Source organism: Aeromonas sp. MTB (genome assembly GCF_056632455.1).
In genome coordinates this window covers 4,340,118-4,397,788 of sequence record NZ_CP147026.1, presented here as the reverse complement: position 1 = coordinate 4,397,788, position 57,671 = coordinate 4,340,118, and the positions used below count along the sequence as shown (strand labels likewise).

The following is a 57,671-nucleotide window of genomic DNA, read 5'->3' as shown; positions in this document are numbered from 1 at the left end:
GGTGAAAACAGGCTGGCCCCGCGTGCCTACTTCTTCTCTTATGCCGACCACGCGCTGGCGGCCACCATGCAGCGCGAGCTGAGCCGCCGTTTTCTGAGCCTTGGCGGCCAGTGGCAGTTCCACTACTTCGACCACCCCCTGCAGGTGCCGGAGGCCTTCTATCACAGCCCCATGAGCGAGTGGGGCCAGATCACCGTGCCCAACATGTGGCAGATGGAAGGACATGGCCAGCTGCAGTACACCGACGAAGGTTTTCCCTTCCCCATCGATGTGCCCTTCGTGCCGACCAACAACCCCACCGGTGCCTATCAGCGCAGCTTCACGCTGAGCACGGCCTGGGACGGCGAGCAGGTGATCATCAAGTTTGACGGGGTGGAGACCTACTTCGAGGTCTATGTGAACGGCCACTACGTCGGCTTCAGCAAGGGCAGCCGTCTCACCGCCGAGTTCGATATCAGCGCCTACGCCAAGGTTGGCGAGAACCTGCTGTCAGTGCGGGTGATGCAGTGGGCCGACTCCACCTATATCGAAGATCAGGACATGTGGTGGATGGCGGGGATCTTCCGCGACGTCTATCTGGTGGGCAAACCGGCCGCCCATGTGCAGGACTTCTTCATCCGCACCGCGCTGGCCGATGACAATCAAAGTGCCACCCTGAGCTGCGACATTCAGCTGGAAAATCTGGGGACGCCCGTCCGTGATCACCGTCTGGTCTGGTCCCTGCTGGATCAGGGCAGCGAGATCGCCAGCGGCTCCCTCGACCATCTCGCCATCGACGGCAAGTGTGATTGCCGCTTCACGCTGGATCTGGCCAATCCCCATCTGTGGAGCGCCGAAGATCCTTACCTCTACCAGCTGCAACTCTCCCTCTACAACGGTCGGGGTGAGCTGCTGGAAGTGATCCCGCAGCGGGTCGGGGTGCGTGAAATCAAGGTCAAGAATGGCCTCTTCTACGTCAACGGCCACTACCTCAAGCTGCACGGGGTGAACCGTCACGACAACGACCACCTCAAGAGTCGCGCAGTCGGCATGGATCGTGTTGAACGCGATATCGTGCTGATGAAGCAGCACAACCTCAACTCGGTGCGCACCGCCCACTACCCGAACGATCCTCGCTTCTATGAGCTGTGCGACCAGTACGGTCTGTTCGTGATGGCGGAGACCGACGTGGAGACCCACGGTTTTGCCAACGTTGGCGATCTCAGCCGCATCACCGACGACCCCTTCTGGGAGCCGGTGTTCGTGGATCGCATCGAGCGCCACGTGCACGCCCAGAAGAACCACCCCTCCATCATCATCTGGTCGCTCGGCAACGAGTCCGGCTACGGCTGCAACATCAGAGCTATGTACCAGCGCTGCAAGGCGATCGACCCGACCCGACTGGTGCATTACGAAGAGGATCGCGATGCCGAGGTGGTGGATGTGGTGAGCACCATGTATTCGCGCGTCTCCCAGATGAACTGCTTCGGCGAGTTCCCGATGGCGAAGCCGCGCATTCTCTGCGAATACGCCCACGCCATGGGCAACGGCCCGGGTGGCCTGAGTGAATACCAGCAGGTGTTCGACCGCCATCCCCACATTCAGGGCCACTACATCTGGGAGTGGTGTGATCACGGCATTCTGGATCAGGACGAGCAGGGCCGCCCCGTCTACAAGTACGGCGGCGACTACGGCGACTACCCCAACAACTACAACTTCTGCATGGATGGCCTCATCTATCCGGATCAAACCCCGGGGCCTGGCCTGCGCGAATACAAGCAGGTGATCTGCCCGGTCAAGGTGCGGGCTCTGGATCTGGCCTGCGGCAAGCTGGCGGTGGAAAACCGCTACTGGTTCTCCACTCTCGACGACATCCGCCTGCTGGTTGAAGTGAAGGCCGAGGGCGAGCTGCTGGCCAGCCAGCAAATCCGGCTGGAAGGTATTGCCCCCGGTGCCATCACCGAGTTGCAACTCGAGCTGCCATCCCTCGATGGGCGGGAAACTTTTGTCCAGCTGCGGGTCATCAAGGCCACCGCCACCCGCTATAGCGCGGCGGAACACGAGCTGGGCCAGTACCAGTTCCAGCTGAAAGAGTCGACTCGCCAGCTGCGACCCTTTGCCAACCCCAACGCTACTGCGCTGCAGATTGCCGATGAGCGCCTCGCGCTTGTCTTAAGTGGCAGCGGCTTTGCCCTGCGCTTCTCGCGCCTCGACGGCAAGCTGGTGAGCTGGCAGCAGGATGGTATCGAGCTGATTGAGCGCTCGCCGCGCCTCACCTTCTTCAAGCCGATGATCGACAACCACAAGCAGGAGTACGAGAGCCTGTGGTACCCCAGCCACCTGCAGATCATGCAGGAGCACTTCCGTGGCTTAAGCTGGCGTCAGCTGGGCGAGGCGGTCGAGGTGACGGTGGAGAGCCTGATCGCGCCGCCGGTGTTCGACTTCGGCATGCGCTGCCGCTACGTCTACACCCTGAGCCCGAATGGTCAGCTGCACGTGGCGCTCTCTGGTCAGCCTTACGGCGGCTACGACGACATCATCCCCAAGATCGGCTTCGAACTGGGCATTCGTCAGGATCTCGACCGGGTGCACTACTACGGCATGGGACCGGGCGAGAACTATCAGGACAGCCGCCAGAGCAACTGGATCGACAGCTTCCAGAGCACAGTCAGCGAGATGTGGGAGCACTACCCCTTCCCGCAGGACAACGGCAACCGTCAGCAGGTGCGCTGGGCGACCCTGACCAACCGCCACGGCGCCGGTCTCTACGTGCGGCCCGATGCCCCCATCAACCTGAGCGTCTGGCCCTACAGCTGGGAGCATATCCACGCGGCGCAGCACATCAACGAGCTGGAACCGAGCGGTTATCTCACCCTCAATCTGGATCACAAGGTACTGGGGCTAGGCTCCAACTCCTGGGGCTCCGAGGTGCTGGACTCCTGGCGGGTGCGCTTCGAGCCATTCAGCTTCGGCCTGACCCTGCTGCCCATCGCCCGTGGCAACCTCAATCCGGCTGCGCTGGCCGGGATCGATCTCTCCATCAACGGCGGGAGGAACCTCGCATGATCACTCTGGACAACCTGACCCTGTTCAAAAACATCTACCGGGAGGGCAAGAAGTGGGGCCGCTGCGTGGAGGCCATCAACAACCTGCCGAACCTCAAGCCCGGCATCTGCCACTCCATCGGTGACTCCCTCACCTACCGCTTGCAGGAGGGGGCCAGCCCGGCCACCTCCCTGTTCGAGGGGCAGCGCCGCTACTTCGACGTTCACTACTACCTGGAAGGGGAAGAGACGGTGGAGTGGGCTGCCAAGAGCGAGCTGGCGGTCGAGCAGGCCTATGACGACACCACCGACCGCGAGTGGCTGGCAGGCGAGGTGCGTGAGCGCCAGAAAGTCGGCAACGGTCAGGTGGTGATCTTCGAGAACGATGAAGCCTACCGGTTCGTCGGCGATGCGCCGGTGCGCAAAGTGATCATCAAGGTCACCGTCGAAGGCGGCTACTTCAAGAACAAATAACAAGCCGCTGGTTCTGCACTGATAAAAGCCGGAAGGGCGGGGCTCACCCTACAAATCATGCCCCGCTCTTTCGCGGCAATAACTACAGGTCTGGAGATGCACCATGTCTGATTCCAAACGCAATACGATAGGCAAGTTTGGTTTGCTGTCGCTCACCTTCGCGGCGGTATTCAGCTTCAACAACGTCATCAACAACAACATCGAAATCGGTCTGGCCTCGGCCCCGATGTTCTTTCTGGCCACCATTTTCTACTTCATTCCGTTTTGCCTGATCATTGCGGAATTTGTGTCACTGAATAAGAACTCCGAAGCGGGTGTTTATGCCTGGGTGAAGAGCTCCCTCGGCGGGCGCTGGGCCTTTATCTCCGCCTATACCTACTGGTTCGTGAACCTCTTCTTCTTCACCTCGCTGCTGCCGCGGGTTATCGCCTACGCCTCCTATGCCTTTCTCGGCTACGAGTACATTCTCACTCCGGTGGCGACCACGGCATTGAGCATGGTGCTGTTTGCCTTTGCCACCTACGTCTCCACCAACGGCGCCAAGATGCTCGGCCCCATCACCTCGGTGACCTCGTCCCTGATGCTGCTGCTGACCCTCTCCTACATCCTGCTGGCGGGAGCGGCACTGGTGGGCGGCGTGCAACCGGCTGACCCCATCACGGTAGAGGCCATGATCCCCGATTTCAGCTGGGCCTTCCTCGGCATCACCACCTGGATCTTTATGGCAGCCGGTGGTGCCGAGTCAGTGGCGGTCTACGTCAATGACGTGAAAGGGGGCTCCAAATCCTTCGTGAAGGTGATCATCATCGCCGGGATCTTTATCGGCGTGCTCTACTCCATCGCATCGCTGTTGATCAACGTGTTCGTACCAAGCGGTACCCTGAAATATACCGGCGGCTCGGTGCAGGTATTTGAGGGGCTGGCGGCCTACTTCGGCCTGCCGGAGATCCTGATGAACCGCTTCGTCGGGCTGGTCTCCTTCACCGCCATGTTCGGCTCCCTGCTGATGTGGACGGCGACCCCGGTGAAGATCTTCTTCTCCGAGATCCCGGCCGGCATCTTCGGCAAGAAAACCGTCGAGCTGAACGAGAACGGCGTACCCGCCCGGGCAGCCTGGATCCAGTACCTCATAGTGCTGCCGCTGATGGTGATCCCGACCCTGGGCTCCAACACCGCGCAGGATCTGATGAACACCGTCATCAACATGACCGCCGCCGCCTCCATGCTGCCGCCGCTGTTCATCATGCTGGCCTACCTCAATCTGCGCCTGAAGCTCGACCACCTGCCACGGGAGTTCAAGATGGGGTCGCGCACCACCGGCATCGCCGTGGTGTCGGTGCTGATCGCCATCTTCTCGGTGGGCTTCCTCGCCTCCACCTTCCCGACCGGCGCCGACATCATGACCATCATCTTCTACAACGTCGGCGGGATCGTGATCTTCCTCGGCTTCGCCTGGTGGAAATACAACAGATACGAGGCCTCCCTCAGCGCCGAAGCGCGCGCGAAAGAGGCCCAGCCGACGGCGCAGGTTGCCATGCAGACGCCATAGGCACGGCTTTTAATCCCAATCAAACCGGGTGGCCGTTGGCCACCCGCAAACCGTTGAACCAGAAAAGGAAAAGAGCATGAGCGAGACGATCGAGTTTGCCGAATTCAAACGGGTCGAGATGAAGGTGGGCAAGGTGCTGGAGGTGGTGCGTCATCCCGGTGCCGACAAACTCTACATCGTCCAGATCGACGTGGGGGGCGAGCGGCCGCTTCAGACCGTCACCAGTCTGGTGCCTTACTACAGCGAAGAGGAGCTGATGAGCAGCGAAGTGGTAGTGCTGACCAACCTCAAGCCCACCAGGATGCGCGGTGAGCGCTCCGAGTGCATGTTGCTCTGTGCCGAGACCCCGGACGAGAGCCAGAGCGTGCTGCTGCAGCCGCGGGTGCCGATGGCGCCGGGCACCCCGATCGTCTGACTGGTATTGCGAGCCGGTGCGGGAGACGGCACCGGTTCAGCAACGAGGCCGTCCACGCGGCCCGATCATAACAAGAGAGTAAAGCGCGGGGCCGACAGACCCTTGCTGAACACATCACAGAGTCACAGCGTTACCCGCAGGGAGCGCAAGTCCACTGGAGGACACCATGTCTGAATCCGTACGCGGCACCATAGGCAAGTTTGCCCTGCTGTCGATGACCTTTGCCGCCGTGTTCAACGTGCGCAACATCGTCAACAACAACATCGAGCTGGGGCTCAGCTCCGCCCCCATCTTCCTGCTGGCGACCATCGTCTACTTCATTCCGTTCGTCTTCATCATCGCCGAGTTCGTTTCGGCCAACAAAAACTCCGAGTCGGGGATGTACGACTGGCTGAAAAAGCCGCTCGGTACCCGGATGGCCTATCTGGGCTCGTTTCTCTACTGGTTTGTGAACCTGTTCTGGTTCGTATCTCTGCTGCCCAACGTCATCGCCTACGCCTCCTACGCCATGCTGGGCTATGAGTACAGCTTCTCCCCCATGGTCACCTCGATCATCTCCATCGTGCTGTTCGCGGCGGCGACTCACATCTCCACCAAGGGGGCGAGCTGGCTGGGCAAGATTGCCGAAATAGTGGCCTACGGGGTGTTTGCCCTGTTCGCCATCTATGTGCTGGGCGCCCTGATGGCCCTGAGTGGCGATCATGTGCCGGCCCAGCCCATCACGCTGGAGGCGATGACCCCCACCGTCAACTGGGCGACCCTCGGCATCATGTGCTGGATCTTCCAGGCGGCGGGCGGTGCCGAGACCGCAGCGGCCTACCTCAATGATGTGAAGGGCGGCCAGAAGTCCTTCATCAAGGTGATCATCAGCGCCGGTATCGTCATCGGTGCCATGTATGCGGTCGGTTCCCTGTTGGTGAACGTGTTCGTACCGCGTGAGAGCCTCACTTATGCCGGCGGCATGGTGGAGATCTTCACTGGCATGGCGCAGTATTTCGGGCTCTCCGAGGCGCTGGTGGGCCGCTTCGTCGGCGTGGTGCTGTTTATCGCCATGTTCGGCTCCATGATGATGTGGACCTCGGCGCCGGTGAAGATCCACTTCTCCGAGATCCCGCAGGGGGTTTACGGCGAGAAGACCACCCAGCTCAACGAGCACGGTGTGCCGGTGCGCGCCGCCTGGTGGCAGTTTGTCTTCGTGTTCGCGATGCTGGTGGTCAACGGCTTCGGCTCCGAGTCGGTGCAGCAGATGATGAACACCGCCATCAACCTCACCGCCGGTACTGCCATGTTGCCACCGATCTTCATCATGGTGGCCTACTTCGTGTTCCGCTGGAAACATGACGACACCCCCCGTGACTTCCGCATGGGGTCGCGCAAGTTCGGGATGGGTGTGGTGTCGGTGCTGATCGCCATCTTCGTGGTGAGCATGAGCGCCTCCGCATTCCCGGCCGGGGTGGATCTGGTGCGCGCCTTCTTCATCAACGTCTTTATGACCGCGGTCTTCTCGGCACTGGCCTACTGGTGGATCTCCCGCTTCGAGAAGCGGCAGGCCCGCAAGCTCGCCGGCAATGACAAGAAAATCGGCAACGGCAAGCTGGCCAGCCAGCGCTGATCGGCTGGATGAAAAAGCGTGACGGGCGGCCTGGGTCGCCCGTTTTTTTTATCCATTTAGCCCCGGTTTGGCGCTATCTGGCCGCGGGTCAGCAACTTCCGCTATTCGACAAAGCAAAGGCGTTAAGCATTGATGAACAATTAACCGCTGCACAACGTTGCGCCTCTCCGTTATCGGGGTAAGCTGGAGGTTCGTTTTAGCGGGAGGTGCCAGACATCTCCCGCTCTGTTTCTTGTCCTCCCCAATCCTGACTGCCGCCACGGTAGCAGGATGCCCTCTGATGGAGACCTTTCGTGCGTCTGGATCCCTTTACTGTTGTGCTGATTGCGGTGGTCACCCTAGCCTCCCTCTTTCCCTGCGAGGGGCAGGTGGCTGTCTGGTTCGGTCTGCTGACCAAGCTGGCGGTGGCGCTCCTGTTCTTCATGCATGGCGCCAAGCTGTCACGCCAGAACCTGCTGGCGGGCCTCGGTCACTGGCGGCTTCATCTGGTGGTGATGGCCAGCACCTTCGTGCTCTTTCCGCTGCTCGGGCTGCTGCTCACGCCACTGGTACCGAGCTGGCTGAGCCCGGCCATCTACCTCGGCTTCCTCTATCTCTGCGCTCTGCCTGCCACAGTGCAGTCGGCCATCGCCTTCACCTCGATGGCGGGGGGCAATGTGTCGGCAGCGGTGTGCAGCGCCTCGGCCTCCAGCATCCTCGGCATCTTCCTCTCGCCGGTGCTGGTGGGGATGATGATCCACGTGCAAGGGGAGGGGATCGACACCTGGCACTCCATCCAGTCCATCATGATGCAGCTGATGCTGCCGTTCGTGGTCGGCCACCTGTCACGTCCACTCATCGGTCGCTGGGTCGACAGCCATCGTCCGCTCATCGGCAAGCTGGATCAGAGCTCCATCCTGCTGGTGGTCTATGTCGCCTTCAGCGAGGCGGTGGTGCAGGGGATTTGGCATCAAGTAGGTTGGTACGATCTGGCCAGTATCGTGCTGCTGAGCTGCGTCTTGCTGGCGCTGGTGCTCTGCTGGAACGTCTGGATCAGCCGTCGTCTCGGTTTCGACAAGGCGGACGAGATCACCATCGTCTTCTGCGGCTCCAAGAAGAGTCTCGCCAACGGGGTGCCGATGGCCAACGTCATGTTCCCGGCCGTCAGCGTCGGGGTGATGGTGTTGCCGCTGATGATCTTCCACCAGATCCAGCTGATGGTCTGCGCCGTGCTGGCGCGCCGCTATCACGAGCAGGGGCATTGATACTCGCGCCGTTTTTATTGCCATAACAAGAGGGAGGCCCGTTGGCCTCCCTCTTCTCATCTGCATGCCGATCGGCGGACTAGCGTTTGCGCCAGACGGTCAGCTGCGCCACCGTGTGCTGGTATTTGCGGGCTGTTTCGCGGATGACGAAGGGCACATCCCGCGGCGGGCAGTGCTCCTCGAACTCCGCCGCCAGCAGCCGTTGCAGCGCCTGATAGGTGGTGAGCGCCTCGCCGTTTTCACGAATGCCACCGAGCCAGTTGGTGGGCGGGGTATATTCCGCCAGCCAGGTATAAGGGCTGGTGAGCACCAGCAGGCCACCGCTGCGCAGCCGGGGGGCGATATCCCGCAGGAAGCGAGCGGGCTCCCGCAACCGATCGATCAGGTTGGAGGCGAGCACCAGATCATAGTGGTCATATTTGGGCTTGAGGTTGCAGGCATCCCCCTGACTGAAGTGGATGCGCTCAGCCTGACTCGCCCCCAGCCCGTGGCTCGACAGGCGCGCCTCGCAATACTCCACCAGTTCACCCTCCAGCGGAATGGCGTAGCGGAAGCTGTCCTGGCTGGCGAGGGCCAGCGCCACATCGATGAAGCGGGCCGAGTAGTCGACCCCGTCCACATGCTGGAAGTGGCGGGCCAGTTCGAAGCTGGCGCGGCCGGTGGCGCAGCCGATATCCAGCGCCCGCTGGTGGTTGCTGCACAGGTCGCCAGCAAGATCAGCAAGCGTCTTGGCGTAGTTGGCTACCCCGAAGTGGCTCGGGCCGTACTGGAAGTCGAGGTACTGAGCGACCAGCGTGTCGGTTTCATAGGGATTCACGATAACGGGTTCCTGATAACGGGAGACCAGATAGCGGAAACCCGCATGCTGGAAGAAGTGACACCGGAAGGCGTAACGGGATGATTTGAGCGCTTCGTTACCTGTGCTGATCCAGCTGCCGCCCTTGATCAGGGTGTGCTTGCCATCAAAGGTGGGGGTGGAGAAGTCGTCGTAGAGCGGGTGGATTTTAAAGCCGTCGAAGCCATCGATGGCGGTGCTGGTCCATTGCCAGACATTGCCCACCAGATCGAAGAACTCCCCTTGCGGGCAGGCATCCACCGGGCAGGGGGAGGCGTAGCGGGCCAGATTGATATTGCCGGGGGCCTGTGTCCAGTCCGGCTGATCGCCGGGAACTTGCTCGCGCAGCAACTGCCACTCTGCCTCGCTCGGCAGCTGGATGGGGAGCCCGGTCCGGGCCGCCTTCCAGCGACAGAAGGCAGCCGCCTCCAGCTGGTTGACCTCGACTGGCCAGTCCCAGGGCATGGCGACCTGCTCGGTCATCAGCCGCAGCTGCAGTTGTTCGGGCTTGGTGGAATCACCCACCCAGAAGGTGGGCATCTGCGCCTTGGCGTACTGGCACCAGCCCCATCCCTCCTCATCCCACCACTGTTGCTGGCCGTAGCCGCCCGCCTGGACGAAGGCGAGGTACTCGGCATTGCTCACCAGCATGCGGCTGGCCTGAAACGGGGCCAGCTCGATATGGCGTTCGCCATATTCGTTGTCCCAGCCGTAGGTGGCGTCCCGTTTGCCCAGTCGCACTTTGCCGCCGGCCACCGGCAGCAGGCTGTTGGCGGGCACCTGATCAATGTGGCGGCGTGCTTCGGCGCAGGCGGGCCAATAAGGCTGCGGCCGCACCCAGGCGAGCGGCAATTGGCGGATCAGCACGCTGGAGGTCTCGAGGTGGATGCGCTCGTGCTCTATCCCCATCAGGATCACCCAGGCCGGGCTCTGCCAGTCGATGGGCAGGGTGAGCGGCATCTGCCGGATGAAGTCGCACACCAGTGTACGGACTCTGGCTCGATAGCTGCGCAGCTCGGTAACCTTGGGCCAGTCGTAGTGGGTCTCGTCCAGATCGTCCCAGCTCATCTCGTCCACCCCGATGGCGACCATGGCCTCGATGCGGGCATCCAGCCGCTGATCGATCAGGCGTGCCGCCAGCAGCTTGTTGATAAAGAAGGCGGCGGTGTGGCCGTAGTAGAAGATGAGCGGATGGCGCAGCGGGATCGCCTTGTTGAACCAGGCCCGCTCATCGGCCAGACAGTCGAACAGCGAATCGTAGAGATCGAAGGTCTGGCAAAAGTAGGTGAGCAGCTCGCGCCGTTTCTGCTCGGGATCGCTGCCGGTCAGCAGCGGGGTGCGAGTCGGTTCCGGCAGACCGATGGCGGTGGCATAGAGAGGGCTTGCTTGGGTCACGCTCTGACTCCTTGTTGGCAGTGAAGACTGACAAGACAGTGGTAATTACATTACCGCAATGGAGAGCTTGGTACGCACGAAGTACCACTATTGGCTCAACAGACCGGCAGGGCAATTAAAAACTTCCACGGGCTGTCAGCATAGTGACCGGCAGGGCGACCCGCCAATCAGCCACAATCATATCCGTTCGAGAATGGTTATTTTCACCAAAATATGGTCTAAATGGCTCTCTGGATTCTTCGGTTTGTTCTGGGTTTAATGGTTATTTCCTTTTGAATCATTAAGTTAATTTTTGGCTCACGCTTTGCAAAGCATGAAAACCAATTGGCCCTGGATGGCCAACACATAAGGAGGAGAGTAGCGATGAAATGGATGATGGTTGTCATGTTGATGGCGGGGCTCAGTGGTTGTCACTGGCTGGATCAGACCAGAGTGACCGGAACGGGGGCTGTGGTCGAGCGCCAGCAGGCGCTGGGCGAGCGGGTGACCCGGGTGTTGGCGGGAACTCCGGCCACCCTCCATCTGGTGGCGGGCGAGCAGCGCGGGATCCTGATCAAGGGGCAGGCAAATCTCTTGCCCTATCTGGAGCTGAGTGAGCGCGGCAGCAAGCTGGAGATCGAGGTGAAGGATGGTTACCGACTGCGGCCTACCGAACCGCTGGAGATCACCATCACCCTGCCAGAGCTCAGTGAAATGGCGCTGGCAGGTACCGGCAACGGCGATCTGAGTGGCTTCAAGGGCGAGGCGCTGGAACTGTCGGTGGCTGGAACCGGTGGTATCGTCGCCAGCCAGCTGGAGGTACAGCGATTGAAAGGCAATATCGCTGGTGCAGGTAGCCTGGATCTGGGGAGCGGCTCTGCCACTAGCATCGAGCTGAACATTGCCGGTGCTGGCGATGTGCTGGGCAGCGAAATGCGTGGCAACGAGGTCGAGGTCAATATCGCCGGCAGCGGTGATGTGGAGGTACGGGCCCAGAAAACGCTCAAGATCGGCATCGCAGGCACCGGCAATATCACCTACTGGGGTGACCCCGAGGTGGAGCAGCAAATCGTGGGCTCCGGCGGGGTGACCCGCGCGGGCAGCTGAAGCCAACCGATCACCACAACTGAAACAGGCCCGCAACGGGCCTGTGTTGATCAGAGATGGCGGGCGTGAAAGCGCAGGTGCGCCTCGATAAAGCTCGCCACGAAGTAGTAGCTGTGGTCATAGCCTTCGTGGCGGTTGAGCTCCAGCGGCCACCCCTTGCTGGCCGCCACCTCGGCCAGCGCATCGATATGCAACTGCTCGGCGAGGAAGGGATCATCCAGCCCCACATCCACCAAGGTTGGTAGCGGCGTGACCGGCTGGTGGCGCAGCAGCTGGCAGGCATCCCACTCCTGCCACAGCAGAGGATTGCTGCCGAGATAGGCGCCAAGCGCCTTCTGGCCCCAGGGGCAACGGCTCGGGTGGCAGATCGGGCTGAATGCCGAGACCGAGCGGTAGCGACCCGGCTCTCGCAACGCGGCGATCAGTGCTCCGTGACCGCCCATGGAGTGGCCGCTGATGGCGCGTCGGGTCGAGACCGGGAAGTGGGTCTCTATCAAGTCGGGCAGCTCGCGGGTGACGTAGTCATACATCTGGTAGTGAGCCTGCCAGGGGCTCTGGCTGGCATTGACGTAAAAACCTGCCCCCATGCCGAGGTCATAACCGGGATCGTCGGCCACGCCGTCGCCACGGGGGCTGGTGTCCGGCGCTACCAGTGCTATGCCCAGCTCGGCGGCGATACGCTGGGCACCCGCCTTCTGCATAAAGTTCTCATCGGTGCAGGTGAGGCCGCTGAGCCAGTAGAGCACGGGCACCTTCTGGCCGGTGAGAGCCTGAGGCGGCAGATAGATGGCAAAATTCATCTCGCAGCCGAGCACGCTGGCGCTGTGGCGATAGCGCTTGTGCCAGCCGCCGAAGCTCTTGTTGCTGCTGATAATCTCCAGATTCATCAAAGGACTCCTGCACCCCGCCCACGATGGCGGGCGGGGTGATCATGCTCAGTAGTGGATGACGGTGCGGATGCTCTTGCCTTCATGCATCAGATCGAACGCCTCGTTGATCTGCTCAAGCCCCATGGTGTGGGTGATGAAGTCATCGAGGCGGAACTCACCCTGCATGTAGCGCTGCACATAGCTCGGCAGTTCGCTGCGACCGCGAACCCCGCCGAAGGCGCTGCCGCGCCAGACCCGACCGGTCACCAGCTGGAACGGACGGGTGCTGATCTCCTGACCCGCTCCGGCCACGCCGATGATGACCGACTCGCCCCAGCCTTTGTGGCAGCACTCCAGCGCCGCGCGCATCACCTTGACGTTGCCGATGCACTCGAAGGAGAAGTCGACGCCGCCGTCGGTCAGCTCGACGATCACCTCCTGGATGGGCTTGTCGTAGTCGTTCGGGTTGATGCAGTCGGTGGCGCCCAGCTTGCGGGCAAGCGGAAACTTGCTCTCGTTGATATCGATGGCGATGATGCGACCGGCCTTGGCCAGACGGGCACCGATCACTGCGGAGAGGCCGATGCCACCCAGCCCGAAGATGGCGACGCTCTCACCTTCCTTCACCTTGGCGGTGTTCATCACGGCGCCGATGCCGGTGGTGACGCCGCAGCCGAGCAGGCAGACCTCTTCCAGCGGGGCGGCCGGGTCCACCTTGGCGATGGAGATCTCCGGCAGTACCGTGTATTCGCTGAAGGTGGAGGTGCCCATGTAGTGATAGATGGGCTGGCCATCTTTCGAGAAGCGAGTGGTGCCGTCCGGCATCAGCCCCTTGCCCTGGGTGGCACGGATCTTCTGGCAGAGGTTGGTCTTGCCGGATTTGCAGAATTTGCACTCGCCGCACTCGGGGGTGTAGAGCGGGATCACGTGATCCCCCACCTTGACGCTGGTGACCCCTTCGCCGACCGATTCGACGATGCCGCCCCCTTCGTGGCCGAGAATGCAGGGGAAGACCCCTTCCGGATCTTCACCGGAGAGGGTGAAGGCATCGGTGTGGCAGACGCCGGTGGCGACGATGCGCACCCGCACTTCGCCCGCTTGCGGCGGCATGACCTCGACCTCTTCGATGGAGAGGGGCTGACCCGGACCCCAGGCGATGGCGGCTTTACACTTGATGCTTTGAACCTGTGCCATGAATGACATCCTTCTTGTTGAGCTGGGTGAACAGAGATGAGTTCGGACAGTCAGTGTAGTTTCCCGCCGATTTGGTGATAATGAGGGCAAATCTCAAATCACTTTTACACACAGGTAATAATGTTCGGCTGGGAAGGGATCTGTGAATTTGTCAGCGTGGCGGAGCAGGGGGGCTTTACCCCGGCGGCGCGCAAGCTGGGAGTGTCGGTGGCGCAAGTGAGTCGTCAGGTGGCGCAGCTGGAAGATCGGCTGCAGGCCAAGCTGCTGCTGCGCACCACCCGTCAGGTGCGACTCACCGAACTTGGCGAGATCTACTATCGCCACTGCCGTCAGCTGCTGGACAACCTCTACGAGGCGGAGCTGGCGGTGGGGCGCCATCAGGCGGTGCCGCAAGGCACCCTGCGCATCACGGCCCCCGTCTCCTACGGCGAGAGCCGCATCGCCCCGCTGGTGAACGACTTCATGGTGCGCTTCCCCCAGCTGGAGGTGACCCTCAATCTCACCAACCAGCTGCTGGATCTGGTGCATGAGGGCTACGATCTGGCGCTGCGGCTCGGTCATCTCAAGGATTCGACGCTGGTGGCGCGCAAGCTGGCGCAGCGGGTGCCCTATGTCTGCGCCTCACCGGCTTACACCGCCCGCCACGGCATGCCCAACAGCCTCTCCGAGCTGACTCGCCACACCTGTCTGGTGGGCAACAGCGACGAGTGGCACTTCACCATGGATGGCCGCTCCCACAGCGTGCGGGTGCGCGGCTTGTTACAGTGCAACAGCGGCCATGCCCTGCTGGATGCGGCGCTCAAGGGGATCGGCATCATCCAGCTGCCTGACTACTACGTGAGTGACCATCTGGCCCGTGGCGAGCTGATCGAGCTGCTGCCCGAGCTGCGGGCCCCGGCGGAGGGGATCTGGGCCCTCTATCCCCATAACCGCCACCTCTCCCCCAAGGTGCGATTGCTGGTGGACTATCTGGCCGAGCGGCTGAGCGACCCGCACCAACCGGCGCTGGTGATGCCGATTGGTTAGGGTATGCCGGGCTTCAGTGGAAGCTCGTATACATAACAGGGTCATCAAGAATCGAGTATCATCCCCAATCAGATAGATGGAAGCAGGCCGAGCTGTGAATATGTCAGAGTCGGCTCTTCGCATTTGTAGCCATTTTTGTATTCAGTGATGAGGAAGTTTATTAATGTCAAAACCAGATATCCGGCTTCAGGACTCTCTTGTCGCAGGCTTGATTAACGGTGTGATCAACGGCTTGATTGCACACTGGCATTTCAAGGGGGTCGATTCTGTACCCTTGTCGGTCAATGCCATTGCCCACGAGCAGACATCGGTGTGGGGCGAGGCGGTATCCCTGACCTTCGGTCTGGGGATCATACTGTCGCTGATCACCGCCAAGCTGTTCGTCAACCATCTGCACAAGGCTCGTCCTGCGCTGCAAAGCAGCTTCAATCCCTCGTTCTTGCGCACCATGCTGCCTATCGCGATTACCCAGTGTGCCGCCCTGTTCGGCTGGTTTGTGGCGCTGGCGGTGATCTGGACCAAATACATGGGTGAAATTGCCGTCTCCAGCTTCTGGGCCGCCATTCTGGTCGGTGGATTTGCTTTTGTTATCACCCTGTTTATTGAATATCGCACCAAGCAGAATCTGATCTTCAAGAAAGTCAGCCTTCTGGATTGATTCTGCCTCCCCATTTATTTCAGAAAAGGAATAACCCTCATGAGTGATCCGAAGAGCGCGGCAACCGAGAAAACGGCCGCTACCGTGCCTGCCGCACAGGACAAGACCAAGCAGGCCCGTTCGCTGACTTATGGTATTTTCCTGGCAGTTTTTATTCTCTGGATTTACAGCCTGTGGGCCGATCGGGTGACCCCCATGACCGATATGGGAAGGGTCAATGGCGAAGTGATCCGTCTTGCTCCGCAGGTATCCGGCCCGGTGGCCAGCATCCATGCTGCCAATAACGATGAAGTGTCGAAAGGGCAGCTGCTGGTCACTATCGAGAAAGCGCCGTTTGAGCTGGAAGAGAAGGCGGCCGAGCTCGCTTTGCAGCAGGCGGCCCAGTCCTATCATGCCGATTCTGCCTCCATCAAGGTTGCGAAAGCCAATGAGGCTTCCGCCCGCGCTGCGGCCAACAACGCCAGATTGCAGGTGGAGCGATATCGGGCCCTGCTGAAAAAGGGCACCATCAGCCGTGCAGCGATGGATGACAGCCTGACCCAGCTGCAAACTGCCGAGGCCAATCTGGCGCAAACCGTCTCTGCGCTGGAAAAGGCCCGTTTTGAGATTGGCCCGCGCGGTGAAGAGAACCCCGAGATTCAGGCCGTGCTCAACAAGCGTGCCCAGGCCCGCCTCAATCTCGAACATACCGAGCTGAAGGCGCCCGCCAATGGCGTCATCACCAATCTGGCGCTGGCCAAAGGCAACTATGCCAGCGCAGGCCAGCCGCTGCTGACGTTCATCAATACCGATAAGCTCTGGCTGACCGCCATGGTGCGGGAGAACTCGCTGGCCTATTTGAAGCGGGATGATGCCGTCAAGCTGGTATTTGATGCTTATCCGGGTAAGGTCTTCACCGGCAAAATCACTTCCATCGGTTTTGGCAGCAGTGGCAATGGCAGCCTGCAGGTCAATACCGGCACCGGGTTGCTGGATTCCCCTACCTCCCAGCCGAGCGCCCAGCGCTTCCCGGTCAATATCCAGTTTGATGACCTTCCGCCCGGCGTGAACCCGCGCTTCGGTGGCCGTGCTGTCGTCGCCTTCTACCCGGGAGAGTCCTATCTGGGTGAGCGGTTGGCAGATATCTGGATATGGGCATGGAGCTACATAAGCTATGTTTCATAGTCCAGCCAATGCCTTGCTGCGGGTAGCGCTGTTTCCGGTGCTACTGCTGTTTTGGCAATTTGTCTTTGGTACGGATTTACCGCTGCTGGCCCCGGCCATGTGCGCGGTATTTCTCACCACCACCCATAACCCGCCACCGCTCATCATGGTATTTCTGATGGCCGGGGTCTTGTATCTGACCTCCTGGATACAGGCATGGCTGGCAACCTTGTTGCTGGATTACCCCCATGTCTATTACCTCGCGCTGCTGGGCGTATTCTACTGGTGCATGGACCGTACCCGGAAAAACGCGCAGGACCTGATAGCGATCCTGCTCATCGTGGCGACTGCCATGATTGCGGTGTTCGTCAAACAGAAGGGGATTTCGGTCGACCAGATACCGCTGGCGCTGTTGAAGAACATCTTCGTGGCAGGGTTTACCGCGTATCTGGCCTATTTCATCTTCCCGGGTGGTGAGCCGTTAACGGATGCCGCTGCTGCAGCCAATGGTGCAGGCAAGACGCCTCATCAGGATTGGCACACCCTGTTCAAGGCGGTACTGGTGCTGACGACTCTCTGTGTCGGCATCACCCTGGATCTGGAGCAGAGCACCATCATTGCCATCGTGGTCGCGCTGATTATCAAGGATCCCAATCCGGCGCTCGGGCACAACTACGGTATCCGGCGGTTGCTGACCACCTATGCCAGCGTGCTCTATGCCGTGCCGCCCCTGATCATGTGCGTATTTCAAACCAACCTGATTGGGCAACTGGGGGTCACTCTGGTGTGCGCCCTGTTTATGGGGATCCACGCCGTCGAGAAAAAGGCCAGTTACAACTCGATCCAGCTGCTCTATTCGAGTTATGTGGTACTGGTGTTCTACTCGATCACCTCGACCAGCATCGATGCGCTGAGCGATGGTCTGATCCGCTTCGGTTCGGTGATGCTGGCGGTGATCCTGGGGGTAATGGCACTGATCATCATGCAGCCCAGATCGCCTGCCGAGGTGGCAGTGCAGCGAGCAGATCACCACCCCGGCTGAGAAGCTGCCTCTACCGCTTTTGCCGTAGTCATAAAAAAGAGCCCTTGAGAAATCAGGGGCTCTTTTTATTGGTAAGCGAGGGTTAATCGATCACTCGATGTTCTGGATCTGCTCGCGCATCTGCTCGATGAGAACCTTCAGCTCGACGGCGGACTGGGTCACTTCGGCGTTGATCGACTTGGAGCCCAGCGTGTTCGACTCGCGGTTGAACTCCTGCATCATAAAGTCGAGACGACGACCGCAGGCGCCACCCTTCTTCATGATCTTGTTGGTTTCGCTGATGTGCATCTCCAGACGATCCAGCTCTTCGGCCACGTCGATCTTCTGGGCCAGCAGCACGATCTCCTGCTCGATGCGGGCCGGATCCAGCTCCACCTTGGCTTCGGCCAGACGGTCGGTGAGCTTCTGGCGCTGCCACTCGATGATCTGCGGCAGATGGACGCGCACCTTCTTCACTTCCACCTGAATACCGGCCAGACGCTGTTCGATCAGCGCCTTGAGGTTGGCCCCTTCGCTGGCGCGGGAGGCGAGGAAATCTTCCATGGTCTGGTCAAAACCGCCGAGCAGCTCGGTGGCGACCGCGTCCATGTCCTGTTCGGCGGCAGCCATGACGCCCGGCCAGCGCAGTACATCGACCGGATTGAGCTGACCCTGACCCGCCTCTTTCATTACCCAGCTGGCGCTGTCGATGATCAGCTTGGCCAGCTCTTCATTGATATGGAGCTGGCTGGCTGCGGCCTGAGCGGCCTCGAAGCGCAGGTTGCACTCCACCTTGCCGCGCTGCAGCTTGGCGCGGAAACGCTCACGCAGAACCGGCTCCAGGCTGCGCAGTTGCTCCGGCAGGCGAATGTAGGTCTCCAGATAACGCTGGTTGACCGAACGAATTTCCCAAACGGCTGTGCCCCAGTCGCCCTTGAGTTCCTTGCGGGCGTAGGCGGTCATGCTGTGAATCATTGATTGTTCCGGGCTTGATGAAGTGTGGCTGGATTATACCCAGCGGGGGCCGGTGCGTCAGCCGAAGTGTTGGTTTTAGCGGCTGATATTTGGGCCGCGATGGCTTATACTCCTGCGCCAATTCAGCCAGCCCAGAGGTCCGTCCCATGTCACGTCCAAGCGATCGCACTGCCGCGCAGCTTCGTCCGGTCACCATTACCCGCCACTTCACCAAGCATGCTGAAGGGTCCGTGCTGGTGGAATTCGGCAACACCCGCGTGCTCTGCACCGCCAGCGTCGACACCAGCGTGCCGCGCTTCCTGAAAGGGAAGAATCAGGGCTGGGTCACCGCCGAGTACGGCATGCTGCCGCGCTCCACCCACTCCCGGATGAACCGCGAAGCGGCCTCCGGCAAGCAGAGTGGCCGCACTCTGGAGATCTCCCGTCTTATCGCTCGCTCCCTGCGCGCTGCGGTAGACCTGACAGCCCTTGGCGAGCACTCCATCACAGTAGACTGTGACGTGCTGCAAGCCGATGGCGGCACCCGTACCGCCTCCATTACCGGAGCCTGCGTGGCGCTGGTGGATGCGCTGAACTGGATGGTTGAGAAGGGCATGATCAAGCAGAGCCCGCTCAAGCAGATGATCGCCGCCGTCTCCGTCGGCATGTATCAGGGCGAAGCCATCTGCGATCTGGAGTACATCGAAGACTCCGCCGCCGAGACCGATATGAACGTGGTGATGACCGAAGATGGTCGCATCATCGAGGTGCAGGGCACCGCGGAGGCCGAGCCTTTCACCCATGAAGAGCTGCTGGAGATGCTGGCGCTCGCCAAGGGCGGCATCGCCGACATCATTGCGCTGCAGAAGCAGTCGCTCTCCTGATACCAGGACCTGTTGATGTTTCGGCACAAGTCGCGTTGCAGTGTCAAAGGATGCCAGGCTAGGCGCAGGATGCCGCCAATGGTTATTCCCTTGGCAAGTCCTGCAACAACGCATGGCATCCTTTGCCACGCAACCCGTAGGGACGGGGCGGTTTTTGTGCATAACGTCGTTATTCGATGCCTCGTTTGGATTACCAAACTTCGCATCTCATGCCTAGTTCTGCGCAAAAACCGACTCCGTCGCGGCTGTGACGAAGCGTCAACAGATCCTGCAAACGCGGCCTGGTCCGCGTTTTTTTATACCCCCACACAAGACAACGACAAGCCAAGCAAGGAGCCAGAATGAAAGCCTACCAGCGTCAATTTATCGAGTTCGCCCTGGAGAAACAGGTCCTCAAATTCGGTGAATTTACCCTGAAATCCGGTCGTAAAAGCCCCTACTTCTTCAACGCCGGTCTGTTCAACAGCGGCCGCGATCTGGCCCGTCTCGGCCGCTTCTATGCCGCCGCTCTGATGGATGCCGGTATCGAGTTCGATGTGCTGTTTGGCCCGGCCTACAAGGGGATCCCCATCGCTTCTGCCACTGCCGTGCAGCTGGTGGAGCAGCACGACGTGGACGTGCCCTGGTGCTTCAACCGCAAGGAGGCCAAGGATCACGGCGAGGGCGGCAATCTGGTGGGCAGCCCGCTCAAGGGACGCATCATGCTGGTGGATGACGTTATCACTGCCGGCACCGCCATCCGCGAATCCATGGATCTGATCCAGGCCAACGGCGCCTCGCTGGCGGGCGTGCTGATCGCGCTGGATCGTCAGGAGAAGGGCAAGGGCGAGCTCTCCGCCATTCAGGAGGTGGAGCGTGACTACGGCGCCCACATCATCGCCATCATCCAGATGAGCGATCTCATCGCCTATCTTGAAGAGAAGCAGGCTGAGCAGCCGGAGCTGGCGGCGCAACTGGCGGCCATGAAGGCTTACCGCGCCCAGTACGGTATCTGAGCTCCGCTCACACCGCGCAATAGCTGAATGCGGCGCCCGTTTGCTCTCTGGCAACAAACGGGCGCCGTTTTTTTTCATCTGCAAAAAGTGGGTCATGTGGCTTGAGCTTGCCCTTACAGTAAAGGTTAGGGTTTGCCAGTCGGCGTTTTGTGGTGCCGACGGGTTCCGGGGAGGAACAACATGACCACTCATCTTCAATCACCCATTCATCTGCAATTGCCGCTCAGCGGCATGAGCTGCGCCAACTGTGCAGGCCGTATCGCGGCCAGTCTCAACAAACTCGACGGGGTATCGGCCACCGTCAACTTCGCGCTGGAGCAGGCTGCCATCGAGCTGGCCAGCCCCGACCGCCTGCCTGCGGTGCTCGACAGCATCAAGAGTCAGGGTTACGACTACGGCAGCGAGACCTTTTTGTTTCAAATTACCGGCATGAGTTGCGCAGGTTGTTCGGCTCGGTTGAACAAGATGCTGGCCGCGCTGCCCGGCGTTATCTCGGCCGAGGTCAATTTCTCTATCGAACAGGCCCGCATCGTGCTGGTCCCCGGGATGCAGACGCCGGCCGCTTTGCGCGAGCAGATTGAAGCGCTCGGCTTTGGCGCCCAGCTGGCACAGGGTTCGGCCAGCGGCCGCCGCCAGCAGTTGCTGGAGCGGGAAGCGCAGGAGGCCGCCACTGCCCGTCAGGCGCAAACCCGGGTCATCGTCTCGGCTTTGCTCACCCTACCGCTGCTGGTGGGGATGCTGGCCATGGCCGGGTTGTTCCCCTGGCATCTGCCCGCCTGGCTGGAGCTGCTGCTCGCCACCCCGGTGCAGTTCTGGATCGGGGCCCGCTTCTATCGCGGCGCCTGGCTCGCCATCAAGAACCGCGCAGCCAATATGGATGTGCTGGTGGCCACCGGCACCAGCGCCGCCTATTTCTACAGCCTCTATCTGTTGCTGACGCTGGGGATGGCCGCCAGCGGCAAGCTCTATTTCGAGGCGAGCGCCATCATCATTACCCTGATTTCGTTGGGGAAACTGCTGGAAGCTCGGGCCAGACGCAGCACTCAGTCCGCCATTCGTGAACTGATGGCGCTGCGGCCGGAAACCGCCACCGTCTGGCGTGGCGAGAGCTGGCAGAGCGTCGCCATCGACGAGGTGCTGCGCGGTGATCGGCTGCGGGTGCTGGTGGGTGAGCGGGTGCCGGTGGACGGCAAAATCGTGAGCGGCGCCAGCGAGCTGGACGAGTCGATCCTCACCGGCGAGAGCCTGCCGGTGCCGCGCGGCGAGGGCGACAAGGTGCTGGGCGGTGCCATCAACCGCTCCGGCGTGCTGGAGATCGAAGCCACTACCGTGGGGGAGGATTCCAGCCTCAGCAAGATCATCGCCCTGGTGGAGAGCGCCCAGATGGGCAAGGCCCCGCTACAACAGCTGGTGGACAAGGTCTCTGCCGTGTTCGTACCTGTGGTGATGGCCATCGCCTTTTTCACCCTGCTGGTGTGGTACGCCATCAGCAACGACTTCGGTCAGGCGCTGCTGGCGGCGGTAGCGGTGCTGGTGATCGCCTGCCCCTGTGCGCTGGGGCTGGCAACGCCTGCGGCCATCGTCACCGGTACCGGCGTGGCGGCGCGCCACGGCATTCTGATCAAGGATGTGGATACCCTGCAGAGGGCCCACACCATCAAGGCGCTTATCTTCGACAAGACCGGCACCCTGACCCAGGGCCGGCCGGTGCTGGCCAGCTGGAGTGGCAACGACGAGCAGCTGCGCCTCGCTGCCGCCCTGCAGCAGGCGAGTGAACACCCGCTGGCGCTGGCGATGCGGGAGGCCGTCGGCACAGAAGTGGCGTTGCCCCAGCCGGAGGCAGTGGAGGTGCGGGTCGGTGCCGGTATTGTCGGTCAGGTAGCGGGTCACACAGTCGCCATCGGCAATGGCGCCCTGCTGGCCCAGCTCGGCATTGAACCGCCGCAACAGGATGAACAAGCCGCCGATGGGGCGACCCGGGTCTGGGTGGCCATCGACGGCGTGGTGGCCGGCATCGCGGCGCTGGCCGATACCCTGCGCCCCGAGAGTCCGGAAGCCATCGCCACCCTGCGACAGCGTGGCATTGCCAGCTGGCTGGTGAGCGGCGACGCGCCGGCCCCCGTGGCCCATATCGCCGCCAAGCTGGGGCTGGACGGGGCCTTCGACTCCGTGTTGCCAGCGGGCAAGGTGGAGAAGGTCGCGGCGCTGCGGGCGCAAACCCGCGGGCTGGTGGCCATGGTGGGGGACGGGGTGAACGACGCCCCGGCGCTGGCGGCGGCGGATGTCGGCATCGCCATGGGCTCCGGCTCCGATGTGGCGATGGAGACTGCTTCCATCACCCTGATGCGATCTGACCCGCGGCTGGTGGCCGATGCCATCGACATCTCGGCGGCGACCTGGCGCACCATACAGCAGAATCTGTTCTGGGCCTTCGTGTTCAATATCATCGGCATTCCGCTGGCGGCGCTGGGCTACCTCAGCCCCGAGCTGGCGGGGGCGGCCATGGCCCTGAGCAGCATTACCGTTTTGAGCAATTCCCTGTTATTGAAACGCTGGCAGCCCAGGGCGGCGCACGGGCCAGCATCCAACCCGATCAGTAAGGAGGCATAAATGAACATCAGCAAGGTTGCCAAGGCCACTGGGCTGACCGCCAAGACCATCCGTTATTACGAGAGCATTGGCCTCATCACCGCCCCGGTACGCAGTGACAACGGCTATCGCAGTTACACCGAGGGGGCGTTGCGCGAGCTGCGTTTCGTCAAACGGGCGCGGGAGACCGGCTTCAATCTGGAGGAGTGTCAGGAGCTGCTGGCACTCTATCGGGACGAGCACAGAACCAGTGCCCAGGTGAAGAAGCTGGCGCAGGAGAAGATCGTCGATCTGCGCGCCCGCATTGCCGGCTTGCAGGCCATGCTTACCTCCCTGGAAGGGCTGGTCTGCTGCTGCCACGGGGATGAAAATCCAGAGTGCCCGATCCTCGACGAATTGGAGAAGGGGTGAGCAAAGACTCACCTGCCAGCGCAGAAGAAATCGTTGTTGATTGATTAACTTCTTAATAAGCGGCGCTTTATTGTTGCGGGTCAGGGGGTAATGGTAGACTGCTCGGCTCTTGTACAGGAGTACTCAGTTGACCCAGAGTGTGACACGCCAGGTTAAGCAGGCCATTATGGCCCAGCTCTATACCCATGCATCGTTCAGTCTCCCCTGTTTGGGCGTGTTGGCATTTGGCTGGAGTCTGCTGTTTCACGACTATCTACCCGCCATCGAAGCGCTCGGTTGGCTGGCTGGCACTTTCCTGTGGCTGCTGGGTCGGGGCTGGCACCTGCGCTGGCGCCGAACCCGCCTGCACCAGACGCCGTTGCCGGTGCTGGAGCGGGAGCTCTTTATCGGAGCCACTATCACCTCCATCATCTGGGCCCTCGGGGTGCTGCTCTACATGGACAAGCTGCCCGATACCTACCGGGCCGCCATGATGATGCTCTCCAGCCTCATTCTGACCGGCAGCGCCATCATGCTGTTTGGCAGCCGCCGTACCCTCTATGGTTCCGCCCTGCCGCTGGGCATGGCGATGCTGTTCGAGCTGGGCAATGGCAACGAGCAGGAGCGGATCGTCTCCTGCATGCTGGCGGGCTATCTGTTTGTCTTTCTGCCGACCCTGTTGCGCCGGATGCGGCGGGATCAGATCGCCTCGCTCCACCACCGTTTCTCCAACGCCGAGCTGGTGGCCGAGCTGAAGGCTGTCTCCGAGCATTTGCGCCTCACCTCTCGCCTCGACGGCCTGACCGGCATCGCCAACCGTGCCCATCTCGACGACTCTCTGGAGCGGGCCTGGCGGCGCTGCCATCGCGCCCGGGCGCCGTTGTCGCTGGTGCTGGTGGATGTGGATTACTTCAAGCAGTTCAACGATCTCTACGGCCATCAGCTGGGGGATGACTGCCTGCAACAGGTGGCGGGCTTGCTGGCCGAGGTGGAGCGGCGCGAGGACGATCTGGCGGCCCGTTACGGGGGCGAAGAGTTCGCCTTGCTGCTGCCCTGCACCGGCATGCAGGGGGCATTGCAGGTGGCGGACAATGTGCGGCAGGCGCTCAAGGAGCTGGCCATCCCGCACCAGAAGTCACTGGTCTCCGGTCGGGTCACATGTAGTTTTGGTGTTGCGACACTGATACCGGACAACAGCATGAAAATCGCCGATTTGATCCAAAAAGCGGATGCGGCACTCTATCAGGCCAAGCATAATGGGCGGGATCGAATCGAAGTAGCCTTGATGGGTAAGGTTGCCTGAATTTAACGTGACAGATTAAAGAGGTTGTCTATGCAATGTCATCGTATCGAAGAGCTGCTGGAGTTGTTGCAGCCTGCCTGGATCAAGGAACAGGATCTCAGCCTGGTGCAGTTTGTTGCCAAACTGGCCCAAGAAGCGGGATTTGAAGGGCCTCTGTCCGAGCTGACCGACGACATGCTGATCTATCACCTCAAGATGCGGGAATCCGACAAGCAGGCGATGATCCCCGGTCTGGCCAAGGATCATGTGCCTGATTTCAAAGAGGCACTGCTCAAGGCTCGCGGAATCAAGTGAATCTTTAACGGAAGCGCATCACCTCGGGGTGATGCGCTTTTTTGTTGCCGAAAATTGCGATCCAACCCCAATATTAGATACATCTAATCCACACAATTAGCATGCTGTTTAAGATATAATCCGCTCCATAACAAATAAGGGAGCGATGTCTTGCAATGGCCGACCACGATAAAATCGATATCAAGGACGTCACCGACAAGGGCGTAACCGGGACCTTCAACCCCAATACGTTCAAAGCCAGCGACGACAGATTCAACCCGGGCAACCGCATCTATGTGCGGGCCCAGAAAGGGTATTGGCAGCGGATGCGCAAGGCCATGGGCTGGTTCTTTGTGGCGCTGTTCGTGCTGCTGCCCTGGCTGCGTTACGACGGGCGACAGGCGGTGCTGTTCGACCTCGGTCACCAGCAGTTCCATATCTTTGGCGCCACCATCTGGCCGCAGGATCTGACCCTGCTCGCCTGGCTCTTCATGATCGCCGCCTTCGGACTCTTCTTTATTACCACCTTCCTCGGTCGGGTCTGGTGTGGCTATCTCTGCCCGCAGACGGTCTGGACCTTCATGTTCATCTGGTTTGAAGAGAAGCTGGAAGGGCCCGCCAATAAGCGGCGCAAGCTGGACGAGGCGCCCTGGAGCGGCGAGAAGCTGGCTCGCAAGGGGGCCAAGCATCTGGCCTGGCTGGCGATCTCGCTGGTGACCGGCCTGACCTTCGTCGCCTACTTCCAGAATGTAACTGAACTGGTGCCGGACCTCTTCACCCTGCAGGCCAGCGGATGGGTGCTGTTCTGGGTGATCTTCTTCACCATCATTACCTACGGCAACGCTGGCTGGATGCGTGCCATCATGTGTATCCACATGTGCCCCTATGCCCGCTTCCAGTCCGCCATGTTCGACAAGGACACCTTCATCGTTGGCTATGACACCAAGCGTGGCGAGACCCGTGGCGCCCGCTCCCGCAAGGCGGATCCCAAGGCGATGGGGCTGGGCGACTGTATCGACTGCGATCTCTGCGTGCAGGTCTGCCCGACCGGTATCGACATCCGCGATGGCCTGCAGTACGAGTGCATCAACTGCGGTGCCTGCGTCGATGCCTGCGACCAGACCATGGAGCGGATGGGCTACCCGAAAGGGCTCATCAGCTACACCACAGAGCACAAGCTGGCCAACGACTCGACCCATGTGGCGCGGCCGAAGCTGATTGGTTACGGGCTGGTGATGGCGGTGATGCTGGGGGTATTTGTCTACAACGCCATGTCCATCATGCCGATGGGGCTCGATATCTTGCGGGATCGCAACCAGCTGTTCCGCGAAAATAGCGAGGGGCTGATTGAGAACACCTACACCCTCAAGATCCTCAACAAGACCCTGCAGTCCCAGACCTACCAGCTGGATGTGGAGGGCTTGCCCGAGTATCAGTGGTTCGGCCCCCGTGAAGTGACCCTGAAGGCGGGCGAGATCTACACCCTGCCGGTCAGTCTGGCGGTCGATCCCTACAACCTGAAACGGCCGGCGCTGGATATCCAGTTCGTGCTGAAACGGGAGGGGGCGGCGCCCGATGACAGCAAGGGCAACCTGCGCCAGGGCAGCAAGTTTATCAGCCGGTTGTAACTGCGTGTGGCTGCGGGCGGGGCGTGACACCTGTCCGGTCACCAGCGAGCACGGCAATGGCGGGCAGTAGTGATAGAATGGGGCGCAACGGCGCCCCTTTCTTATGGTGGATGACATGCGTTTCAACTATTCCGACCTCAATCCCGACCTCATCATGGATGCGCTCGATCTCAGTGGCCTGCGGCTCGACTCCGGCCTTATCGAGCTCAACAGCTACGAAAACCGGGTCTACCAGTTTCAGGATGAGGATCGTCGCCGCTATGTGGTGAAGTTCTACCGTCCCGGCCGCTGGAGCCGGGCCCAGATCCTCGAGGAGCACGAGTTTGCCACCCGCCTTGCAGAGGCTGAGATCCCGGTCGCCGCGCCGCTCGCCTTCGCGGGTGAGACCCTGCTGGAGCACGAGGGTTACCCCTTTGCCATCTGGCAGAGCGTCGGTGGGCGTCAGTTCGAGGTGGATAACCTCGATCAGCTGGAGTGGGTAGGGCGTTTCCTCGGTCGCATTCATCAGATCGGCGCCAGCAAGCCGTTTCACCATCGGGTGCGGCTCGATGTGGAGAGCATGCTGCACGAACCGCGTCAGCTGCTGGCGTCTGGCGAATGGCTGCCAAGCGGGCTGGCGAAGCAATTCTTCGGGGTACTCGATGAGCTGATCAAGCATGTCAGCGACGCCATGACCCTCGATGTGGCGCAGATCTCCCTGCATGGCGATTGCCACCCGGGCAACATCCTGTGGCGTGATGGCCCCATGTTTGTCGACCTCGATGATTGCCGTACCGGCCCCGCGATTCAGGATCTCTGGATGATGCTCAGCGGCGAGCGCCACGAGCAGCAGATCCAGCTCGACACTCTGCTGGCGGGCTACGAGGAGTTTATGGAGTTCGACTCGCGGGAGCTGGCGCTGATCGAGCCGCTGCGAGCGATGCGCATCGTTCACTACATGGCGTGGCTGGCACGGCGCTGGGAAGATCCCGCCTTCCCCCGTCACTTCCCCTGGTTCAATACCGATCACTACTGGCGTCAACAGATAGCGACACTGCACGATCAGCTGGAGGCACTCAAGGCGCCGCCGTTGAGTCTGATGCCAAACTGGTGAAATAGAAGGGATCTTGCGAGGAAAGCGGGACTCGATCTCCGGCCCTGACCATTGACGTCAGCATGGCGAAACAATAGGCTTGGCACTGCTTCGGTTCGCCGGGCGTGCCTCACAGTGATCCCTTAACAGGAAACATCATGAAAAAAGTTCTATTTTTCCTTGCTGCCATGCTGATGATCCCCATGGTTCACGCCGCCCCCGAGTTCAAGGAAGGCGTCAACTACGATGTGGTCAAACAGACTGGCAGTGCTCAGCCGGAAGTGATGGAGTTCTTCTCCTACTATTGCCCGCACTGCGCTACCTTCGAACCGATCGTTGAACAGTTGAAGGCCGGGTTGCCAGAGGGTGTGCCCCTCAAGAAGAACCCGGTTGCCTTCCTCGGCCGCGAGATGGGCCCCGAGATGCAGCGTGCCTATGCCGTTGCCAGCCTGCTCAACGCTGAAGCCAAGTTGACTCCGGCCATCTTCACCAAGATCCACACCCAGCGTCAGCCGCCGATGAGCCGTGACGACGTGAAGAAGATCTTCGTGGACAACGGCGTACCGGCTGAAGAGTTCGACGGTGCTGTCGACAGCTTCGCCGTCTCCGGCATGGTCTCCCAGTTCGATCGCAACACCGAGAGCTACAACATTCGCGGTGTACCGGCCTTCCTGGTGAACGGCAAGTACATGGTGAAGATTGAATCCATCACCTCTCAAGAGCAGTTCAACAAGCTGGTGCAGTTCCTGCTGGCCAAGAAAGACTGATACCCCTTGAGTCGATAAAAAAGCCCGCCGGTGCGAACCGGCGGGCTTTTTGTTTTCTGGTGCTCGGAAAGATCAGACCCCGACGTGGAACGCCTGCTTGAGGTTGCGGATAAACTCTGCATCCCGGCAGAGGGTCTTGCCCGGGCTGTCGGAGATCTTGGCAACCGGGCCGCCATTGCACTCGATCAGCTTGAAGACGATGTTCATCGGGTTGACACCGGGCAGATCGCAGGTGAGCTTGGTGCCGATGCCGAAACTGGTGTTGATGCGGCCACGGAAGTGGCGGAACAGCTGCACCGCCTTGTCGAGGTTGAGCCCGTCGGAGAAGACCAGGGTCTTGTCGGTAGGATCGATGCCGAGACGCTGATAGTGGCTGATCGCCTTCTCGCCCCACACCACGGGATCGCCGGAGTCGTGACGCAAGCCCTGATAGCTGCTGGCCAGCTCGAAGTCGAAGTCCCGCAGGAAGGCATCCATGGTGATGCAGTCGGTCAGGGCGATACCGAGATGGTCGGTGAACTCGTCCAGCCAGCTGGTGAGGGCTGCGCGTTGGCTGTGCTCCAGCGGGAAGCCAAGCTGCTGGTGCGCCTGGAACCACTCATGGGCCTGGGTGCCGACCGCGGGCAGCTTGTACTTCTGGGCCAGCATGTAGTTGCTGGTGCCGCGAAACGCCGGCAGCCGCTCCTTGAGGCGACCCACTACCGCATCCTGTACCGCGTGAGAGAAGCGGCGGCGGGTCCCGAAGTCGATGAGGTTGAACTCGCTCATCTCATCGCTGCTCAGCTCCTTCTCCAGCTTGTCGATCTTCTGATCGAGCCGATCCAGCGCATGGCTGACGCCGAACTGGGGGTAGCGGAAGCGGTTGCGCATCTCGCTGATGATGGCGAGCACCGGGATCTCCCACAGGATCACATCCTGCCAGGGCCCCTCGACCCGCACATTGATGCGGCCATCCTGCTCGAACACCTTGAGCAGGGAGGCATCGAGCGGCTTGCGGCGCAGGTGGTCGAGATAGTCAGGGGTGAAGAAGGGGCGTTCGGCCAGAAAATCGAGCTCTGGCTTGGTCAGTCGCAGGGAGCCGGCGAGGCGCAGTTGCTCCTCGATCTGCCCCATCATGGGCAGCAGATCCTCTTCATTGCGGCTGTGAAACTCGGCCACCACCTCGGCATCCGGATAGCGATGGAACACCGCCTGCTGCATATGCAGCTTGTAGGCGTCGGTGTCGAGCAGGCTGGTGAGGATTGGGGGCATATCAGGCTCCTCGCAGACTGGTGAGCACGATGGAGCTCCCCTGCCGCATATGTAACGTGCAGGCGTCGGTGTCGAGCAGGCTGGTAAGAATCGGTGGCATATCAGGCGTCCAGCAGGCGTTGTACATCGATCAGGGTCTGGGCCAGTTCGGCACCAGCCTCGATCATCTGTGTGTGGGCGCTGGCAACCGTCGCGGGTGCAATGCCACGGCAGGCATCGAGATGGACGATTACCCGGAAACCGGCGCGGCGAAGTTGCAGCACGCTGGTTTTGACACAGTAGTCGGTGGCGAGGCCGCCGACCAGTACGGTATCGACCTTGCGGGCTTGCAGGAATTCGATGAGTCCGGTGCTGCGCCGTTCGGCCAGGTCGTGGAAGCAGGTGCCGTAGGGATGGAGATCCGGTTCGACCCCCTTCCAGACGAAGAAGTCATAGTCGATGGGAGCGGGCAGGCCGTCGAGCAGCTCGAAGCCCTTGCTGCCCGGTACGCAGTGCACCGGCCAGGTGAGGTCGGCGTTGGGCAGATCCAGCGGCAGCAGCATGCCGGCGGGGTCAGAAACGGCCCAGTCGGCATTGGCAGGGTGAGAGTCCTTGCTGCCGATCCGCAGCGTGGCGAGGGTGGCCTGAGCGTTTAGCGCAGCCACAATATCATCACCGCCCGCGACGGGCAGTTCGTTCGGGCAGAGGGGGGTAAAGCCCTTCTGCGCATCAATATCCAGGCTGGCGACGGTTCCCATGATTGGCTCCTGCACATACTATTCGTGTGATATTATCTACCAAACATTAATGGAAGGCGAGCAGGGCGATCGGCATGCTGAGAATGAGTCTGGATATGGTGGTGCTGCGGTTGCATGAGGAGCGGCTCGAGCTGCTCCTCGAGACCCGCGATCGCCCCCCCTTTGCCCACTGCTGGCAACTGCCGGCGCTGCGCATCGACGAGACCCGGGATCGGGATCTGGATGCCGCCCAGCGCCGTCTGCTGGCGGAGTGGGGGCTCGGTCACTGCTACAGCGAGCAGGTCTGCACCCTCGGCAATCTGGAACGGGATCCCCGCGGCTGGTCCACGACCCTGGTCTATCTCTGCCTTGTGGATCCGGAAGTGGAAGCGATCCACGGCTGCTGGCATCCACTCGCCAACCTGCCGGGGCTGAGCCTCGCCTTCGACCATGTCCAGCTTATCGCCAAGGGGCTGGAGCGGCTGCGGATCAAGAGCCGCTACAGCACCCTGCCGCTGCAACTGCTGGGGCCCGAGTTCACCCTATCCGAGGTGCAGCGCGCCTTCGAAATCATCCTGCAAACACCCATGAATACGGCGGCATTTCGCAAGCGGATCCATCGCGCCGACATTCTGGTGGATACCGGCCGCAAGCGCACCGGCAAACAGCGCCCCGCCATTCTCTATCGGCTGGAGAGCCCCTGCTGCGTGATGTTCGATCAGGTGATGCACGGAGCAGAAGCGTAAAAGAGAGATCGTTGTTGCTATGAATTACAAAGTGAAACTTTCGCTAATTGTGCGAGATGTGGATAAAACCTGTTTTTGTGCTGGCGCCAAAGAGCTTAGCTTGCCCTTCGTTCCATTTGTTGGGCTCCGTTTGCATGAAGATATGCAAGTCTACACACTAGCGACTGTTGGGTGGGCAGACAATGAACAGTGCTTTTATTGTTCTGTAGAAATGAGTGAAGAATTATTGTCCGATGGTGATTTGATAGACATGGATTTCATTATTGAAACAGCAAAAAATTCCGGATGGGTTGGGTTCAATAAAATTCATAGAGCAGAAGTATGAGAGGGAAGGTTTTAGTTAGCGCCTGCCTGCTGGGTCAGCCGGTGCGTTACGACGGTCAGAGCAAGGGGATCGTCAGCGACTGGCTGAGTGCGCTGGGAGCCGAAGGACGGGCGCTGGCCTTTTGCCCCGAAGTGGCGGGCGGTTTGCCGACCCCGCGCCCTCCTGCCGAGCGGCAGGGCGAGCTGGTAGTGACGGCGAGCGGGCTGGATGTGACTGCCGAGTTCGACCGTGGCGCCGAGCTGGCGCTGGAAATCTGTCAGACGCAGGGCATTCGCTTCGCCCTGCTGAAAGAGGGGAGCCCCTCATGTGGCAGCGGCCGTATCTATAACGGCCGCTTTGAAGGTGTTTCTGTTGCGGGCGAGGGCAAGACCACCGCCCTGCTGCGCCGCCACGGTATTGCGGTGTTCTCCGAAGATCAGTTGGCCGAGTTGGCTTCTGCGCTCTCTTTGGATTCCTCCCCGGATTTGGCGGCAAGCGGCAGCGGCGCCTGACCGCTCTGCCACTCCTCCAGCACATCGTCCTTTTCCTGCCAGCGCTGGTTTAGCCACTCCTGAAAACCGCGCTTGAACTGCTTGTCGTTGAAGTAATCCCCAATCAGCGCCTCATCCACCGGCAGCTCCTCGATCCGCACCTGAATGCGTTTTACCCGCCCCATCAGGAAGTCCTTGAACGGGGTCTCGGCGTTGTCCGGATAGCGGATGGTGACGTTGATGAGGCTGTCGAACTGTTCGCCCATGGCGGCCAGCGTAAAGGCCAGTCCTGCCGCCTTGGGCGGCATCAGGTGACGATAGCGGGAGCGGGCCGCATCCCGTTTCTGCTCGGTGAAACGGGTCCCTTCCACGAAGTTGATGACGGTAGTGGGGATGTGGCGAAACTTCTCGCAGGCGTTGCGGGTGGTCTCGATATCCTTGCCGCGCAGGTGCGGATTTCTTAACAAAAATTCTCGCGAATAGCGGCGCATAAAGGGCATATCGAGCCCCCAGCAGGCGAGCCCCAACAGCGGGATGTAGATGAGCTCGTGCTTCATAAAGAACTTGGGCACCGGCAACCTATCGCGGAACATGTGGCCGAGCACCACGATATCGGTCCAGCTCATATGGTTGCTGATGATGAGATACCAGCCATCCTTGCGCAGCTTGGTATTGTCCTCCACCTGCCAGTCAATACGGGTGGTGAGGCGGATCACCAGCGCATTGCAGGCCAGCCACAGACGCATGAAGCGGTTGTTGAGGCGGCTGCAGGCGCGGCCAAAGGCCGGGATCGGCAGCAGCAGTTTGGCCAGCGACACCAGCAGGATCAGGCTGGCGCACAAGGCGGTGAAAAGGATGGTCAGGCCCGCGCTGATGATCAGCACCAGCGGGCCGGGAAGCAGGGATAGCATGAATGTTTACTGCGCCTTGGTTGCCAGCAGTTGGCTCAGGGTCTGGTCCTTTTCGTGCCAGATCCCGTTCAACCACTGTTGAAACTCTTGTTGGAACTCGGGGTCATTGAAGTAATCCCCCACCAGCTTGCGGTCGATCGGCAAATAGCGGACCTGAACCTTGATTTGCCCGACCCGGCCACACATGAAGTCCCAGTAGCTGGGAATGCCGTCCGGATAGGCGATGGTGACATCCACCAGTTGATGCAACTGGTCACCCATGGCGGCCAGGGTAAAGGCGATGCCCCCCGCTTTCGGGAGCAGCAGATGACGATAGGGCGAGCCCTGCTTCTGATGCTTGCTGCCGGTGAAGCGGGTGCCTTCGACGAAGTTCATCACACTCACCGGAATGTGGCGGAACCTGGCGCAGGCCTTACGGGTCGTTTCAATGTCTTTTCCCTTCAGATGGGGATGTTTTTCCAGAAATTTTCTGGAATATCGCCGCATGAAGGGGAAGTCGAGCGCCCACCATGCCAGACCGAGAAAAGGTACCCAAATCAGCTCTTTCTTGAGGAAAAACTTCAGGAAGGGGATTTTTTGGTTAAAAACCCGCTGCAGTACCAGTATGTCGACCCAGGATTGATGGTTGGCAATCACCATATACCACTCATTCCGGCGCCCTTTGTCCACTCCGACCACCTCGAAAGGGGTTTTGATGATGGTTTTCTGGATCAGATTGTTGAAACCGATCCAGCAGCTGGCACAGCCATCCAGCAGCCAGTTGCAGAGGGTGCGCCACCCCTTGAGGGGGAGCAGGAGCTTGAGCAGACCCAGCGAGAAGATGGGGACAAACCAGAAGAGGGTGTTGAAAAAATAGAGCAGGGTGGAGAGGCTGCCGCGCAGTCGCTCTGTCAGCTTGTTGGGCATGAGTCGGGTCCGTCTTGCTGTCGATAAAGGGCCATCAAGTGGTCAGATCTGTGGCCATAATATCAGCCGATTGCCCGTGAGACCATTCAGAGCCGTTACGGGGGTTGGACTCACCCTTTTCCCTCCTGTCAGCTGCTGCGCAGTCGCGACAGCAGCCGGTCCATGGCGCGATAACCGAGCGCCTCGATAAGATGCTCCTTGCCGATGGCGGATTGCCCCGCCAGATCGGCGATGGTGCGTGACACCCGCAAAATGCGGTGCCAGGCCCGGATACTGAGCCCCAGCTTCTGGATGGCATTCTCCAAAAATTCGGCATCTTGCACTGATAGTCGGCAAATATCCTCTATCTCGCGGCTATCCAGCAGGTTGTTGAGCTTGCCGTTGCGGCTCAGCATACGCTCTCGTGCCGACAGCACCCGATCGCGGATCTGCTGGCTAGACTCCCCCCGCTCCGCCTTGCCGGTAAGGCTCCCCTTGGGCAGCAGCGGCACCTCAACTGTCAGGTCGAAGCGGTCGAGAAAGGGGCCAGAGAGCTTGCCGAGGTAGCGCAAGATCTGATCCGGGCTGGAGCGGGTCTGGCCGTCGCCATAGTGGCCGCAGGGGCTGGGATTCATGGCGCCCACCAGCTGGAAGCGAGCGGGAAAATCCACCTGGCGGGCGGCCCGGCTGATGGTGATGTGGCCCGTCTCCAGCGGTTCACGCAGGGAGTCGAGCACCTTGCGCTCGAATTCGGGCAATTCATCCAAAAACAGCACCCCGTTGTGGGCCAACGAAATTTCGCCGGGCCGCGGGTGGCTGCCACCGCCCACCAGCGCCACCGCCGAGGCGCTGTGGTGGGGTGTGCGATAGGGTCTGTGGTGCCAGTGACCAGCGCGCGGGGTGAGGCCGCCGATGGAGTGGATGGCGGCGGTCTGCTGCGCTTCCTGCTCGCTCAGCGGCGGCAAGATGCCGGGCAATCGGCTGGCCAGCATGCTCTTGCCGGTGCCGGGCGGGCCGATGAACAGCAGGTTGTGGCTGCCGGCGGCGGCGATCTCCAGCGCCCGCTTGGCCTGTGACTGGCCGATCACATCCTGCAGGTCCGGCACATCGGGCAGGCTCTCCGCGCTTTGAGGATCTGGCAGCGGCAGTTCGTACTGGCCTGCCAGCCAAGCTGTGACGGCTAGCAGCTGATGGGCGGTGCGTACTTCGGCATCCTGAATGAGGGACGCTTCGGGGCCGTTCTCCCGCGGTACCAGCAGAGTGCGCCCCGCATCCCGGCAGGCGAGCACGGCGGGCAGCACCCCGAGCACAGGGCGGATCTCTCCGGTCAGGGCCAACTCCCCCAAAAATTCGTGATCGAGCAGGTATTTTGCGGGTATTTGTTTGGAAGCAGCGAGAATGCCGATAGCGATGGCCAGATCGAAGCGGCCCCCCTCCTTGGGCAGGTCGGCGGGGGCCAGATTGACGGTGATGTGTTTGCTCGGGAACTCGAAGTTGCCGTTGAGCAGGGCACTGCGGACCCGATCCCGCGACTCCTTCACCGAGGTTTCCGGCAGGCCGACCATGTTGAAGGCGGGCAGGCCGTTGGAGAGGTGAACTTCTACTGTAACTTGCGGGGCCGCGATCCCGAGGCTGGCACGGCTATAAACCACAGCTAATGACATAAATCCCGTCCTTGAGTTGATATATGTTCTGACTAACTGCTTGTTGTTGGTTTTTTATTCCAGAGTTCCGGCTGAGGAATAGCCAAAATCAGTGGGTTGTCACAGAAAAAAGGCTTGCCCAATAAAAACCACCGTGCTAGTTCTAATAGCCATTCGCGGTAGAAACCGCCCCAATTTCACAGCATTTCCGGTTGTAACTATGAACATGGCCTCCCGTTTCGTCAGCATTATTGTGGTCCTAGTGGTGATTATTATCTCACCGCTCGGGGCTCGTTTAGCTGCACGGAACAAGGGATAGACCCACTACCGGACAGAACGAAACAAGCGACCCCCGAGCCTCACAGCCCGGGGGTTTTTTTTCGACCAAAGGACAGGATTTTCCACATGAACGGCGCGCAGTTTTTGGTACAGACTCTCAAGAAACAGGGTGTGACCCAGGTGTTTGGTTACCCGGGCGGGGCCATCATGCCGGTCTACGATGCTCTGTATGACGGTGGTCTGGCCCATCAGCTCTGCCGCCACGAGCAGGGTGCCGCCATGGCCGCGGTCGGTTATGCCCGCGCCTCCGGTCAGGTGGGGGTCTGCATCGCTACTTCCGGCCCCGGCGCTACCAATCTGGTAACCGGTCTGGCGGAGGCGCTGCTCGATTCGGTGCCGCTGGTGGCCATCAGCGGTCAGGTGCCCTGTTCAGCCATCGGTACCGATGCGTTTCAGGAGGTCGACGTGCTCGGCATGTCCCTCTCCTGTACCAAGCACTCCTTCATGGTGACCGATGCCGCCGATCTGGGGCGTGTGCTGGCAGAAGCTTTCGCCATCGCCACCGAAGGTCGCCCCGGCCCTGTGCTGATCGATCTCCCCAAGGATGTGCAACTGGCCGCCGTGCCTACCCAGAGCCCGCTGTTTGCAGTGGAAGAGCCGGAGGTACTCAACCCCTCGGAGCTGACCGCAGCCCGCACCCTGCTGGCTGCCGCCAAGCGCCCGGTACTCTACGTCGGTGGCGGAGTGGGCATGGCCAATGCCGAGCAGCAGCTGCGTGACTTTGCCGCCGCCACCGGCATGCCAGCGGTCACCACCCTCAAGGGGATCGGTGCACTCGACCCCGACAGCCCCGTTTATCTCGGCATGCTCGGCATGCACGGCACCAAGGCCGCCAACTACGCGGTGCAGCAGTGCGATCTGCTGCTGGTGGTGGGTGCCCGTTTCGACGACAGGGTGACTGGCAAGCTGGAAGAGTTCGCTCCCGAGGCCAAGGTGATCCATCTCGATGTGGATGCTGCCGAGTTCGGCAAGCGCCGCGCTGCCGAGGTGGGTATCACCACGGATCTCAAACAGGTGCTGCCGCGCCTCGCCATGACTCTCGACATTGCCCCCTGGCGTGAACACTGTGCCGCCATGGCCCGTGAATATGCGTTTCGCTACGACCATCCTGGTCAGGCCATCTATGCCCCGGCTCTGCTCAAGCAGCTCTCTGCCCGGCTGCTGGAGAGCAGCGTGGTGGCCTGCGATGTGGGTCAGCACCAGATGTGGGTCGCCCAACACATGCGCTTCACCAGCCCACGCAACCACCTTTCCAGCGCCGGTCTCGGCACCATGGGCTTTGGTCTGCCCGCCGCCATCGGCGCCAAGATGTCGCGTCCGGAGGATGAAGTGGTACTGGTGAGCGGTGACGGCTCTTTCATGATGAATGTGCAGGAGCTTGGCACCATCCGCCGCGCCCAGCTCAAGGTGAAGATGGTGCTGCTGGATAATCAGCGCCTCGGTATGGTGCGCCAGTGGCAGGAGCTGTTCTTCGACGGCCGCTACAGCGAGACCATCCTCTCCGACAACCCCGATTTCGTCGCCCTGGCTGCCGCCTTCGGCATTCCGGGCGAGACCATCACATACAAGGAGCAGATAGCCGGTGCCCTCGATCGCCTGCTGGCAAGCGAGAGTGCCTACCTGCTGCATGTGGCCATTTCAGAGGAAGAAAACGTCTGGCCCCTGGTTCCGCCGGGAGTCGCCAACCACCAGATGATGGAGCAACGCCCATGAATCCGCACACCCTTGCCCAGCCAGCATTTGCACAGCACACCCTGCATATCCACGCCCAGCCCAGACCCGAAGTGATGGAGCGGGTGCTGCGGGTGGTACGTCACCGCGGCTTCAATCTCTGCGCCCTTAATATGGAGCAGGATTGCCAACAGCTGCGGATCACGGTTACTGTCGAGTCGGTGCGTCCCATCCAGCAGTTGTGGAGCCAGCTGGTTAAGCTGGTGGACGTCTCCCGGGTCGATGCACTGGAACAGCAACCCCGGATCAGAGCTTAAGGAGCCAAGCCAATGTCACAGCCTTCCCAATCCGCCACTCACCCCCAATACATCTGGTTCAACGGCACACTGGTGCCCTGGCAGGATGCCCAGGTGCACGTGATGAGCCACGCCCTGCACTACGGCTCCTCGGTGTTTGAGGGTGTGCGCGCCTACGACACCCCCAAGGGCACCTGCATCTTCCGTCTGCAGGAGCACACCCGCCGCCTGTTCGACTCCGCCAAGATCTACTGGATGGACGTCCCCTACAGCGAGGCCGAAGTGAATGAGGCCTGCCGCACTGTGGTGCGCGAGAACGGCCTGAAGAGCGGCTACCTGCGCCCGCTGGCCTTTGTCGGCAACGTGGGGCTGGGGCTGCATCCGCCGCTCGATGCCAAGGCAGATCTGATGATCGCGGCTCTGCCGTGGGGCGCTTATCTGGGGGAAGAGGGGCTGAAAAATGGGGTGGATGTCTGCGTCACCTCATGGAACCGGCTCGCTCCCAACACCATTCCCACTGGCGCCAAGGCGGGCGGTAACTATCTCTCCTCCCAGCTGATCAGCCGCGAGGCCAAGCGCAACGGCTTTGCCGAGGGGTTGGCGCTGGATGTGAACGGCTACCTGAGCGAAGGGGCGGGGGAGAACCTGTTTCTGGTGAAGAGCGGCGTGCTGTTCACCCCGCCCGCTACCGCTGCCATCCTGCCCGGCATCACCCGCGACACCATCATGACGCTGGCCCGTGATCTGGGTTACGAGGTGCGCGAGCAGGCGCTGCCCCGTGAAGCGCTCTATGTCGCAGACGAGATCTTCATGACTGGCACGGCGGCCGAGGTGACCCCGGTACGCTCGGTGGATCGGATGAAGGTGGGCGCTGGCAGCCGTGGCCCAGTGACCGAGCAGCTGCAAAACGCCTTCTTCGGCCTGTTTAACGGCCAGACCGAGGACAAGTGGGGCTGGCTGACGCCCGTCAACGACTGATGAGAGAGGGGAGGCACCATGCCTCCCCGAGTCGCTTCCGGTGAGCGCTTCCCAGAGGAGCCCTCACCAGGATCGATTCCGATCCACTCGTATCATCACTGCATAACGCATCGAGCCCATATGGGCATTCAGGGAGTAGAGACATGCCGAAGTTGAGATCCGCCACCACCACCCACGGACGTAACATGGCCGGGGCCCGCGCCCTGTGGCGTGCCACCGGAATGACCGATCAGGATTTCGGCAAACCCATCATCGCCGTGGTCAACTCCTTCACTCAGTTCGTGCCGGGCCACGTCCACCTCAAGGATCTGGGCCAGCTGGTGGCGCGCGAGATCGAAGCCGCGGGGGGCGTTGCCAAAGAGTTCAACACCATCGCCGTGGATGATGGCATCGCCATGGGCCACGGCGGCATGCTCTACTCCCTGCCATCGCGGGAGCTGATCGCCGACTCGGTGGAGTACATGGTCAACGCCCACTGCGCCGACGCCATGGTCTGTATCTCCAACTGCGACAAGATCACCCCGGGGATGCTGATGGCCGCCCTGCGCATCAACATCCCGGTGATCTTCGTCTCCGGCGGCCCGATGGAAGCGGGCAAGACCAAGCTCTCCGACCAGATCATCAAGCTGGATCTGGTGGACGCCATGATCCAGGGTGCCGACCCCAAGGTGTCGGATGCCCAGAGCGAACAGGTGGAGCGCAGTGCCTGCCCCACCTGCGGCTCCTGCTCCGGCATGTTTACCGCCAACTCCATGAACTGTCTGACCGAGGCGCTGGGCCTCTCCCAGCCGGGCAACGGCTCCATGCTGGCGACTCACGCCGATCGCGAGCAGCTGTTCAAGCTGGCGGGTCAGCGCATCGTGACCCTGACCAAACGCTGGTATGAGCAGGATGACGAGACCGTCCTGCCGCGCAATATCGCCACCAAGGCGGCGTTTGAGAATGCCATGGCGCTCGATATCGCCATGGGCGGTTCCACCAATACCGTGCTGCACCTGCTGGCGGCGGCGCAGGAGGCGGGCGTCGACTTCACCATGGCCGATATCGACCGCATGTCGCGCAAGGTGCCACAGCTCTGCAAGGTGGCGCCCTCCACCCAGAAATACCATATGGAAGATGTGCACCGTGCCGGTGGTGTGGTCGCCATTCTGGGCCAGCTGGAAAAAGCGGGTCTGGTGCATGGAGATACCCGTACCGTGCTGGGTTGCTCCCTCGTCGAACAGCTCAATGAGTATGACGTCAGCCGCCAGCCGAGTCAGGAGGTGGTGGACTTCTACCGTGCTGGCCCGGCCGGGATCCGCACCACCAAGGCGTTCAGTCAGGATTGCCGCTGGCCGGAGCTGGATCTGGACCGCGCCGAAGGCTGCATCCGCTCGCTGGAAAATGCCTACAGCCAGGAGGGCGGCCTTGCCGTACTCTCCGGCAACCTCGCGGTCAATGGTGCCATCGTCAAGACCGCAGGCGTGGATGAGGAGAACCTCACCTTCCGTGGCCCGGCCCGGGTGTTCGAGAGTCAGGAGAGCGCTGTGAACGGTATCCTCGACGGCACCGTGAAAGCGGGCGAGGTAGTGGTGATCCGCTACGAAGGGCCGAAAGGGGGCCCGGGCATGCAAGAGATGCTCTACCCCACCACCTATCTGAAATCCATGGGGCTCGGCAAGGCGTGCGCCCTGATCACCGATGGCCGCTTCTCCGGCGGTACCTCGGGCCTCTCCATCGGCCATGTCTCGCCGGAGGCTGCTTCCGGCGGCACCATTGGTCTGGTGGAGGATGGCGACATCATCAGCATCAACATCCCGGCCCGCAGCATGGTGCTGGAGGTGGCCGACTGCGTGCTGGCTGCCCGCCGTGTCGCCGTAGAAGCCCGTGGCTGGAAGCCGCTCGATCGCCAGCGTCAGGTCTCCTTTGCCCTGCGCGCCTATGCCATGTTCGCCACCAGCGCCGATAAAGGCGCGGTGCGTGACCGTTCGATGCTGGGGGAATAAAGATGAATGCCAATATGAAATATGAGCAATCGACCCGATTGGTCGGTCTTTGCGCCGACAAAGTGTTGGTGTGGCGCGATCGCTCAATGCTGGGGGTATAAATCATGGTCTCTGCGGCGGATTATCTACGCAAGGTGCTGCTCTCACCCGTCTATGAGGCGGCGCGTGTCACCCCCTTGCAAACCCTGAAGAAACTCTCCGAGCGGCTCGGCAATCACGTCAGCCTGAAGCGGGAGGATCTGCAACCGGTCCACTCCTTCAAGCTGCGCGGCGCCTACCACAAGATCGCCACTCTGACCGAGGAGCAGAAGGCGCGTGGCGTTATCGCCGCCTCCGCCGGCAACCACGCCCAGGGGGTCGCTCTGTCGGCCGCCAAACTCGGCATCAAGGCGATCATAGTGATGCCCAAGACCACGCCGGACATCAAGATCGACGCGGTGCGCCGTCAGGGCGGCAACGTCATGCTGTTTGGCAACAGCTTCGACGAGGCTTATGGCGAGAGTCGCCGCCTCTCCGAGTTGGAGGGCTACACCCTGATCCCGCCGTTTGACGACGTCGAGGTGATCGCCGGGCAGGGCACTATCGGCAAGGAGCTGCTGGAGCAGGATACCCACCTCACCCACGTGTTCGTGCCGGTGGGAGGGGGCGGGTTGGCCGCCGGGGTGGCGGTCTATATCAAGCAGCTGCTGCCGGATGTGAAGGTGATCGGGGTGGAGGCGGAGGGCTCCGCCTGCCTCAAGGCCGCGCTGGCGGCCGGCGAGCCGGTCAATCTGGAGCGGGTCTCGCTGTTTGCGGACGGGGTGGCGGTCAAGCGCATCGGCGAAGAGACCTTCCGCCTGTGCAACCAGTATCTGGACGAGGTGGTGACCGTCTCCAACGACCAGATCTGCGCCGCGCTGAAAGATATCTTCGACGACTGCCGTGCCATTGCCGAGCCGTCGGGGGCCCTGTCGCTGGCGGGCCTCAAGGCCTACAGCGAGCGCGAGCAGGTCAAGGGGGGCCGGATGGCGGCCATTTTGTCCGGTGCCAACGTCAACTTCCACAGCCTGCGCTATGTGTCGGAGCGTTGCGAAATCGGCGAGAAGCGCGAGGGCATGCTGGCGGTGACCATCCCCGAGCGCAAGGGGGCCTTCCTCGACTTCTGCCGTCAACTTGGGCCGCGCATGGTGACCGAGTTCAACTATCGCTATGCGGACGCGGAGCAAGCGTCGCTGTTTGTCTCGGTGCGCCTCACCGGCGGTGACGAAGAGCTCGGCCAGATCATCGATCAACTCGGCGGCAACGGTTATCCGGTGGTCAACATGACCGAGAGCGAGCTGGCCAAGAACCACGTGCGTTACATGATTGGCGGCCGCCCGGCCCGGCCCCTTGGTGAGTGTCTCTACAGCTTCAAGTTTCCGGAGCAGCCGGGTGCCCTGATGCGCTTTCTCGAGACCCTCGGCTGTCGCTGGAACATCAGCCTGTTCCACTACCGCAACCACGGCGCCGACTACGGCCGGGTGCTCTGTGCGTTCGAGCTGCCGGACGAGGACGTGGCCGCCTTCCACGACTACCTGCGCGAGATTGGCTACGGCTGGAAAGAGGTGAGCGACGACCCCGCCTACCGGCTGTTCCTGGCCAGTTGAGCAAGGGAGGCTTCAAGGGAGGCGTTATGCCTCCCTTTTCTATTGCTGCGTGTGGATAGGTCCACTCCGTACGACGCAACGTCATGGTTTAACTGGCAAAACAGTGTGAATGGGTACACAGGTGATTTTTACGCCGGATATTGCTGGCAAGCTCACACTCCTGATGGCTTGGTCATTTGAGGCTGCGTTCGGATGGGATACCCTGAATAGCGGAGAGGCCGCCTGACGGCTTCACACAGGGAAAGTGCGCACTCAGGCGCCCATAACGACTTATTGCAGAGGCGAAAATATGAATAAATCCATGCTTGCCGTATTGGTCAGTGGTTTGCTGGCGGCCGGAGCCGTGCAGGCCGCCGCTCAGGACAATACCTGGTATGTCGGTGGCAAGGCCGGTTGGTCCAATTACTATGGCGTTGACCACAACCAGTATGCCGAGTCGATTGCCCAGACGTTGGGTAATACCAGCGAGAACACGGATGATCTGGGCCTGGGCCTGTTTGCCGGTTACCAGCTCAACCCCAACCTGGGTTTCGAGCTGGGCTATGACTGGCTTGGCAAATACGACACCACTTCGGGTACTGGCGCCAATACCCTCAATACCGAAGCCAAAGGCCAGATGATTCAGGCCACCATGAAGATCAGCTTCCCGGCAACGAATGTGCTCGATCTTTATGGCCGACTGGGCGGTGCCTATGCCTGGACGGATAGCGAGATTAGCTTCGCCAATACCAGCGAGACCGGCAAGAAGCATGGCGCCGCCTTCGTTGGTGCGCTGGGTGCCGAATATGCCATCGATCGTGACTGGGCTGCCCGTCTGGAGTACCAGTACACCACGCCGCTGGGAGATGCCTCTCTCGATCGCTCCGGTATCGAGATGGATAACGGCCTGATCTCGTTCGGGATGCTCTATCGTTTCGGTCAGCAAGGTGGCGAGGTCGCTGCACCGGCGCCCGCTCCGGCAGCCGAACCGGCACCTGTAGCCGTGGTTGAGCCCAAAACCTTCAGCCTGAGTTCCGATGTGCTGTTCGAGTTCAACAAGGCGACCCTGAAACCGGCTGCCAATCAGGCGCTCGATGCCCTGTTCAGCCAGATTGTGGCTGCCAATCCGAAAGATGGCGTCGCAACTGTCATCGGTTATACCGACCGCATCGGTTCCGACAACTACAACCTGGCACTATCCGAGAAGCGGGCCCAGAGTGTGGCCAGCTATCTGGTATCCAAAGGCTTGTATGCCGACAAGGTACGGGTCGAGGGGCGTGGCAAGGCCAATCCGGTCACTGGCAACAGCTGTGCCAGCCGCTCCAAGCAAGAGCTGATCGCCTGTCTGGCACCGGATCGCCGGGTAGAAATCCATCTGGAAGGGGTTTCCCAGCCTGTTCAATAAGCAGAGCGACGGGAGCAATAAATGTAAAAACGGGAGGCTTGGCCTCCCGTTTCTTATGGGGTGTTTACGATGTCGTGCCTCAGAGCCCGAACAGCGGGCGCAGGCGGATGCCGATGAGGCTGCCAGCGAGGGCCATCAGCATCCAGACCCAGCCGTGCAGGCTGCCAGAGGCGGTGCCATCGAAGAAGCCGCCGAGGTTGCAGGCGGCGTACATGGCGCCCATCCCCATCAACAGGCCGCCGATGATGGAGGCCAGACTGTTGCCGATCCGCATCGGGGCGAAGGTGCCGCCACCGCTCAAACAGCGCGCCAGCATGGCCCCCAGAATCCCGAGCCAGAACATGCCGACCATGGGGTTGATAAAGAGTGGCTGGGCCAGCTTGGGGTTGCCCTCGAACAGGCCGAACAGGGAGGCGCCGCGCAGCGCCATGTCATAGACGGCGCCGGTGATGGTCCAGGCCGAGCCGTGCAGAGCGACCACGGACGAGTTGAGCAGAGCTATGATGATGCCGCCGGTCAGCACGGTGAAGCGGCCATCGCGCCAGAACAGGTTGCCACCGCTGAAGAGGGGCTTGAGCTCCCCGGTGCGCTTGAGTTCGCTGTTGCGAAACAGCAGGAACAGCGCAGCGACCAGCGCCAGATTGAGCAGCATGCCGCTCCAGATATTGCCGGTCAAATCCTTGGCCAGCACCACATGGCTGGAGAAGGTAGCCTCCAGTTCGGGGCGGAACTGGTTGCTGATGAGGGTGCCGATGCCGTAGCAGATCAGCACCAGCCAGAAGCGGGGTTGTCCCTCGCCGCAGCAGTAAAGAGTGCCGGTGGCACAGACGCCTGCCAGCTGCATGCCGATGCCGAACAGGAAGGCTCCGACGATGAAGGGAATGCCGATAGCCATCACGTTACCCACCATGGCATCGCCAAACAGGGCGTGGCTAAAGGAGAGGAAGGTGGTGAACAGCAGAATTTCGATGGCGATGGTGAGCAGGTGAACCCGCACGTAGTAGCTGTTGCGTTTGGTCAGCATTTCGCGCCAACCGAATACGATGCCGAATCGACTGAAGGAGAGGGTGAAGCCGAAGCCGAATCCGATCAGGGCCATCAGAGCCCATTTCATACCAAAGGTGTTGCCAAGCCAGAGTAACGCTCCCCCCGCGATTACCACGATGGGGAGCGACCATTTTCGAGTCATGTCAGTTGATCCTTGCAGTTGGTTTTCAGAGGGGCGGATCCTATTCCCTCATGGAGTCTAATGCTACCCATTTAACCAGTGCAGAGAAAAAGGGGGGCGCTGACTCCCGTCAGTGCCGGGGCTCAATGGCGGGTGGTGTCGAGATGGAAGTGGTGAGTCTGCCTGGTCAGGATGCGGGCGTGCTGGGCGACCATGGTCGCCTCTTCGGCGGCCTGACTGGCGCTCTGGTTGGCCTCGGCCGCCAACCGCGACATCTCGCCGACCTGATGGTGGATCCCTTGTACCAGCCGGGTCTCATCGCTCATCAACTGATCGACCTGAGCGATGCGCTGGTTGATCTCCTCGCAGCTCTGCGCGATCCGGGCGACGCTCTGGCGCGCTGTCATCGTGTGAGTGACCGCCTGTTCGACCCGAGCCAGCTCGGTATCCATCTCGCTGGCGGCGCGCAGGCTGACATCCTGGATCTTGCCGATGATGGTGTTGATCTCTGTGGTGGCGCTGCCGGTGCGGGTCGCCAGCGAGCGTACTTCATCGGCCACCACGGCAAAACCGCGTCCCTGTTCGCCTGCCCGCGCCGCTTCAATGGCCGCGTTCAGCGCCAGCAGATTGGTCTGCTCCGCAATATCGTGAATGGCGCCCGCCAGCCCGGCAATCTGCTGCGAGAGGCCAGCCAGATCCGAAATGGTATGGGAGACCTGCTTCACTCCCGTGACTTGCTCCCCGATCACCTGTTCCACGGTGTGGATGGCGATCATCGCCTCTTGTGCCCGCTCTGCTGACTGCAGGGTTTGCTCCCCTACCTGATGCAGCTGGCTACCCGCCTGTTCAATGGAGTGGGTGAGCTGTTCGATGGCCTGTTCGATATGGTGGGCCGCCCCGACCTGCGCCTGACTGTCATCGGTGTGCCGTTGTGCCATGGTGGTCAGGCTGGTGGCGCGATCATCCAGCGTACTGGCGCTGCGCTGCAGGGACTCCACCAGGGTTGCCAGCTGGTCACGCATGGCCCCGATCTGGCGGATCAGCTCGCCGATGGCATCGAGGCCCGGCTCCGGCATGGGGCGGTTCAACTCCCCTTCGGCGATCGCGGCGGTGGCCTTGCCAGCGGCCAGCAGCCGCTTTTGGGTGGGGCGTCCCAGCCAGAAGATGAGCCCGGCCCCCAGCAGTGCAGCGCACAACAGCAGGCCGTAGCAGAGTCGGGTGGTGTTGGCGAGATGGGCCATTTGCTCGGCGGCATACTCGTTACCGCGGATGACGGTGGCGTCCACCCCTAGCCGGTGGGCGTTATAGAGGGTGTGCAGGCGCGCCGCAATCGTGCCCGCCTGCACCAGGTCCCCCACCTTGATGGCGGGGACAAACTTGTCGTTGAGCAACTGCCAGAACAGCTCCCCCTGCACTTTTTGCTCCCCCAGCAGCAGCTCTCTGAGGGGCTCGTTCAGGTTGCTCTCTTGCCAGAAGCGGTTACGGCTCTCGAACTCTTGCTGAAGCCGGGTGAGGGTTTGCAGCAGGGGCTCCCGCTCCTCCGGTTTGGCATGGAGCAGGGTGTAGACCTGCAACTGGGATTCGATGAGGTAGAGGGGCGGCGGCAGAATATCGGCTACCACATCCTTCCCATGTCCCATCTGATCGGCTGCGATCCGGACCGAATAAAGCCCGAAAAAGCTGATGGAGATCAGCGTGATAATGACCATGATCCCCAGAATCTGACCAAAGAGTAGGGATCTGTCGTGAATGTGCTTGAGCATGTTGCCTCCATTCGGCTCCGTTCATGGATAGCATAGCTCTCTGGCGGGATAGTGAGACTCGGGTGTGGTCTGTTGATGGCGAGTCGGCTCTGGAGAAGGGGAAGTCGCAGTCTGAAAACCGCCGGTGGCACGAAAAAGAACCCCGGCTGATGAGCCGGGGTCGATGGTGGTGAGGCGGTGTCAGGTCCGGCTTGGCGCGGCTTTGCCGCTGCGCAGCCCATCCAGACTGAACAGTACCAGCGCGCTCCAGATGCAGGCGAAGGTGAGCAGTTTGTCCATCGCCAGCGCCTCCCCATAGAGGGTGACCGCGAGGATGAACATCAGGCTGGGCCCTATGTACTGGAAGAAGCCCAGGGTGGAGAGCTTGAGCCTGGTTGCGGCGGCGGTGAAGCAAAGCAGGGGGGCCGTGGTGACGGCGCCTGCGGCGATCAGCAGCAGGTTGAGGTGCCAGTCGTTCTGGGTGAGATGGCTGGTGGGGCTGTCGGCAAAGCCCCACAGATAGATGGCCGCTGGCGGCAGCATGATCATGGTTTCGATCAGCAGACCGGTGAGGGCATCGAGGGCCAGTTTTTTGCGCACCAGCCCATAGATAGCGAAACTCGACGCCAGCACCAGCGCAATCCAGGGCAAGGAGCCAAAGGCGATAAGCTGGATCGCCACCCCGGCAAAGGCCAGCGCCACCGCCCACCACTGCAGGCGGCGCAGCTTCTCGCTCAGAAACACCATTCCCAACAGTACGTTGAACAGCGGGTTGATGTAGTAGCCGAGGCTGGCATCCAGCATGTGACCGTTGTTGATGGCCCAGATGAACAGCAGCCAGTTGCCGCCGACGGTAACCGAGGTAAACGCTAGGGTGAGCAACACTTTTGGCTGGCGCAGCACCGCCTGCACCTTGTGCCACTGACGGCCTGCCAGGGTCAGTACCATCAGCAGCACGCAGGACCAGATCATCCGGTGGGTCAGGATTTCGGCGGCCGGAACGGCAGAGATGGTCTTGAAATAGATGGGGGCTATGCCCCAAAGGGTATAGGCGCACAGGGCGTAGATGACGCCCTGACGCTGGATCTGTTGCGGCATGCGGATGACCTTTACTGAAGCGTTGGATGCGGGAAAACATCGCAAAAAATCAGTGTAGCGATCCTTTTGCGGGGAAAGAAGCGAATAAACGAAGTTTGAGGGATAAGAGGAGTGTGGCTGGCCGGTCAGCCTTTACCGCGGCGGATCTTGTCGACATCCATCAACAGCCACAGCATCAGGGCGATGGCGGAGATCCAGGGGCCCCAGGTCACGTAGGCCTCGCCGTGCCCCAGCACGAAGAACAGCAGGGGCAAACCGATCACCAGAAAAAGTACGCTTCCCAGAAAAAATAGCATTTTTGTCTTTATATTTAACATGTTGGCTTTTTTATCATTATAAGGATTGAGCCCGGTGATGGAAGGCCAAAAATGCAAAAGGGGGATTTCTCCCCCTTTTTGATCCGATTGTCCCGTCCTGAATATGGTTTACACCTTTCCCCCCAATACATGGAGAACCCGATGGGACAAGGTGTGAAACGAACACAGCGCGATTACTCACTGACTTTTAAACTGGCACTGGTCGAGCAGATTGAAAAAGGCGAGCTCAGTTGCCAGCAAGCACAAGCCCGATATGGCATTCAGGGCAATTCGACCATTCTGGTATGGTTACGTAAACATGGTCGGCAAGATTGGAGCCAGGGGGCTTCTGTACGTGCCGGCAGGAGCATCACCATGCCTGACCCCGACAACCAGACGCCAGAACAGCGCATCAAGGAACTTGAGCAACAGCTGGCGCTGATGAGCCAGAAGGCCCAGTTCTTTGAGGCCGTCGTCGATGTACTGAAGAATGACTACGGCGTCTCCATCGTAAAAAAGCGACCCGGCAAGTCCTCTCGCAGCGGCAAGTCGAGAAGCTGACCATCGTCAGGGCTTGCCTGTTTCTGGGGATAAGCCGGCAGGCTTACTACAAGCGCAATCGGGTCGCCGACGAGCGCCATGCTCAAGGGCTGCAGGTGGTGCGCTTTGTGCGTCAGGTTCGACTGCGACAACCTCGGGTGGGTACTCGCAAGCTGCATTATCTGCTCCAGGGTAAGGATGATGGCGGGCTCAAGGTCGGGCGGGACAGGTTGTTTCGGATATTGGCCGAGCACCGCCTGCTGGTGCCACCCAGACGGGCTTATCACAAGACCACCCACAGTTTTCACCGTTTCTACCGTCATCCCAACTTGCTCAAGGCGGGGCCAGAGCAGGTCACGCCGGTGGCCCCGGAGCAGGTCTGGGTCGCTGATATCACCTATCTGCCAGCCAGGAGCGGACCGCTGTACCTGAGCCTGGTGACGGATGCGTACTCACGCAAGATAGTGGTCATCACGTGCACGAAGGGATGCACGCCGAGTCGGTGGCGATGGCGTTCAAGAAAGCGCTGAAGCAACGACGTGGCAGCGGGGAGCTAATCCATCACTCGGACCGCGGCGTGCAGTATTGCTCGGGGCTGTATCAGTCATTACATGAACGGTACGGGGTGAAATGCTCGATGACGGATGGGTATGACTGTTACCAGAATGCGTTGGCGGAGCGGGTGAACGGGATTTTGAAAGGAGAGTTATTGTTGCAAAGCCCGCAGGATTTGACGCAAGCGCGGGAAATGGTGCGTGAAGCGGTGGATATTTACAACGCGGAGCGGCCGCATCATGCGTTGAAATACAGAACCCCCGATGCGGTACATAGAGGGTTCTGAGTAGAAAAATGCTAGTTGAAAATGTGTAAACCTATTTCAGGACTAGACAGATACTGCTGCTTTGTCGTGTTAATCCAGCTGAATCCAGGTGCTTTTCAGCTCGGTGTACTTCTCCAGCGCATGAAGTGACTTGTCGCGACCGTTACCGGACTGTTTGAAGCCGCCAAACGGCATGGTCATGTCGCCACCGTCCCAGTTGTTGACGAACACAGTACCGGCGCGCAGGGCGCGGGAACCTTTCACCGCCTTGTTGAGATCAGCCGTCCAGATCGCCGCCGCCAGCCCATAGTCGGTGTCGTTGCCGAGCGCAATGGCTTCTTCCAGCGTATCGAAGCCGGTCACCGCCAGCACAGGGCCGAAGATCTCCTCGCGGAATATGCGCATCTGCGGGGTCACGTCGTCGAAAATAGTGGGTTCGATATAGAAGCCGCCACTCTCCATATTGGTGCGGTTGCCACCCAGCAGCAGCTTGGCCCCCTCCTGCTTGCCAATCTCGATATAGCGCAGCACCTGCTCCATCTGGATGTGATCCACCATGGCGCCGATGCGGGTCGCAGGGTCGAGCGGGTTGGCCGAGATCCACTCGCGGGCATGGGCCAGCAGTCGCTCCATAAATTGCGGTTTGATGCTGTTTTGTACCAGCAGGCGGGAGGCGGCGGTGCACACCTCGCCCTGGTTGTAGAAGATAGCGCCAGCGGCGCTCTTGGCCGCAGCGTCTAGATCCGGTGCGTCGGCCAGTATGATGTTGGGGCTCTTGCCGCCGCACTCCATAAAGGCGCGCTTGAGGTTGGACTTGCCGGAGCACTCCACCAGATGTTTACCGATCTTGGTGGAGCCGGTGAAAGTGATGCAATCCACGTCCATGTGCATGGCCAGCGCCTCGCCCACGGTGTGGCCAAAGCCCGGCAGCACGTTGAACACACCGTCCGGAATGCCCGCTTCCTTGGCCAGACCTGCGATACGCAGGGCGGTCAGGGGGGATTTTTCGGAAGGCTTGAGAATGACCGAGTTGCCGGTAGCGAGCGCTGGGCCCAGCTTCCAGCAGGCCATCACCAGCGGGAAGTTCCAGGGCACGATGGCGGCGACCACCCCGAGCGCTTCGCGGGTCACCAGCGCCAGTGCTGACTCCTCCACCGGGGCGACCTGATCGTAAATCTTGTCGATCGCTTCGGCGTTCCAGGCGATGCAGTTGGCGGCGGCGGGGGCGTCATAGCCCATGGCGTCGCCGATGGGTTTGCCCATATCCAGCGACTCCAGCAGCGCCAGCTCAACCTTGTTGAGGCGCATCAGCTCGGCGAAACGCTGCATGATCTGTTTGCGCTGTTTCGGCGGCAGGCCGCTCCAACGCTTGTCGTTGAAGGCGTCACGCGCAGCCTGTACCGCCAGTTCGGCATCGGCGGCATCGCAGGCAGCCACCTTGGTCAGCAGCTTGCCGTTGGCCGGGTTGATGCAATCGAAGGTGGCGCCATTGACGGCATCCCGATAGCTGCCGTTGATAAAGGCTTGCGAGGGCAGGGTCAGATGGGCGGCCTTGTGTTGCCACTGGGCCAGGGTCAGGTCACTCATGTTCACTCCTTGAACCGGCAAAAGTCAGATTCCGCGTATCAATATGCTAAACATCCTGCCGCTTGTAAATCCACCTTGTAACAATTCATTAAACATTGCCCCCCTGCCGATGCGCCTCTGAATGTCAGAAACTGGCGGGGGTGTTGGCCGAAATCAGCACGCACTCCTGCTCGCCGCTATTGCGAAAACGGTGGGGGGTGCGGCTGTCGAAGTAGTAGCCATCCCCGGCGCCCAGCAGGTAGATCTGCTCGCCCACGGTCACTTCAACTTCGCCCTTGATGACGATGCCGCACTCTTCACCCTCGTGGCTCAGCATGTCGTCGCCGGTGTCGGCGCCCGGTGGCAGCACCTCCTGCAACATGCCGATGGCGCGGTTGGCTCGGCTGTGCCCGACCAGCCGGTAGCTGATGGGATGCGTGCCGAGATCCGGCATATCGGCGGCGCGGAAGATCACTTCGGTGCCCATTTCGGTCTCTTCGGTGAAGAAGCTGGCCAGCGACATGGGGATCCCTTCCAGCACCTTGCGCAGGGAGGCGACAGAGGGGCTCACCTGATTTTTCTCGATCTGGGAGATAAATCCGTTGGTCACACCGGAGCGCTTGGCCAGCTCGCGCTGGGAGAGGGCCGCCTTGGTGCGAACCGCCTTGAGGCGGTGACCGATATCCATCTATAGACACTCCTTGACTGTTTACTATTATTAAAATTGTGTTAAATATCTTATACCACCCTGCTGATGCGTCTAGCTAGGGGTGGCACCAGACAGGGCGATAACGGGCCCTTTTTTATGGATTCAGGTGTTTAATTTAATAGGCATTGGCCGACAGTTGCTAAACACCTTAAGGATGAGGTGACCATGAAACCGATCAGCGACATCAATACGCCCTCCGACATGTCCGCCTTCTGGATGCCGTTCACCGCCAACCAGCAGTTCAAGGCGGCGCCGCGTATCCTGAAGTCGGCAGAGGGGATGTATTATCACTCAGAGGATGGCCGCAAGATACTGGATGGCACAGCCGGACTCTGGTGTTGCAACGCGGGCCATGGTCGGCGCGAGATTGCCGAGGCGGTCTCCCAGCAGATTTCCCACCTCGATTTCGCCCCCACTTTCCAGATGGGCCACCCCCTGCCGTTCGAGCTGGCCAACCGGCTGGTGGAGATCGCTCCCAAGGGCTTTGGCCACGTTTTCTACACCAACTCCGGTTCCGAGTCGGTCGATACCGCGCTAAAAATCGCGCTGGCTTGGCAGCGGGCTCGCGGTCAGGGCACTCGCACCCGACTGATTGGCCGCGAGCGTGGCTATCACGGGGTCGGCTTTGGCGGCATCTCGGTGGGGGGCATTCCCGGTAACCGCAAGTGGTTCGGCTCCCTGCTGACCGGGGTGGATCATCTGCCGCATACCCTCAATATCGCCAAGAACGCTTTCACCAAAGGGCTGCCCGAGGAGGATGTGGCGCTGGCCGACGAGCTGGAGAAGATCGTCTTTCTGCACGATGCCAGCAATATCGCGGCGGTGATCGTCGAGCCCATCGCTGGCAGTACCGGCGTGCTGATGCCGCCCAAAGGCTATCTCAAGCGGCTGCGGGAGATCTGTACCAAGCACGGCATCCTGCTGATTTTTGACGAGGTGATCACCGGTTTCGGCCGTCTCGGTTCCCCCTTCGCCGCACAGGAGTTCGATGTCATCCCCGATATGATCACCTGCGCCAAGGGGCTCACCAACGGCGCCATCCCCATGGGGGCGGTGTTGGTGCAGAAGCACATTTATGACGACATGATGGCGGCAGGCAAGGGGGCCATCGAGCTGTTCCACGGTTATACCTACTCCGGTCACCCGGTGGCCGCCGCAGCCGGGCTGGCGACCCTCGAGATCTATCGCAACGAGAACCTGCTCAGCCGCGCCGCCGATCTGGCGGGTTACTGGGAGGAGGCGGCCCATTCGCTGAAGGGCTGCAAGCATGTGAAGGATGTGCGCAACTACGGGCTGGTGGCGGGCATTGAGCTCGAGTCTATGCCGGATGCGCCGGGCAAGCGTGCCTACGAGGTGTTCGTGCGCTGCTTCGAGAAGGGAGCACTGATCCGGGTGACCGGCGACATCATCGCTCTGTCGCCACCTCTCATCATTGAGCGCAGCCAGATCGACGATCTCTTCACCCTGCTGCAGGATGTCCTGCAGGCCCAACCCTAACCCATTTGGTGGCCCCGCTCTGGCGGGGCTTTGCGTTGCCTCGTTTTGACGAGCGCTGCGCCACCACGAATCAGTCATCACGGAGGATACATGACATACAGGGTCAGCAACTTCATCAATGGCCAGCTGCAGGAGAGTCGTAGCGAGCGCCAGGGGGCCATCTTCAATCCCGCCTGCGGCAAGCAGCAGGGGAGCGTCGGGCTTTCTAGCGCCGCCGAGTGTCAGGAGGCGATCGCCATCGCCGAGCGCGCCTTTGCCGACTGGTCTCAAACCCCGCCGCTGGTGCGGGCCCGGGTCTTTTTCCGCTTCAAGGAGTTGATGGAGCAGCACAGGGACGAGCTGGCCCAGCTTATCAGTCGCGAGCACGGCAAGGTCTTCTCCGATGCGCAGGGTGAGCTGACCCGCGGGCTGGAGGTGGTGGAGTTTGCCTGCGGCATTCCCCATCTGCTCAAGGGGGAGCACTCCCTCAACGTCGGGCGCGGGGTAGACAGCTACTCCATGATGCAGCCGGTGGGGGTCTGCGCCGGTATCACCCCGTTCAACTTCCCAGCCATGGTGCCGCTCTGGATGTTCCCGGTCGCCATCGCCTGCGGCAACACCTTCATTCTCAAGCCCTCCGAGAAGGATCCCTCCCTCTCGTTGCGGATGGCCGAGCTGCTCAAGGAGGCCGGTCTGCCGGATGGCGTGCTCAACGTGGTGAACGGTGACAAGGAGGTGGTGGACGTGTTGCTGACTGATCCACGGGTCGGAGCCGTGTCGTTTGTCGGTTCCACCCCCATCGCCCAGTACATCTATGCCACCGCCTCGGCCCACGGCAAACGGGTGCAGGCGCTGGGCGGTGCCAAGAACCACATGGTGGTGATGCCGGATGCGGATCTCGATCAGGCGGTCTCCGCCCTGATGGGGGCTGCTTATGGGGCGGCGGGCGAGCGCTGCATGGCCATTTCGGTGGCCGTGGTGGTGGGTGACGAGACCGCCGATGCCCTGGTGGCCAAGCTGACACCGCTGGTGGAAAAACTGCGAGTGGGCCCGGGGTTGGGCCAGAGCCCGGAGAACGAGATGGGGCCGCTCATCAGCAAGGAGCATCTGGCCAAGGTGCGTGGCTACGTTGATCAGGGGGTAGCCGAGGGGGCCGCGCTGCGGGTCGATGGTCGCACGCTGAGCCACGACGAGGGTTACTTTATCGGGGGCTGCCTGTTTGACGAGGTGACGCCAGAGATGCGTATCTACCGCGAGGAGATCTTCGGCCCTGTGCTCGCCATCGTGCGGGCGCCGGACTACGAGACGGCGCTACGCCTCATCAATGAACATGAGTACGGCAACGGCACCGCCATCTTTACCTGTGATGGGGATACCGCGCGGGACTTCACGGCGCGGGTGCAGGTCGGTATGGTAGGGGTGAACGTTCCCATTCCGGTGCCGATGGCGTTTCACAGCTTTGGCGGCTGGAAGCGCTCCATCTTCGGGCCGCTCAACATGCACGGGCCGGACGGGGTTCGCTTTTATACCCGGATGAAGACGGTGACGGCGCGCTGGCCCCAGAGCCTGCGCAGTGGTGCCGAGTTCTCCATGCCGACCATGAAGTGACGCGCTGGCGCGTGCTCATGGCCTAACCTCTTGCCCCCGCCGGTCAATGATTGGCGGGGGCGAACTCTGTAAAGGAACAACAGATGCGATTGGGAATTCTCGATTGTGACCGGCTCGATCCCGATCTGGCGGATCGTTTTGGCCCCGTTTACTCCGAGATGTTTATCAGGGGCTTTGCTGCCCTGGCCCCCGAACTGGAATTTCGGGTCTGGTCGGCTCTTGATGGGGAATTGCCGGAGGATCTGCACGAGTGCGATGCCTGGCTCATCACCGGCTCGCGCCACGATGCTTACAGCGATATCCCCTGGATTCAGGCACTGCGGGCGTGGATCCGCCAGGCGCACGATGCCGACGTCAAGCTGGCCGGTGTCTGCTTCGGTCATCAGGTGATCGCCCAGGCGCTGGGCGGCGAGGTGGTGAAGTCCACCAAGGGGTGGGGGCTGGGGGTGGCGGTGCATCCCATGCTGGCGGATGCGCCCTGGATGGCGCCGGCGCGAGATCAGATCCGCATTCTGGCCAGCCATCAGGATCAGGTGGCCCTGCTGCCGCCGGGGGCAACCCGGCTGGCGGGCAATGATTTTTGTCCCAACTTCATGTTTTTGCAGGGGGATCACATCGTCGCCATTCAGGGGCATCCGGAGTTCTCGGTGGAGTACAACCGGGCGCTGATCGAGCGGCGCCGTGGCTTGTTGCCCGACGAGCGCTACCAGAGCAGCCTCTCCTCGCTGGAGGGGGAGGTGGATTCGGCGACCATGATGCAGTGGCTGCTGCAGTTTTTGGGGATCCTGCCGCTGCGGGCTGGCGCGGCCTGAGCCCGGTTTGTCAGCCACCCCTTCGGATGCTAGATTTTGTAGCAAAATGAAGGATCAAGCGCTGAGATGTCGGGATCGGATGGTACACTGGCCGCCCATGTGGCGGCCTGTTTGTCTGGCTTGATTGCCGTCCCGGCCTGAGCCAAACCTGTCTGAGCCAAACCAGTGTGAGAGTGTGACGCCTTGAAACTACAGCAATTGAAGTATTTGATCGCGATCCGGGACCACAACCTCAATGTGTCCGTGGCTTCCGATGCGCTCTTCACCAGTCAGCCGGGGGTCAGCAAACAGATCGGCCTGCTGGAGAGCGAGCTGGGGGTGCGGATCTTCGAGCGCCGTGGCAAGCACCTGCACCGTATCACGCCGGTGGGGGAAGAGATCATCAAGTGTGCCGAGGCGATGCTCAACATCGAGAGCAAGATCAAGGCGATCTCCCGCGAGTATCTTGACCCGACCGTGGGCACCCTCAATATTCACACCACCCACACCATCGCCCGCTACCTGCTGCCCAAGTCGGTCACCTACTTCACCAAGAAGTATCCCAAGATTTCGTTCCACCTCCATCCGGTGATGTCGGCGAGCAAGGAGCAGATCAGCAAGGGTTACTCCGATTTCTCCATCGTTGCCCACGAAATTGGCTTCGACAAGGAGCTGATCGCGCTGCCCGCCTACCTCTGGACTCTCTCGCTGGTGGTGCCGCAGGATCACCCGCTGGCCAAGGTGAAGAAGCCGACCCTGGAGCAGCTCTGCCACTACCCGATCCTCAGTTACGAGAGTGGTGCCACTGGCCGTCAGGTGCAGGACGAGGTGTTCCATGCCGCCGGTCTCACCCCGAGCTACTACATGACGGTGATGGACGCCGGGGTGATCAAGCGCTACGTGGAGCTGGGCTTTGGCATCGGCATCATCTCCTCGCTGGTGGCCAACGACACCGACAGCCCCGGGCTGGTCTCCATCAATCTGGAGCACCTGTTCAAGCCCTGTCCGGCTCAGATCTGTTTCAGCAAGAGCATCTTGCTGCAGAACTACATGTATGACTTCATCAGCTCCTTCTCGCCCCACCTCACCAAAGAGGTGATCCAGAGCGTGATGCAGCAGCCGAGTCAGGCGCGCATCGACGAGCTGCTGGCCGGGGTGGAGCTGCCCATCTATTGATCCCGATCGGATTCCCGATCGCTGCCGGTTGTCTCTTCTGTCAGGCTGGGCTCTACTCGGGGTTCAGCCTGTCTCTTTTGGGCTATCTCCATCGTCCGAGGTCTCTATGTCCCGCATTCTGCTGCTTGCCAATCTCAACTGTGATCATGTGCTCTCCCTCTCCGAACCGCTGGTGGCGGGGGCCCGGCTGCAATATGTGGATCAGGGGCGCAGGCTGGGCGGTGGCGCCGCCAATACCGGCATCGGGCTGGTGTGGGCGGGTCACGAGGTGACCATTGCCTCACGCATCGGGCTGGACGAGACCGGCGACTGGCTGCTGGAGCAGGCGGCCGGTTACGGGCTGGATTGCAGCCATGTGGAGCGCTTTGGCGGCGAGACCGGCGAGCTGCTGATCCTGGTGGACTCCACTGGCGAGCGCACCATACTGCGCCGCCCGCGGCGTCCCGATCTGCCCGGCGATCTGCCGCTGGAGGGGGTGGATTGCCTCTATGTGAACTATCCCGGCACCGCCATCATCTGCTACATGCGCCAGATGCTCGGCAAGAGCTTCGTGGTGGCCCAGTATCCCAAGGGCGGCCAAGCGCGCCGTCCCTGCCATGTGCTGGTGGCCTCCCGCTCCGATCTCGGCGAGGTGAGCGACCCCTGGCAACATGCCCGTCAGCTGGCGGGGGAGCAGCTCGAATGGCTGGTGTTGACCGAAGGCAAGGCAGGCGCCGTGGCCATCCACGGCGACGAGCAGATTAGGGTTGCCGCCCGTCCTGTTTCGGTGGTCGATACCACAGGGGCGGGGGATGCTTTCGCTGGTGGATTGATCCACGGATTGGCGCGGGGCATGGCCATCAAGGATGCGTTGCAGTGCGCGGTGGACTGGGGCGCGTTTGCCGTCGCCTCCGAGAGCTCCATCCCATCGGTCGCGCTGAAAAACTGGCTGAAACAGCCTCACTGAACCACCTCTCTGGCTGTCAATTCAGGGGCGGTTCGCGGGCCATATGGCTGCTGGTCGAATGGGCTTGGTGAGGGGGACTGTTCGGGAGATTTACCCGCCATAAAGCGGGTA

49 protein-coding genes and 1 pseudogene (1 of these 50 only partly in view) are annotated in these 57,671 nt (G+C 61.0%); 35 read left to right on the top strand and 15 right to left on the bottom strand.

Annotated elements, in window-relative coordinates:
- The 6 genes from ebgA to WBR25_RS20130 form a co-directional block, all read left to right on the top strand.
- Positions 1-3,045: the 3' portion of a beta-galactosidase subunit alpha gene (ebgA, locus tag WBR25_RS20155; protein WP_479749067.1), read on the top strand. The gene continues 30 nt to the left of window position 1, outside the view; only the last 3,045 of its 3,075 coding nucleotides appear in the window; its start codon lies beyond the left edge, outside the window; its stop codon occupies positions 3,043-3,045.
- Positions 3,042-3,497: a beta-galactosidase subunit beta gene (locus tag WBR25_RS20150; protein ID WP_224969130.1), complete on the top strand. Its 456-nt coding sequence runs from the start codon at positions 3,042-3,044 to the stop codon at positions 3,495-3,497. The genes ebgA and WBR25_RS20150 overlap by 4 nt, the downstream gene beginning before the upstream one ends.
- A gap of 103 nt (positions 3,498-3,600) precedes the next feature.
- Positions 3,601-5,046, top strand: coding sequence for an amino acid permease (locus WBR25_RS20145; RefSeq protein WP_005339567.1), 1,446 nt, complete (start codon positions 3,601-3,603; stop codon positions 5,044-5,046).
- A gap of 76 nt (positions 5,047-5,122) precedes the next feature.
- Positions 5,123-5,461, top strand: coding sequence for a tRNA-binding protein (locus WBR25_RS20140; protein WP_058056268.1), 339 nt, complete (start codon positions 5,123-5,125; stop codon positions 5,459-5,461).
- A gap of 166 nt (positions 5,462-5,627) precedes the next feature.
- Positions 5,628-7,073, top strand: coding sequence for an amino acid permease (locus WBR25_RS20135; RefSeq protein ID WP_058056267.1), 1,446 nt, complete (start codon positions 5,628-5,630; stop codon positions 7,071-7,073).
- Positions 7,074-7,366: 293 nt separating this feature from the next.
- Positions 7,367-8,317 (top strand): bile acid:sodium symporter family protein, encoded by a 951-nt coding sequence (locus WBR25_RS20130; RefSeq protein WP_479749065.1) that lies wholly within the window; start codon positions 7,367-7,369, stop codon positions 8,315-8,317.
- A gap of 79 nt (positions 8,318-8,396) precedes the next feature.
- Here WBR25_RS20130 and ovoA read toward each other — a convergent pair whose 3' ends face one another.
- Complete coding sequence (gene ovoA, locus WBR25_RS20125; RefSeq protein WP_479749064.1) at positions 8,397-10,547, bottom strand: 5-histidylcysteine sulfoxide synthase; 2,151 nt, start codon at positions 10,545-10,547, stop codon at positions 8,397-8,399.
- 363 nt (positions 10,548-10,910) lie between these two features.
- On the opposite strand from ovoA, the gene WBR25_RS20120 reads away from it, so the two are divergent.
- Positions 10,911-11,633, top strand: coding sequence for a head GIN domain-containing protein (locus WBR25_RS20120; RefSeq protein WP_479749062.1), 723 nt, complete (start codon positions 10,911-10,913; stop codon positions 11,631-11,633).
- A gap of 50 nt (positions 11,634-11,683) precedes the next feature.
- On the opposite strand, the gene fghA is transcribed toward WBR25_RS20120, so the two are convergent.
- Positions 11,684-12,520 carry an S-formylglutathione hydrolase gene (fghA, locus tag WBR25_RS20115; RefSeq protein WP_479749060.1) on the bottom strand — a complete coding sequence of 279 codons (837 nt, stop codon included), beginning with the start codon at positions 12,518-12,520 and terminating at the stop codon, positions 11,684-11,686.
- A gap of 48 nt (positions 12,521-12,568) precedes the next feature.
- Positions 12,569-13,696, bottom strand: a complete 1,128-nt coding sequence (locus tag WBR25_RS20110) for an S-(hydroxymethyl)glutathione dehydrogenase/class III alcohol dehydrogenase (RefSeq protein WP_479749059.1) — start codon at positions 13,694-13,696, stop codon at positions 12,569-12,571.
- Positions 13,697-13,816: 120 nt separating this feature from the next.
- Between WBR25_RS20110 and WBR25_RS20105 the strand changes: the two genes are divergently transcribed.
- The 4 genes from WBR25_RS20105 to WBR25_RS20090 all read left to right on the top strand — a co-directional run bounded on the left by WBR25_RS20105 (position 13,817) and on the right by WBR25_RS20090 (position 17,565).
- A complete protein-coding gene (locus WBR25_RS20105) occupies positions 13,817-14,722 on the top strand; it encodes a LysR substrate-binding domain-containing protein (RefSeq protein ID WP_479749058.1) in 906 nt (301 codons plus the stop codon).
- Positions 14,723-14,885: 163 nt separating this feature from the next.
- Positions 14,886-15,380, top strand: a complete 495-nt coding sequence (locus WBR25_RS20100; RefSeq protein WP_042031961.1) for a hypothetical protein — start codon at positions 14,886-14,888, stop codon at positions 15,378-15,380.
- A gap of 39 nt (positions 15,381-15,419) precedes the next feature.
- Entirely contained in the window at positions 15,420-16,544 is a 1,125-nt protein-coding gene (locus WBR25_RS20095) for an HlyD family secretion protein (RefSeq protein ID WP_479749056.1), read from the top strand.
- Entirely contained in the window at positions 16,534-17,565 is a 1,032-nt protein-coding gene (locus tag WBR25_RS20090; protein WP_042031959.1) for a DUF2955 domain-containing protein, read from the top strand. The genes WBR25_RS20095 and WBR25_RS20090 overlap by 11 nt, the downstream gene beginning before the upstream one ends.
- Before the next feature lie 90 nt (positions 17,566-17,655).
- Here WBR25_RS20090 and WBR25_RS20085 read toward each other — a convergent pair whose 3' ends face one another.
- Complete coding sequence (locus tag WBR25_RS20085; RefSeq protein WP_042031958.1) at positions 17,656-18,519, bottom strand: YicC/YloC family endoribonuclease; 864 nt, start codon at positions 18,517-18,519, stop codon at positions 17,656-17,658.
- A 146-nt stretch (positions 18,520-18,665) separates the two neighbouring features.
- Between WBR25_RS20085 and rph the strand changes: the two genes are divergently transcribed.
- The 9 genes from rph (at position 18,666) to WBR25_RS20040 (ending at position 28,399) form a co-directional block, all read left to right on the top strand.
- A complete protein-coding gene (rph, locus tag WBR25_RS20080) occupies positions 18,666-19,382 on the top strand; it encodes a ribonuclease PH (RefSeq protein ID WP_026080315.1) in 717 nt (238 codons plus the stop codon).
- 341 nt (positions 19,383-19,723) lie between these two features.
- A complete protein-coding gene (pyrE, locus tag WBR25_RS20075) occupies positions 19,724-20,377 on the top strand; it encodes an orotate phosphoribosyltransferase (protein WP_005356114.1) in 654 nt (217 codons plus the stop codon).
- Between the two features lie 180 nt (positions 20,378-20,557).
- Positions 20,558-22,987, top strand: coding sequence for a heavy metal translocating P-type ATPase (locus WBR25_RS20070; RefSeq protein ID WP_479749053.1), 2,430 nt, complete (start codon positions 20,558-20,560; stop codon positions 22,985-22,987).
- Positions 22,988-23,377, top strand: a complete 390-nt coding sequence (cueR, locus tag WBR25_RS20065) for a Cu(I)-responsive transcriptional regulator (protein ID WP_005356117.1) — start codon at positions 22,988-22,990, stop codon at positions 23,375-23,377.
- 127 nt (positions 23,378-23,504) lie between these two features.
- Entirely contained in the window at positions 23,505-24,659 is a 1,155-nt protein-coding gene (locus WBR25_RS20060; protein ID WP_319919244.1) for a GGDEF domain-containing protein, read from the top strand.
- Between the two features lie 30 nt (positions 24,660-24,689).
- Positions 24,690-24,953 (top strand): YihD family protein, encoded by a 264-nt coding sequence (locus tag WBR25_RS20055; protein ID WP_005339598.1) that lies wholly within the window; start codon positions 24,690-24,692, stop codon positions 24,951-24,953.
- Between the two features lie 155 nt (positions 24,954-25,108).
- The gene (gene ccoG, locus WBR25_RS20050) at positions 25,109-26,560 is read left to right on the top strand and encodes a cytochrome c oxidase accessory protein CcoG (protein WP_479749051.1); all 1,452 of its coding nucleotides are present in this window, start codon (positions 25,109-25,111) and stop codon (positions 26,558-26,560) included.
- Positions 26,561-26,663: 103 nt separating this feature from the next.
- Complete coding sequence (locus WBR25_RS20045) at positions 26,664-27,653, top strand: serine/threonine protein kinase (protein WP_040095068.1); 990 nt, start codon at positions 26,664-26,666, stop codon at positions 27,651-27,653.
- A 137-nt stretch (positions 27,654-27,790) separates the two neighbouring features.
- Positions 27,791-28,399: a thiol:disulfide interchange protein DsbA/DsbL gene (locus WBR25_RS20040; RefSeq protein ID WP_005339604.1), complete on the top strand. Its 609-nt coding sequence runs from the start codon at positions 27,791-27,793 to the stop codon at positions 28,397-28,399.
- A 72-nt stretch (positions 28,400-28,471) separates the two neighbouring features.
- Here the strand turns inward: WBR25_RS20040 and pncB are convergent, their stop codons facing one another.
- Positions 28,472-29,650: a nicotinate phosphoribosyltransferase gene (gene pncB, locus WBR25_RS20035; protein WP_479749049.1), complete on the bottom strand. Its 1,179-nt coding sequence runs from the start codon at positions 29,648-29,650 to the stop codon at positions 28,472-28,474.
- 101 nt (positions 29,651-29,751) lie between these two features.
- Positions 29,752-30,387 (bottom strand): nicotinamidase, encoded by a 636-nt coding sequence (locus WBR25_RS20030; protein WP_005357452.1) that lies wholly within the window; start codon positions 30,385-30,387, stop codon positions 29,752-29,754.
- A 74-nt stretch (positions 30,388-30,461) separates the two neighbouring features.
- On the opposite strand from WBR25_RS20030, the gene WBR25_RS20025 reads away from it, so the two are divergent.
- Genes WBR25_RS20025 through WBR25_RS20015 form a run of 3 tightly spaced genes read left to right on the top strand, consistent with a single transcriptional unit; the run spans position 30,462 to position 31,928 of the window.
- Complete coding sequence (locus tag WBR25_RS20025; protein WP_005339607.1) at positions 30,462-31,112, top strand: NUDIX hydrolase; 651 nt, start codon at positions 30,462-30,464, stop codon at positions 31,110-31,112.
- 19 nt (positions 31,113-31,131) lie between these two features.
- Entirely contained in the window at positions 31,132-31,437 is a 306-nt protein-coding gene (locus tag WBR25_RS20020) for a hypothetical protein (RefSeq protein ID WP_120416227.1), read from the top strand.
- Positions 31,434-31,928, top strand: coding sequence for a 2-thiouracil desulfurase family protein (locus WBR25_RS20015; protein WP_139741317.1), 495 nt, complete (start codon positions 31,434-31,436; stop codon positions 31,926-31,928). The genes WBR25_RS20020 and WBR25_RS20015 overlap by 4 nt, the downstream gene beginning before the upstream one ends.
- On the opposite strand, the gene WBR25_RS20010 is transcribed toward WBR25_RS20015, so the two are convergent.
- From WBR25_RS20010 to WBR25_RS20000, 3 genes are all read right to left on the bottom strand, one after another.
- On the bottom strand, positions 31,853-32,818 hold the full coding sequence (locus WBR25_RS20010) for an acyltransferase (RefSeq protein WP_479749046.1): 966 nt from the start codon (positions 32,816-32,818) through the stop codon (positions 31,853-31,855). The genes WBR25_RS20015 and WBR25_RS20010 overlap by 76 nt on opposite strands.
- A gap of 6 nt (positions 32,819-32,824) precedes the next feature.
- Positions 32,825-33,724, bottom strand: a complete 900-nt coding sequence (locus WBR25_RS20005; RefSeq protein ID WP_043823224.1) for an acyltransferase — start codon at positions 33,722-33,724, stop codon at positions 32,825-32,827.
- Between the two features lie 128 nt (positions 33,725-33,852).
- Complete coding sequence (locus tag WBR25_RS20000; protein WP_129504934.1) at positions 33,853-35,367, bottom strand: YifB family Mg chelatase-like AAA ATPase; 1,515 nt, start codon at positions 35,365-35,367, stop codon at positions 33,853-33,855.
- A 384-nt stretch (positions 35,368-35,751) separates the two neighbouring features.
- Between WBR25_RS20000 and ilvG the strand changes: the two genes are divergently transcribed.
- The 6 genes from ilvG (at position 35,752) to ompA (ending at position 43,624) form a co-directional block, all read left to right on the top strand.
- Positions 35,752-37,398, top strand: a complete 1,647-nt coding sequence (gene ilvG, locus WBR25_RS19995; RefSeq protein WP_479749044.1) for an acetolactate synthase 2 catalytic subunit — start codon at positions 35,752-35,754, stop codon at positions 37,396-37,398.
- Positions 37,395-37,673 (top strand): acetolactate synthase 2 small subunit, encoded by a 279-nt coding sequence (ilvM, locus tag WBR25_RS19990; RefSeq protein ID WP_005342011.1) that lies wholly within the window; start codon positions 37,395-37,397, stop codon positions 37,671-37,673. Before ilvG ends, ilvM begins: the two co-directional genes overlap by 4 nt.
- 12 nt (positions 37,674-37,685) lie before the next feature.
- On the top strand, positions 37,686-38,630 hold the full coding sequence (locus WBR25_RS19985; protein ID WP_479749042.1) for a branched-chain amino acid transaminase: 945 nt from the start codon (positions 37,686-37,688) through the stop codon (positions 38,628-38,630).
- A 143-nt stretch (positions 38,631-38,773) separates the two neighbouring features.
- Positions 38,774-40,615, top strand: coding sequence for a dihydroxy-acid dehydratase (ilvD, locus tag WBR25_RS19980; protein ID WP_479749041.1), 1,842 nt, complete (start codon positions 38,774-38,776; stop codon positions 40,613-40,615).
- 104 nt (positions 40,616-40,719) lie between these two features.
- Positions 40,720-42,240 carry a threonine ammonia-lyase, biosynthetic gene (ilvA, locus tag WBR25_RS19975; RefSeq protein WP_479749039.1) on the top strand — a complete coding sequence of 507 codons (1,521 nt, stop codon included), beginning with the start codon at positions 40,720-40,722 and terminating at the stop codon, positions 42,238-42,240.
- Between the two features lie 289 nt (positions 42,241-42,529).
- Positions 42,530-43,624 (top strand): porin OmpA, encoded by a 1,095-nt coding sequence (ompA, locus tag WBR25_RS19970; RefSeq protein WP_479749037.1) that lies wholly within the window; start codon positions 42,530-42,532, stop codon positions 43,622-43,624.
- Positions 43,625-43,703: 79 nt separating this feature from the next.
- Here ompA and WBR25_RS19965 read toward each other — a convergent pair whose 3' ends face one another.
- The 4 genes from WBR25_RS19965 to WBR25_RS19950 all read right to left on the bottom strand — a co-directional run bounded on the left by WBR25_RS19965 (position 43,704) and on the right by WBR25_RS19950 (position 47,928).
- Positions 43,704-44,813: a YeeE/YedE thiosulfate transporter family protein gene (locus WBR25_RS19965; protein ID WP_479749035.1), complete on the bottom strand. Its 1,110-nt coding sequence runs from the start codon at positions 44,811-44,813 to the stop codon at positions 43,704-43,706.
- A 122-nt stretch (positions 44,814-44,935) separates the two neighbouring features.
- A complete protein-coding gene (locus WBR25_RS19960) occupies positions 44,936-46,555 on the bottom strand; it encodes a methyl-accepting chemotaxis protein (RefSeq protein ID WP_421297259.1) in 1,620 nt (539 codons plus the stop codon).
- Positions 46,556-46,735: 180 nt separating this feature from the next.
- The gene (rarD, locus tag WBR25_RS19955) at positions 46,736-47,632 is read right to left on the bottom strand and encodes an EamA family transporter RarD (RefSeq protein ID WP_005356175.1); all 897 of its coding nucleotides are present in this window, start codon (positions 47,630-47,632) and stop codon (positions 46,736-46,738) included.
- A gap of 125 nt (positions 47,633-47,757) precedes the next feature.
- Positions 47,758-47,928: a hypothetical protein gene (locus tag WBR25_RS19950; RefSeq protein WP_005341999.1), complete on the bottom strand. Its 171-nt coding sequence runs from the start codon at positions 47,926-47,928 to the stop codon at positions 47,758-47,760.
- 162 nt (positions 47,929-48,090) lie between these two features.
- Between WBR25_RS19950 and WBR25_RS19945 the strand changes: the two are divergent.
- Positions 48,091-49,309 (top strand): annotated as a pseudogene (locus tag WBR25_RS19945) (IS3 family transposase).
- Between the two features lie 69 nt (positions 49,310-49,378).
- On the opposite strand, the gene WBR25_RS19940 reads toward WBR25_RS19945, so the two are convergent.
- The gene (locus WBR25_RS19940) at positions 49,379-50,875 is read right to left on the bottom strand and encodes an aldehyde dehydrogenase (protein ID WP_199427677.1); all 1,497 of its coding nucleotides are present in this window, start codon (positions 50,873-50,875) and stop codon (positions 49,379-49,381) included.
- A 124-nt stretch (positions 50,876-50,999) separates the two neighbouring features.
- Complete coding sequence (locus tag WBR25_RS19935) at positions 51,000-51,542, bottom strand: cupin domain-containing protein (protein WP_005339643.1); 543 nt, start codon at positions 51,540-51,542, stop codon at positions 51,000-51,002.
- 186 nt (positions 51,543-51,728) lie between these two features.
- Here WBR25_RS19935 and aptA point away from each other — a divergent pair, with 186 nt between their 5' ends.
- The 5 genes from aptA to WBR25_RS19910 all read left to right on the top strand — a co-directional run bounded on the left by aptA (position 51,729) and on the right by WBR25_RS19910 (position 57,560).
- Positions 51,729-53,060 carry an omega-aminotransferase AptA gene (aptA, locus tag WBR25_RS19930; RefSeq protein WP_042062437.1) on the top strand — a complete coding sequence of 444 codons (1,332 nt, stop codon included), beginning with the start codon at positions 51,729-51,731 and terminating at the stop codon, positions 53,058-53,060.
- 90 nt (positions 53,061-53,150) lie between these two features.
- Positions 53,151-54,647: a CoA-acylating methylmalonate-semialdehyde dehydrogenase gene (locus WBR25_RS19925; RefSeq protein ID WP_479749033.1), complete on the top strand. Its 1,497-nt coding sequence runs from the start codon at positions 53,151-53,153 to the stop codon at positions 54,645-54,647.
- Between the two features lie 83 nt (positions 54,648-54,730).
- The gene (locus tag WBR25_RS19920) at positions 54,731-55,459 is read left to right on the top strand and encodes a glutamine amidotransferase-related protein (protein WP_042657337.1); all 729 of its coding nucleotides are present in this window, start codon (positions 54,731-54,733) and stop codon (positions 55,457-55,459) included.
- Between the two features lie 183 nt (positions 55,460-55,642).
- Complete coding sequence (locus WBR25_RS19915; RefSeq protein WP_005356189.1) at positions 55,643-56,614, top strand: LysR substrate-binding domain-containing protein; 972 nt, start codon at positions 55,643-55,645, stop codon at positions 56,612-56,614.
- A gap of 106 nt (positions 56,615-56,720) precedes the next feature.
- Entirely contained in the window at positions 56,721-57,560 is an 840-nt protein-coding gene (locus WBR25_RS19910) for a PfkB family carbohydrate kinase (RefSeq protein ID WP_447992516.1), read from the top strand.
- The last annotated feature ends 111 nt before the right edge of the window (positions 57,561-57,671 follow it).

Excerpts from the sequence above, each read along its gene's own strand:
- WBR25_RS20025 (WP_005339607.1), top strand. The coding sequence starts at position 30,462 with ATGCTGAGAATGAGTCTGGATATGGTGGTGCTGCGGTTGCATGAGGAG.
- ilvG (WP_479749044.1), top strand. The coding sequence starts at position 35,752 with ATGAACGGCGCGCAGTTTTTGGTACAGACTCTCAAGAAACAGGGTGTG.
- aptA (WP_042062437.1), top strand. The coding sequence starts at position 51,729 with ATGAAACCGATCAGCGACATCAATACGCCCTCCGACATGTCCGCCTTC.
- WBR25_RS20015 (WP_139741317.1), top strand. The coding sequence starts at position 31,434 with ATGAGAGGGAAGGTTTTAGTTAGCGCCTGCCTGCTGGGTCAGCCGGTG.
- WBR25_RS19940 (WP_199427677.1), bottom strand. The coding sequence starts at position 50,875 with ATGAGTGACCTGACCCTGGCCCAGTGGCAACACAAGGCCGCCCATCTG.
- WBR25_RS20070 (WP_479749053.1), top strand. The coding sequence starts at position 20,558 with ATGACCACTCATCTTCAATCACCCATTCATCTGCAATTGCCGCTCAGC.
- WBR25_RS20010 (WP_479749046.1), bottom strand. The coding sequence starts at position 32,818 with ATGCTATCCCTGCTTCCCGGCCCGCTGGTGCTGATCATCAGCGCGGGC.
- WBR25_RS20100 (WP_042031961.1), top strand. The coding sequence starts at position 14,886 with ATGTCAAAACCAGATATCCGGCTTCAGGACTCTCTTGTCGCAGGCTTG.
- WBR25_RS19920 (WP_042657337.1), top strand. The coding sequence starts at position 54,731 with ATGCGATTGGGAATTCTCGATTGTGACCGGCTCGATCCCGATCTGGCG.
- WBR25_RS20105 (WP_479749058.1), top strand. The coding sequence starts at position 13,817 with ATGTTCGGCTGGGAAGGGATCTGTGAATTTGTCAGCGTGGCGGAGCAG.
- WBR25_RS19925 (WP_479749033.1), top strand. The coding sequence starts at position 53,151 with ATGACATACAGGGTCAGCAACTTCATCAATGGCCAGCTGCAGGAGAGT.
- WBR25_RS19965 (WP_479749035.1), bottom strand. The coding sequence starts at position 44,813 with ATGACTCGAAAATGGTCGCTCCCCATCGTGGTAATCGCGGGGGGAGCG.
- ilvM (WP_005342011.1), top strand. The coding sequence starts at position 37,395 with ATGAATCCGCACACCCTTGCCCAGCCAGCATTTGCACAGCACACCCTG.
- ilvA (WP_479749039.1), top strand. The coding sequence starts at position 40,720 with ATGGTCTCTGCGGCGGATTATCTACGCAAGGTGCTGCTCTCACCCGTC.
- WBR25_RS20085 (WP_042031958.1), bottom strand. The coding sequence starts at position 18,519 with ATGATTCACAGCATGACCGCCTACGCCCGCAAGGAACTCAAGGGCGAC.
- WBR25_RS20030 (WP_005357452.1), bottom strand. The coding sequence starts at position 30,387 with ATGGGAACCGTCGCCAGCCTGGATATTGATGCGCAGAAGGGCTTTACC.
- WBR25_RS20145 (WP_005339567.1), top strand. The coding sequence starts at position 3,601 with ATGTCTGATTCCAAACGCAATACGATAGGCAAGTTTGGTTTGCTGTCG.
- WBR25_RS20020 (WP_120416227.1), top strand. The coding sequence starts at position 31,132 with ATGAATTACAAAGTGAAACTTTCGCTAATTGTGCGAGATGTGGATAAA.
- WBR25_RS20005 (WP_043823224.1), bottom strand. The coding sequence starts at position 33,724 with ATGCCCAACAAGCTGACAGAGCGACTGCGCGGCAGCCTCTCCACCCTG.
- WBR25_RS20150 (WP_224969130.1), top strand. The coding sequence starts at position 3,042 with ATGATCACTCTGGACAACCTGACCCTGTTCAAAAACATCTACCGGGAG.
- ilvD (WP_479749041.1), top strand. The coding sequence starts at position 38,774 with ATGCCGAAGTTGAGATCCGCCACCACCACCCACGGACGTAACATGGCC.
- WBR25_RS20095 (WP_479749056.1), top strand. The coding sequence starts at position 15,420 with ATGAGTGATCCGAAGAGCGCGGCAACCGAGAAAACGGCCGCTACCGTG.
- ccoG (WP_479749051.1), top strand. The coding sequence starts at position 25,109 with ATGGCCGACCACGATAAAATCGATATCAAGGACGTCACCGACAAGGGC.
- pyrE (WP_005356114.1), top strand. The coding sequence starts at position 19,724 with ATGAAAGCCTACCAGCGTCAATTTATCGAGTTCGCCCTGGAGAAACAG.
- WBR25_RS19910 (WP_447992516.1), top strand. The coding sequence starts at position 56,721 with ATGTCCCGCATTCTGCTGCTTGCCAATCTCAACTGTGATCATGTGCTC.
- ompA (WP_479749037.1), top strand. The coding sequence starts at position 42,530 with ATGAATAAATCCATGCTTGCCGTATTGGTCAGTGGTTTGCTGGCGGCC.
- fghA (WP_479749060.1), bottom strand. The coding sequence starts at position 12,520 with ATGAATCTGGAGATTATCAGCAGCAACAAGAGCTTCGGCGGCTGGCAC.
- cueR (WP_005356117.1), top strand. The coding sequence starts at position 22,988 with ATGAACATCAGCAAGGTTGCCAAGGCCACTGGGCTGACCGCCAAGACC.
- WBR25_RS20110 (WP_479749059.1), bottom strand. The coding sequence starts at position 13,696 with ATGGCACAGGTTCAAAGCATCAAGTGTAAAGCCGCCATCGCCTGGGGT.
- WBR25_RS20120 (WP_479749062.1), top strand. The coding sequence starts at position 10,911 with ATGAAATGGATGATGGTTGTCATGTTGATGGCGGGGCTCAGTGGTTGT.
- WBR25_RS20045 (WP_040095068.1), top strand. The coding sequence starts at position 26,664 with ATGGTGGATGACATGCGTTTCAACTATTCCGACCTCAATCCCGACCTC.
- WBR25_RS20140 (WP_058056268.1), top strand. The coding sequence starts at position 5,123 with ATGAGCGAGACGATCGAGTTTGCCGAATTCAAACGGGTCGAGATGAAG.
- WBR25_RS19985 (WP_479749042.1), top strand. The coding sequence starts at position 37,686 with ATGTCACAGCCTTCCCAATCCGCCACTCACCCCCAATACATCTGGTTC.
- WBR25_RS20040 (WP_005339604.1), top strand. The coding sequence starts at position 27,791 with ATGAAAAAAGTTCTATTTTTCCTTGCTGCCATGCTGATGATCCCCATG.
- WBR25_RS19960 (WP_421297259.1), bottom strand. The coding sequence starts at position 46,555 with ATGCTCAAGCACATTCACGACAGATCCCTACTCTTTGGTCAGATTCTG.
- rarD (WP_005356175.1), bottom strand. The coding sequence starts at position 47,632 with ATGCCGCAACAGATCCAGCGTCAGGGCGTCATCTACGCCCTGTGCGCC.
- WBR25_RS20000 (WP_129504934.1), bottom strand. The coding sequence starts at position 35,367 with ATGTCATTAGCTGTGGTTTATAGCCGTGCCAGCCTCGGGATCGCGGCC.
- rph (WP_026080315.1), top strand. The coding sequence starts at position 18,666 with ATGTCACGTCCAAGCGATCGCACTGCCGCGCAGCTTCGTCCGGTCACC.
- pncB (WP_479749049.1), bottom strand. The coding sequence starts at position 29,650 with ATGCCCCCAATCCTCACCAGCCTGCTCGACACCGACGCCTACAAGCTG.
- WBR25_RS19935 (WP_005339643.1), bottom strand. The coding sequence starts at position 51,542 with ATGGATATCGGTCACCGCCTCAAGGCGGTTCGCACCAAGGCGGCCCTC.
- WBR25_RS20135 (WP_058056267.1), top strand. The coding sequence starts at position 5,628 with ATGTCTGAATCCGTACGCGGCACCATAGGCAAGTTTGCCCTGCTGTCG.
- WBR25_RS19950 (WP_005341999.1), bottom strand. The coding sequence starts at position 47,928 with ATGCTATTTTTTCTGGGAAGCGTACTTTTTCTGGTGATCGGTTTGCCC.
- WBR25_RS20090 (WP_042031959.1), top strand. The coding sequence starts at position 16,534 with ATGTTTCATAGTCCAGCCAATGCCTTGCTGCGGGTAGCGCTGTTTCCG.
- WBR25_RS20055 (WP_005339598.1), top strand. The coding sequence starts at position 24,690 with ATGCAATGTCATCGTATCGAAGAGCTGCTGGAGTTGTTGCAGCCTGCC.